This window comes from Aureimonas sp. SA4125 (genome assembly GCF_019973775.1).
In the GTDB taxonomy this organism is placed as follows: Bacteria; Pseudomonadota; Alphaproteobacteria; order Rhizobiales; family Rhizobiaceae; genus Plantimonas.
On record NZ_AP025032.1, the window covers coordinates 3,810,001 to 3,865,960 of the forward strand.

At 66.8% G+C, this 55,960-nt stretch carries 54 protein-coding genes and 1 pseudogene (2 of these 55 running past the window's edge); 19 read left to right on the plus strand and 36 right to left on the minus strand.

What is annotated here, in order from left to right; genetic code table 11:
* Positions 1–1,152: the 3' portion of a M23 family metallopeptidase gene (locus Sa4125_RS18060; RefSeq protein WP_224000119.1), read on the plus strand. Its footprint begins 771 nt before the window's first position; the window shows 1,152 of its 1,923 coding nt (coding positions 772–1,923); its start codon lies off the left edge, out of view; the stop codon is at positions 1,150–1,152.
* Between the two features lie 69 nt (positions 1,153–1,221).
* Here the strand turns inward: Sa4125_RS18060 and Sa4125_RS18065 are convergent, their stop codons facing one another.
* Positions 1,222–1,476: a hypothetical protein gene (locus Sa4125_RS18065; RefSeq protein WP_224000120.1), complete on the minus strand. Its 255-nt coding sequence runs from the start codon at positions 1,474–1,476 to the stop codon at positions 1,222–1,224.
* Between the two features lie 112 nt (positions 1,477–1,588).
* Between Sa4125_RS18065 and Sa4125_RS18070 the strand changes: the two are divergent.
* Positions 1,589–1,888 (plus strand): annotated as a pseudogene (locus Sa4125_RS18070) (LysR family transcriptional regulator); the annotation flags it as partial.
* Between the two features lie 35 nt (positions 1,889–1,923).
* Here the strand turns inward: Sa4125_RS18070 and Sa4125_RS18075 are convergent.
* Positions 1,924–3,207: an IS66 family transposase gene (locus tag Sa4125_RS18075; protein WP_223998294.1), complete on the minus strand. Its 1,284-nt coding sequence runs from the start codon at positions 3,205–3,207 to the stop codon at positions 1,924–1,926.
* Positions 3,208–3,235: 28 nt separating this feature from the next.
* Here Sa4125_RS18075 and Sa4125_RS18080 point away from each other — a divergent pair, with 28 nt between their 5' ends.
* Positions 3,236–3,868, plus strand: coding sequence for a LysR substrate-binding domain-containing protein (locus tag Sa4125_RS18080; protein ID WP_224000121.1), 633 nt, complete (start codon positions 3,236–3,238; stop codon positions 3,866–3,868).
* Positions 3,869–3,887: 19 nt separating this feature from the next.
* Here the strand turns inward: Sa4125_RS18080 and mgrA are convergent, their stop codons facing one another.
* From mgrA to Sa4125_RS18105, 5 genes are all read right to left on the minus strand, one after another.
* On the minus strand, positions 3,888–4,922 hold the full coding sequence (gene mgrA / locus Sa4125_RS18085) for an L-glyceraldehyde 3-phosphate reductase (RefSeq protein ID WP_224000123.1): 1,035 nt from the start codon (positions 4,920–4,922) through the stop codon (positions 3,888–3,890).
* Positions 4,923–5,007: 85 nt separating this feature from the next.
* The gene (locus Sa4125_RS18090) at positions 5,008–6,321 is read right to left on the minus strand and encodes an extensin family protein (protein ID WP_224000124.1); all 1,314 of its coding nucleotides are present in this window, start codon (positions 6,319–6,321) and stop codon (positions 5,008–5,010) included.
* On the minus strand, positions 6,318–7,475 hold the full coding sequence (locus tag Sa4125_RS18095; RefSeq protein WP_224000125.1) for a L,D-transpeptidase: 1,158 nt from the start codon (positions 7,473–7,475) through the stop codon (positions 6,318–6,320). The genes Sa4125_RS18090 and Sa4125_RS18095 overlap by 4 nt, the downstream gene beginning before the upstream one ends.
* 94 nt (positions 7,476–7,569) lie before the next feature.
* Positions 7,570–9,015 (minus strand): L,D-transpeptidase, encoded by a 1,446-nt coding sequence (locus Sa4125_RS18100; protein WP_224007951.1) that lies wholly within the window; start codon positions 9,013–9,015, stop codon positions 7,570–7,572.
* 220 nt (positions 9,016–9,235) lie between these two features.
* Positions 9,236–10,426, minus strand: a complete 1,191-nt coding sequence (locus Sa4125_RS18105; RefSeq protein ID WP_224000126.1) for an NAD(P)/FAD-dependent oxidoreductase — start codon at positions 10,424–10,426, stop codon at positions 9,236–9,238.
* 246 nt (positions 10,427–10,672) lie between these two features.
* On the opposite strand from Sa4125_RS18105, the gene Sa4125_RS18110 reads away from it, so the two are divergent.
* Positions 10,673–12,055, plus strand: coding sequence for an APC family permease (locus tag Sa4125_RS18110; protein ID WP_224000127.1), 1,383 nt, complete (start codon positions 10,673–10,675; stop codon positions 12,053–12,055).
* 104 nt (positions 12,056–12,159) lie between these two features.
* Here Sa4125_RS18110 and clpB read toward each other — a convergent pair whose 3' ends face one another.
* From clpB to Sa4125_RS18140, 6 genes are all read right to left on the minus strand, one after another.
* Positions 12,160–14,781, minus strand: a complete 2,622-nt coding sequence (gene clpB, locus Sa4125_RS18115) for an ATP-dependent chaperone ClpB (protein WP_224000128.1) — start codon at positions 14,779–14,781, stop codon at positions 12,160–12,162.
* Between the two features lie 262 nt (positions 14,782–15,043).
* Positions 15,044–16,612, minus strand: a complete 1,569-nt coding sequence (locus Sa4125_RS18120; RefSeq protein WP_224000129.1) for a DUF4167 domain-containing protein — start codon at positions 16,610–16,612, stop codon at positions 15,044–15,046.
* A gap of 229 nt (positions 16,613–16,841) precedes the next feature.
* Positions 16,842–17,726 (minus strand): peptide chain release factor N(5)-glutamine methyltransferase, encoded by an 885-nt coding sequence (prmC, locus tag Sa4125_RS18125; RefSeq protein ID WP_224007953.1) that lies wholly within the window; start codon positions 17,724–17,726, stop codon positions 16,842–16,844.
* A 4-nt stretch (positions 17,727–17,730) separates the two neighbouring features.
* The gene (prfA, locus tag Sa4125_RS18130; protein WP_224000130.1) at positions 17,731–18,810 is read right to left on the minus strand and encodes a peptide chain release factor 1; all 1,080 of its coding nucleotides are present in this window, start codon (positions 18,808–18,810) and stop codon (positions 17,731–17,733) included.
* Positions 18,811–18,907: 97 nt separating this feature from the next.
* Positions 18,908–21,175, minus strand: coding sequence for a phosphoenolpyruvate--protein phosphotransferase (gene ptsP, locus Sa4125_RS18135; RefSeq protein WP_224007956.1), 2,268 nt, complete (start codon positions 21,173–21,175; stop codon positions 18,908–18,910).
* Between the two features lie 114 nt (positions 21,176–21,289).
* Positions 21,290–22,543 (minus strand): aspartate kinase, encoded by a 1,254-nt coding sequence (locus Sa4125_RS18140; RefSeq protein WP_224000131.1) that lies wholly within the window; start codon positions 22,541–22,543, stop codon positions 21,290–21,292.
* Positions 22,544–22,798: 255 nt separating this feature from the next.
* On the opposite strand from Sa4125_RS18140, the gene ubiG reads away from it, so the two are divergent.
* From ubiG to Sa4125_RS18155, 3 genes are all read left to right on the plus strand, one after another.
* Complete coding sequence (gene ubiG, locus Sa4125_RS18145) at positions 22,799–23,542, plus strand: bifunctional 2-polyprenyl-6-hydroxyphenol methylase/3-demethylubiquinol 3-O-methyltransferase UbiG (RefSeq protein ID WP_224000133.1); 744 nt, start codon at positions 22,799–22,801, stop codon at positions 23,540–23,542.
* A gap of 175 nt (positions 23,543–23,717) precedes the next feature.
* Positions 23,718–24,221 carry a hypothetical protein gene (locus tag Sa4125_RS18150; protein ID WP_224000135.1) on the plus strand — a complete coding sequence of 168 codons (504 nt, stop codon included), beginning with the start codon at positions 23,718–23,720 and terminating at the stop codon, positions 24,219–24,221.
* 73 nt (positions 24,222–24,294) lie between these two features.
* Positions 24,295–24,765: a DNA starvation/stationary phase protection protein gene (locus tag Sa4125_RS18155; RefSeq protein WP_224000137.1), complete on the plus strand. Its 471-nt coding sequence runs from the start codon at positions 24,295–24,297 to the stop codon at positions 24,763–24,765.
* A 108-nt stretch (positions 24,766–24,873) separates the two neighbouring features.
* Here Sa4125_RS18155 and Sa4125_RS18160 read toward each other — a convergent pair whose 3' ends face one another.
* The 7 genes from Sa4125_RS18160 to Sa4125_RS18190 all read right to left on the minus strand — a co-directional run bounded on the left by Sa4125_RS18160 (position 24,874) and on the right by Sa4125_RS18190 (position 29,048).
* On the minus strand, positions 24,874–25,479 hold the full coding sequence (locus Sa4125_RS18160) for a DUF2585 family protein (protein WP_224000139.1): 606 nt from the start codon (positions 25,477–25,479) through the stop codon (positions 24,874–24,876).
* 503 nt (positions 25,480–25,982) lie between these two features.
* Positions 25,983–26,264, minus strand: coding sequence for a DUF1289 domain-containing protein (locus tag Sa4125_RS18165; protein ID WP_224000141.1), 282 nt, complete (start codon positions 26,262–26,264; stop codon positions 25,983–25,985).
* Positions 26,265–26,292: 28 nt separating this feature from the next.
* Complete coding sequence (locus Sa4125_RS18170) at positions 26,293–26,574, minus strand: DUF1289 domain-containing protein (RefSeq protein WP_224000143.1); 282 nt, start codon at positions 26,572–26,574, stop codon at positions 26,293–26,295.
* Positions 26,575–26,667: 93 nt separating this feature from the next.
* On the minus strand, positions 26,668–27,081 hold the full coding sequence (locus Sa4125_RS18175; protein WP_224000145.1) for a DUF1178 family protein: 414 nt from the start codon (positions 27,079–27,081) through the stop codon (positions 26,668–26,670).
* Positions 27,078–27,941: a carbon-nitrogen hydrolase family protein gene (locus Sa4125_RS18180; protein ID WP_224000147.1), complete on the minus strand. Its 864-nt coding sequence runs from the start codon at positions 27,939–27,941 to the stop codon at positions 27,078–27,080. The genes Sa4125_RS18175 and Sa4125_RS18180 overlap by 4 nt, the downstream gene beginning before the upstream one ends.
* Positions 27,942–27,983: 42 nt before the next feature.
* Positions 27,984–28,241, minus strand: a complete 258-nt coding sequence (gene grxC / locus Sa4125_RS18185; protein ID WP_224000148.1) for a glutaredoxin 3 — start codon at positions 28,239–28,241, stop codon at positions 27,984–27,986.
* Between the two features lie 42 nt (positions 28,242–28,283).
* Complete coding sequence (locus Sa4125_RS18190; RefSeq protein ID WP_224000150.1) at positions 28,284–29,048, minus strand: ComF family protein; 765 nt, start codon at positions 29,046–29,048, stop codon at positions 28,284–28,286.
* Positions 29,049–29,139: 91 nt separating this feature from the next.
* On the opposite strand from Sa4125_RS18190, the gene Sa4125_RS18195 reads away from it, so the two are divergent.
* Positions 29,140–30,039, plus strand: a complete 900-nt coding sequence (locus Sa4125_RS18195; RefSeq protein ID WP_224000152.1) for a methyltransferase domain-containing protein — start codon at positions 29,140–29,142, stop codon at positions 30,037–30,039.
* Positions 30,040–30,171: 132 nt separating this feature from the next.
* Here Sa4125_RS18195 and Sa4125_RS18200 read toward each other — a convergent pair whose 3' ends face one another.
* The 5 genes from Sa4125_RS18200 to Sa4125_RS18220 all read right to left on the minus strand — a co-directional run bounded on the left by Sa4125_RS18200 (position 30,172) and on the right by Sa4125_RS18220 (position 34,155).
* Positions 30,172–30,477, minus strand: a complete 306-nt coding sequence (locus tag Sa4125_RS18200) for a hypothetical protein (protein WP_224000154.1) — start codon at positions 30,475–30,477, stop codon at positions 30,172–30,174.
* A 177-nt stretch (positions 30,478–30,654) separates the two neighbouring features.
* The gene (locus tag Sa4125_RS18205) at positions 30,655–31,062 is read right to left on the minus strand and encodes a (deoxy)nucleoside triphosphate pyrophosphohydrolase (RefSeq protein WP_224000156.1); all 408 of its coding nucleotides are present in this window, start codon (positions 31,060–31,062) and stop codon (positions 30,655–30,657) included.
* Between the two features lie 75 nt (positions 31,063–31,137).
* On the minus strand, positions 31,138–31,929 hold the full coding sequence (locus Sa4125_RS18210) for a GNAT family N-acetyltransferase (protein ID WP_224000158.1): 792 nt from the start codon (positions 31,927–31,929) through the stop codon (positions 31,138–31,140).
* Positions 31,910–33,151, minus strand: a complete 1,242-nt coding sequence (gene argJ, locus Sa4125_RS18215; RefSeq protein WP_224000160.1) for a bifunctional glutamate N-acetyltransferase/amino-acid acetyltransferase ArgJ — start codon at positions 33,149–33,151, stop codon at positions 31,910–31,912. Before argJ ends, Sa4125_RS18210 begins: the two co-directional genes overlap by 20 nt.
* Before the next feature lie 77 nt (positions 33,152–33,228).
* Positions 33,229–34,155: a peptidylprolyl isomerase gene (locus Sa4125_RS18220; RefSeq protein ID WP_224000168.1), complete on the minus strand. Its 927-nt coding sequence runs from the start codon at positions 34,153–34,155 to the stop codon at positions 33,229–33,231.
* A 388-nt stretch (positions 34,156–34,543) separates the two neighbouring features.
* Between Sa4125_RS18220 and secA the strand changes: the two genes are divergently transcribed.
* Positions 34,544–37,231 carry a preprotein translocase subunit SecA gene (secA, locus tag Sa4125_RS18225; protein ID WP_224000177.1) on the plus strand — a complete coding sequence of 896 codons (2,688 nt, stop codon included), beginning with the start codon at positions 34,544–34,546 and terminating at the stop codon, positions 37,229–37,231.
* A 367-nt stretch (positions 37,232–37,598) separates the two neighbouring features.
* Here secA and Sa4125_RS18230 read toward each other — a convergent pair whose 3' ends face one another.
* From Sa4125_RS18230 to Sa4125_RS18245, 4 genes are all read right to left on the minus strand, one after another.
* A complete protein-coding gene (locus Sa4125_RS18230) occupies positions 37,599–38,603 on the minus strand; it encodes a murein L,D-transpeptidase family protein (RefSeq protein ID WP_224000179.1) in 1,005 nt (334 codons plus the stop codon).
* Between the two features lie 310 nt (positions 38,604–38,913).
* Positions 38,914–39,867 (minus strand): acetyl-CoA carboxylase carboxyltransferase subunit alpha, encoded by a 954-nt coding sequence (locus Sa4125_RS18235; protein WP_224000181.1) that lies wholly within the window; start codon positions 39,865–39,867, stop codon positions 38,914–38,916.
* A 171-nt stretch (positions 39,868–40,038) separates the two neighbouring features.
* Positions 40,039–41,040, minus strand: a complete 1,002-nt coding sequence (locus Sa4125_RS18240; RefSeq protein ID WP_224000183.1) for a site-specific tyrosine recombinase XerD — start codon at positions 41,038–41,040, stop codon at positions 40,039–40,041.
* A complete protein-coding gene (locus Sa4125_RS18245; protein WP_224000186.1) occupies positions 41,037–41,219 on the minus strand; it encodes a hypothetical protein in 183 nt (60 codons plus the stop codon). Before Sa4125_RS18245 ends, Sa4125_RS18240 begins: the two co-directional genes overlap by 4 nt.
* Positions 41,220–41,420: 201 nt before the next feature.
* Here Sa4125_RS18245 and Sa4125_RS18250 point away from each other — a divergent pair, with 201 nt between their 5' ends.
* Positions 41,421–41,999 (plus strand): shikimate kinase, encoded by a 579-nt coding sequence (locus Sa4125_RS18250; RefSeq protein WP_224000188.1) that lies wholly within the window; start codon positions 41,421–41,423, stop codon positions 41,997–41,999.
* Positions 41,996–43,138 (plus strand): 3-dehydroquinate synthase, encoded by a 1,143-nt coding sequence (gene aroB, locus Sa4125_RS18255; RefSeq protein ID WP_224000190.1) that lies wholly within the window; start codon positions 41,996–41,998, stop codon positions 43,136–43,138. Before Sa4125_RS18250 ends, aroB begins: the two co-directional genes overlap by 4 nt.
* Before the next feature lie 50 nt (positions 43,139–43,188).
* On the opposite strand, the gene Sa4125_RS18260 is transcribed toward aroB, so the two are convergent.
* On the minus strand, positions 43,189–43,905 hold the full coding sequence (locus Sa4125_RS18260; protein ID WP_224000192.1) for a YoaK family protein: 717 nt from the start codon (positions 43,903–43,905) through the stop codon (positions 43,189–43,191).
* Positions 43,902–44,204 carry a BolA family protein gene (locus Sa4125_RS18265; RefSeq protein ID WP_224007959.1) on the minus strand — a complete coding sequence of 101 codons (303 nt, stop codon included), beginning with the start codon at positions 44,202–44,204 and terminating at the stop codon, positions 43,902–43,904. Before Sa4125_RS18265 ends, Sa4125_RS18260 begins: the two co-directional genes overlap by 4 nt.
* A gap of 152 nt (positions 44,205–44,356) precedes the next feature.
* On the opposite strand from Sa4125_RS18265, the gene Sa4125_RS18270 reads away from it, so the two are divergent.
* The 4 genes from Sa4125_RS18270 (at position 44,357) to Sa4125_RS18285 (ending at position 49,365) form a co-directional block, all read left to right on the plus strand.
* Positions 44,357–44,977, plus strand: coding sequence for a DnaJ domain-containing protein (locus Sa4125_RS18270; protein ID WP_224000194.1), 621 nt, complete (start codon positions 44,357–44,359; stop codon positions 44,975–44,977).
* 184 nt (positions 44,978–45,161) lie between these two features.
* A complete protein-coding gene (gene cobS, locus Sa4125_RS18275) occupies positions 45,162–46,148 on the plus strand; it encodes a cobaltochelatase subunit CobS (RefSeq protein ID WP_224000196.1) in 987 nt (328 codons plus the stop codon).
* Positions 46,149–46,429: 281 nt separating this feature from the next.
* Entirely contained in the window at positions 46,430–48,331 is a 1,902-nt protein-coding gene (gene cobT / locus Sa4125_RS18280; RefSeq protein WP_224000198.1) for a cobaltochelatase subunit CobT, read from the plus strand.
* Positions 48,332–48,333: 2 nt separating this feature from the next.
* A complete protein-coding gene (locus Sa4125_RS18285) occupies positions 48,334–49,365 on the plus strand; it encodes an esterase-like activity of phytase family protein (RefSeq protein ID WP_224000200.1) in 1,032 nt (343 codons plus the stop codon).
* A gap of 218 nt (positions 49,366–49,583) precedes the next feature.
* Here the strand turns inward: Sa4125_RS18285 and Sa4125_RS18290 are convergent, their stop codons facing one another.
* Together Sa4125_RS18290 and rpmB are read right to left on the minus strand one after the other, a co-directional pair.
* Positions 49,584–50,270 (minus strand): queuosine precursor transporter, encoded by a 687-nt coding sequence (locus tag Sa4125_RS18290; RefSeq protein WP_224000202.1) that lies wholly within the window; start codon positions 50,268–50,270, stop codon positions 49,584–49,586.
* A gap of 87 nt (positions 50,271–50,357) precedes the next feature.
* Positions 50,358–50,657, minus strand: coding sequence for a 50S ribosomal protein L28 (gene rpmB, locus Sa4125_RS18295; protein WP_224000204.1), 300 nt, complete (start codon positions 50,655–50,657; stop codon positions 50,358–50,360).
* Between the two features lie 278 nt (positions 50,658–50,935).
* Between rpmB and Sa4125_RS18300 the strand changes: the two genes are divergently transcribed.
* Positions 50,936–51,721 carry a DUF3108 domain-containing protein gene (locus Sa4125_RS18300; RefSeq protein ID WP_224000206.1) on the plus strand — a complete coding sequence of 262 codons (786 nt, stop codon included), beginning with the start codon at positions 50,936–50,938 and terminating at the stop codon, positions 51,719–51,721.
* Positions 51,722–51,782: 61 nt separating this feature from the next.
* On the opposite strand, the gene Sa4125_RS18305 is transcribed toward Sa4125_RS18300, so the two are convergent.
* Positions 51,783–52,610 carry a potassium channel family protein gene (locus tag Sa4125_RS18305; RefSeq protein ID WP_224000207.1) on the minus strand — a complete coding sequence of 276 codons (828 nt, stop codon included), beginning with the start codon at positions 52,608–52,610 and terminating at the stop codon, positions 51,783–51,785.
* Between the two features lie 93 nt (positions 52,611–52,703).
* Here Sa4125_RS18305 and Sa4125_RS24240 point away from each other — a divergent pair, with 93 nt between their 5' ends.
* Complete coding sequence (locus Sa4125_RS24240) at positions 52,704–52,832, plus strand: hypothetical protein (protein WP_267461340.1); 129 nt, start codon at positions 52,704–52,706, stop codon at positions 52,830–52,832.
* Between the two features lie 134 nt (positions 52,833–52,966).
* Complete coding sequence (locus Sa4125_RS18310) at positions 52,967–53,890, plus strand: EamA family transporter (protein WP_224000209.1); 924 nt, start codon at positions 52,967–52,969, stop codon at positions 53,888–53,890.
* A gap of 52 nt (positions 53,891–53,942) precedes the next feature.
* Here Sa4125_RS18310 and Sa4125_RS18315 read toward each other — a convergent pair whose 3' ends face one another.
* Together Sa4125_RS18315 and gloB are read right to left on the minus strand one after the other, a co-directional pair.
* The gene (locus tag Sa4125_RS18315; RefSeq protein WP_224000211.1) at positions 53,943–54,392 is read right to left on the minus strand and encodes a cupin domain-containing protein; all 450 of its coding nucleotides are present in this window, start codon (positions 54,390–54,392) and stop codon (positions 53,943–53,945) included.
* Positions 54,392–55,189, minus strand: a complete 798-nt coding sequence (gene gloB, locus Sa4125_RS18320) for a hydroxyacylglutathione hydrolase (RefSeq protein ID WP_224000213.1) — start codon at positions 55,187–55,189, stop codon at positions 54,392–54,394. The genes Sa4125_RS18315 and gloB overlap by 1 nt, the downstream gene beginning before the upstream one ends.
* A 145-nt stretch (positions 55,190–55,334) precedes the next feature.
* Between gloB and Sa4125_RS18325 the strand changes: the two genes are divergently transcribed.
* A protein-coding gene (locus tag Sa4125_RS18325; RefSeq protein ID WP_224000215.1) for a methyltransferase domain-containing protein crosses the window boundary here: on the plus strand, positions 55,335–55,960 show its 5' portion. 154 nt of this gene lie beyond the right edge of the window; 626 of the gene's 780 nt are visible here — the first part of the coding sequence; its start codon is at positions 55,335–55,337; the stop codon falls past the right edge of the window.

Here is a 55,960-nt window from a genome sequence, read left to right on the forward strand (position 1 = left end):
TACAACGAGGAGGCCATCCGCTTTTCCGAAACCCAGCCGATCCTCGCGGCTCTGGCGGAAGCGGGCTACGAAGAGGGCGAGGCCGCCTATGCCGCCGAACGCCTCTCTGATCTTCTCTCCACCAAGACGCTGGGGCCGGGCAATATCATTCGAGTCGGTTCGGAGACCGAGGGTGGCACGCGCCGCATTGTGCGCCTTTCGGTCTACCGCGGCGACGCGCATATGGTGACGGTCGCCGAGGGCGACGACGGCAGTTTTGCCCCGGGAGCCCAGCCCGACCTCAACCGCGACGTCGCCGAGGCCCTCGACCAGAATGCCGCGGAGGTGCAGCGCCATTCCGACATGCCCATGGTCTATGACGGCATCTACCAGGCCGCGCTTTCCTACGGCCTCGATACGCGGCTCTGCCAGCAGCTCGTCCGCATGCTGGCTTCCGACGTCGACTTCCAGGCACGCCTCAGCCCGGACGACCGGCTGACCGTTTTCTATTCGCTCGAGGAGGGCAAGGAGAACGCGACCGACGCGTCGGAAATCCTCTACGCGGAAGCGCAATTCGGCGACGAAACGAAGAAATTCTACCGGTTCCGCGGCAAGGACGACGAGCACAGCGATTACTATGACGAGGAAGGCCGCAGCTCACGCCAGTTCCTCCTGCGCAAGCCGGTCCCGAAGGCCCGAATGTCCTCGGCTTTCAGTACAGGACGAAAACACCCGGTTCTGGGCTATGTCCGGCCGCATTGGGGCGTCGACTGGGCGGCGCCGGCGGGCTCGCCGATCATCGCCACGGGTTCGGGCGTCGTCGAGGCCGCGGGCTGGAGCAGCGGCTATGGCCGGCAGACCATCCTGCGTCATGCCAACGGCTACGAGACCTCCTATTCGCACCAGAGCACCATCGCCAAGGGCATCACCAAGGGCGCGCGTGTCCGTCAGGGACAGGTCATCGGCTTTGTCGGCTCGACCGGTCTCTCGACCGGCAATCACACGCATTACGAAGTCAGCGTCAACGGCCAGAAGGTCGATCCGATGCGGATCAAGCTGCCATCGGGGAGAGTTCTGGCGGGCGCCGATCTCGATCTCTTCAAGCGCGAGCGCGATCGGATCGACAACCTCCTGAAGGACCGCGACGACCCGACCCGCGTCGCCGGCCGCTGATCGGCGGACCTGTCGCTGGCGTTTCAGATGCCGCTTCCGGTGCCGGTGGCAGAGTTTCGGAAACCTGATCTAGAGCGACAAGGCCGCCCGACGTTCTTCCCATGCGCGCGCCGACAGCGGCGCGGACGAAACCTCCAGCGTGTGCCGGTCGAGACCGATGTCATCCAGAAGATGATCGCCGAGTTGCAGCAGGTGACGAAGCCTGTCGCGTCGACGGCCTCGCTCGCGGCGCTCGGCACGCCACGCCTGGAAACGGGCGGCCAGGCGGTTCGCTGGCTTTGGGAGACAAGCCTTGTGCAGCCTGATCGCCGAGGCCGATATCATGGTGCTCTCCTTCGTTCACTCTCCACCCATCGACCCTGCCGCACCGCGATTGATGAGTCTAACGAGAAGATGATAAGATTGGTGTGAGCAAAACTCATGGGAGAATCCGGTGATTCCCGCTGCCTACCCTTCCGGACGACCAGCCCTCGACCTCGATCTCGCGCGCACCTTCGTGGCGATCTGCGAAACCGGGAATTTTTCGACTGCTGCCGAACGCGTCTGCCGCACGCCGTCCGCCATCAGCCTTCAGGTCAAGCGGCTCGAGGACATGCTCGGCCGCATGCTTTTTCGCCGGGAGGCGCGGTCTGTCACCCTCACCTCCGACGGCGAAATATTGTTGGACTATGCCCGCCGGTTGCTGGCGCTCAGCGACGAGGCCGTGGCGCACTTCCTGATGCCACCGATGGAGGGCAATGGTAATTACCCACCCCCGCATTCCGTAGAATGTCAGGCGCCTACCGTCTCGAGAATTGTGTTGAAGACGTTGCCCCCTTGGCGCAGCCGGGCGGTATCGACGACGGTTCGGATGTCAGCTTCGCCTTCGGCGGCCCACATGGATCGATAGCCGTTGGTGACCTTGCGCTGGATCACGGCCGGTCGCAGGGCGCGCTCGCAGCCGTTGTTGGTGGCCTCGACCATCCCGGTCCAGAGAGTGAAGGTCAGGAGCTGGTCGCGCGCTCGCCTGAACTTGTGCTGGACCACTCGAGCGAAAGGGCAGGAGGTCGGTGCGGCGAGGATCTCGGAAAGACTTCGCTCCAGTGCACGGCGCTTGGCGACGATGGTCGATGCGGCGAAGGTCGTGATGCCGCTGGCCAAAGCGAAAGCCTTGGACAGCCAGATCCGCAGCCGCGACGGCAGCAGATCCTCGCCCGCCTGTTCGGCGTAGGCGACGTCGCGGGCCAGATGAGCCAGACAGGTCTGATGGGCGTCGGCATGTCCCTGCTGGGCAGAGTAGCGATCGGAACACCAGACCTTTGGCCGGTGCCCGTCCATCAGGGTCCTGACCACGATGGCACCACGGGTCGGAGCGGCACGATGGACGACTGCGTCATCGCAGCGAAACACCCATTGGAAGGCGTTGCTGCCTTCGATGCGAACGCCGGTCTCGTCCGAGGCCACCACCTTGGAGCGGCGCAGGGCGGCAATGGCGAGATCGCGGTCGGCGACGAAGGTGCCCTGCGCCCGGCGCAGCATGTTCATCAGCCCGCCCTGGCTGATCTGCAAGCCGAAGAGATCGGCCAGAGCTTTCTGAAGCCGTTCATAGGACAGGGCCTGGAAGGTCTTAAGATAGGTCGCCACCGCATGCAGCCGCGGCCCGAACGGCGTCCCCCTTGCCGCATCGGGCAATCCCGCTGAGACAAGCGTGCCGCAGGAAGGACAACAAACCGAAAGCCGGCGATGACGCGTCACGAACGGCTTGATCTCCGGCAGATCGACCGTCTCGTACGTGCCGCCGATCTCCGCGGGAAGGCTATCGGCCAGGGCTGCCTGGCAGCAGGAGCATTGCTCGGGACGGTGATCGACGAGCCGATCGAAATCCTCACCCATCGCTCGGCTGTGGCCTTCGTGACCGGGCTTGGCGCCGCCAGGTCTTGCCTGCTCACGGCGCTCCTTGCGGTCACTAGACGGAGGCTTCGAGGATGTGCGTGACGTCTTCTCCGGACGCTGAATCTTCAGCACCAGATCGATCAACTCTTCCTTCGTCAGACGCTGCAAATCACCGCGATCCATCCGTCCATGGATTCAGGGAATTCGGCCCGTGACAAGGGGGTGGGTAATTACGGGCAATGTGCGCCTGGGGGCGCCGTTCGACAGCGGGGTGATCGCGATACCGGCCATCCTCGCCCGCTTCGCCACAACCCACCCGCTCGTGCAGGTCGACGTTCGGCTGGATTCGAGCCGGGCCTTGCGACAGCTTTGTCTTGCCGGCGACCTCGATCTGGCGCTGTTCTCGCTCGAGGATAATGGCGCATTGGCCACGACGACCGTCCATACCGAAGAGCTGGTCTGGGTCGGAAGACGCAATGGAGGCGCCGTCCACCGCCGTCCCTTGCCGGTGGCCTTGGCCGAAAGCGGATGCAGCTGGCGGTCAAAGGCACTGGCGGCATTGCACGCGGCCGGCATACCGGTCCGCGTCGCCTATTCCAGCGAGCACTGCCAGGGGCAGATCGCGGCGGTCGAAGCGGATCTGGCGATCGCGCCCTTGCCGCGGAGCGTCATCGCACCGCCCTTCGTCCGCCTGGGCCAAGCCGACGGCCTGCCCGCGCTCGGGGGCTATGACGTCCAGATGCTGCGGCGCGATGGGGCCGGAGCGGTGACCGATGCCTTGGCCGAACACGTCGCGGCGAGCTTTGCCGACATCGGAAGCCGGGGCCGCCGCCTCTTCGCGTGACCCCCGGCACCCACGGCCGTCATTCCGGCTGGATGCGCGACTGGGCTCGCCAGAGATCGACGCCGCCATCCGTGGCGAAACGATCGATCTCCGCCAGCTCCTCGTCCGAGAAGGCCATGTTCGCCAGGCTATCCAGGGAATTGTCGAGCTGTTCGACCGTTCGAGCTCCAATGAGGGCCGAGGTGAGGCGGGGATCGCGCAGCACCCAGGCGATCGCCATCTGTGCAAGGGTCTGGCCACGCTTCCCGGCAATGGCGTTGAGCGACCGGATCCGGCTGATATTGTCGTCGCTGAGGTAGTCCGGCTTGAACGAGCCGGCCTTGGCGGCGCGCGAATCCTCCGGCACGCCGTCGAGGTATTTCGTCGTCAGAAAACCCTGTGCCAGAGGCGAGAAGGCGATGCAGCCGATGCCGAGACCACCGAGCGTGTCGAGGAGCCCATCCTCCACCCAGCGGTTCAGCATGGAATAGGACGGCTGGTGGATGACGAAGGGCGTTCCCTGCGCGGCGAGGATCGCATGCGCCGCGCGCGTCAGTTCCGGCGAATAGGAGGAAACGCCGACATAGAGCGCCCGTCCGGACCGCACGATATGGTCGAGCGCGCCCATCGTCTCTTCCAGCGGCGTCTCGGGATCGGGGCGGTGGTGGTAGAAGATGTCCAGCATGTCGAGCCCCATGCGCTTCAGGCTCTGGTCACAGCTGGCGACGAGATACTTGCGCGAGCCGAGATTGCCGTAGGGGCCCGGCCACATGTCGTAGCCGGCCTTGGACGAGATGATCAGCTCGTCGCGGTAGGGGCGGAAATCCGCCGTCATCCACCGGCCGAAATTCTCCTCGGCCGAGCCTGCCGGCGGCCCGTAATTGTTGGCGAGATCGAAATGCGTGACGCCGCGGTCGAAGGCGCGCCGAAGGATCGCGCGTCCCGTCTCGAAGACGTCGTTGCCGCCGAAATTCTGCCAGAGGCCCAGCGAAATGGCGGGGAGCTTCAGCCCGGAGCGCCCGAGCCGGCGATAGGGCATGACGTCATAGCGGTTGGCGGCAGCGTTGTAAGGCAAGGAACTTCTCCGGATTGTCGGGGGACCTCCCCCTGGCCGGCCATATAAGCCCGAGTCCCCCCGCCGCCCAGTCGGCCATGCAAGTCTACTTGCAGTAGGTCGCGCCGTTCCTGCGGGCGGCTATGTCGAGGTGGAAATGCGTCGCGTGGTTGGAATCGCTACCGGGACCGAGGACGGTGAGGAACGGGCCACAGGCTGCCGACCGGACGGCGGCCTGGAATTTGGCCTCGGGCGATCCTTCTGCCTGGGCGGCGACCCCGATGTCCTCGCCCGTGTCGAAGACGAAGCTTGCAATGTCGATCGCACTGCCGCGCGCATGCTCGGAAATCGCGCTCTCGCTGGCGCGCGGGCGGCAGACATAGGTCGAGGCATGGCGAAATTCGGTCAACTTTCGACCGGGAAGATCGGCTTTGACGGCCGGAAGAACCCCTTTCGTCATCCAGTCGTCAAGCGCGAGAGCTGTCCGGCAGAGGAACTGCGTGTTCGGCAGGACCCGGACGCCGGAGGACAGGCGCTTCACGTCAATGGGACGCAGAACGCCGCACTCACCCTCGGAGATGCTTTCGCCCACGGTGAACTCGATGCCGCGCTGGGTCAGTTCATCCTCGCAGAGCTTCGCGTCCTCGACGGCGGCGGCGGCAAGGACCGAGGCCGCGGGCGTGATCTCAACGCTGCGGGACTTCAGATTCTCCGTCGAGTTGGGGGCCGGGTCGGGCTCGACAGGCGCCGGCGCTGCCGGCTCGGGCTGCGCTTTCGTCGGTTCAGGCTTCGCTGGCTCGGGCTCGGCCACCGCCGGCGGCGCGGGCTCCGGTCGCGCCGGCTCCGGCGAGGTGACGGCCTCGGGTGCGTCGGTCCCCTCGCCTTCCGGACGGTCGACCGGCGTCGGAATTTCGTCGATCGGCCTCTTGGCCGTCTCGGAAGGAGGAGGCGTCTTTACCTCCGGCGGCGCAGGTGACGGTTCTGGCGATGTGCCGTCCGAAGGCGCAGGATTGGCGTCAGCGGCCGGAGCATCGGGTGTGGGCGGAGCCGTCTCGGGTGTCGGAACGGTGTCGGCCGCAGGCACTGCGGGGGAAGCGTCGGGTTCCGCCAGCTCTGGCGGCGGGGCAGCCTCCGCATTCTCGTCGGGCGTCTCGACGACCTTGTTCGCCGCATCGGGCTGCTCGGGGCGGGCATCCGGCAGCGGAACGTCGGCAATCACCGGCACGGCAGCGGGCGCTGGCCGGACCTGGGACTGGCGACGTGGCTTCGCCCCTTGCGTCGGCTGCTGCTTCGGCTTGCCGAGCAGACGCTCCAGCGGATTGGCGTCTGGCCAGGGCAGGCCGGCAGCATTGCTCACGGGTGCCGCGGCGAGCAGGAGGCACCCGGCGAGGACGAGGCCGCGATGGCCGAGCGCGATCATTCCTTGAATTCCACGACGGTCCGCGACGGCTGGACGAGGCTGGCGAGCGCCTCGGCATCCCAGTTCGTCAGTCGCACGCAGCCATGGCTGGCTGTCTTGTCGATCTTCGAGGGCTCCGGCGTGCCGTGGATGCCATAGGTCGGTTTCGACAGGTCGATCCACATCGCGCCGACAGGTCCGTTCGGGCCGGCCGGGATCGTCAGCTTTCCGGTGTTGTCGCCCTGCTGGAAATTCTTGTCGGGATTGTACTCGTAGGTCGGGTCCGGTGCGCTGCCATTGACCTTCATCGTTCCGGAGGGTGACGGCGTGCCCTCCGAGCCGATCGTCGCGGGATGGACGAGGACGACATTATCGTCGGCGTCGTAGGCGATGATTTCGCCTTTCGACTTGTCGACGACAATTTTGGCGACCTTGGCATCCGGCGCGGCGCCCGGCTCGGCAACGAGGATCGTCTCTCCGACGGCCAAGAAGGTGGCGCCAGGATTGAGCCGCCGCAACAGCGTCTCGTCCATGTGAAAGCGCTCGGCCAGCATTTCCGCGGGGTCGCGGTAGCCGAGCCAGTCGAGCTTGGCGAGGTCGCCGTAGTCGGTCGGCATGTCCGGGACATAGCGCTGGCCGAGATCCTCCCCGGTCAAGGTGTACGGTCGCACCACTGCCGCCGTGTCGGCGCCGATCTTTTCCCAGAATTCGGCAGACGGCTCGTCGCCGAGGTCGCTGCCGGTGATCAACCCATAGGCCGCGATCGCCTTGCGCGTGTTCTCGCCGTCGAGACCGTCGATCACGCCGGGCGATGCATGGGCCCGGTCGAGCAGGATCTGCAGGCGGATGAGGAAGGGGTCAGGGAAATCGTCGGGCGCGGCAGATTTTATCGCTCCGGCCGAATTCGCCGCGCCATCAGCCGACGGGACGTCCCCGGTTGCTGCCGGATCGATTTTCAGCACGGCCTGGGCTTCGTCGAGGCCGCTCCTGGCAGCGTCACGGCGGGCTTTCCAGCCTTCGAAATCCGCCGCGTTTATCGCCTGCTCGGAAACGTCGGGCAGTACGACCGCGATGGGATCGCCGGCGGCAGCATCCTGGCTCCATGCCGGTGTCGGCAGGAAGGCCGCGCCGGCCATGAGAAGACCCGCGAGGGCGGGAAGAGCACTGGATTTCATGGCGTGGACCTCGGGATGTCTGCTTGTACGCTGCCTCAACGCGCCAGAGGGTCGTGGGGTCCTTCGCCGGCCGAGCATATTGCCCGGGGCGACATCACTCCAGAAACTCGACGGTGACGCCCGGCTTGACGATCTTGGCAAGTTCCCGCGCGTCGAAATTGGTCAGCCGAACACAGCCATGGCTGTTGGTCTTGCCGATCTTCGAGGGCTCGGGCGTTCCATGGATGCCATAGGTGGGCTTCGACAAGGCGATCCAGACGGAGCCGACCGGGCCGTTGGGACCGGGTGGAATCGTCAGGACCGACTTGTTCTCGCCCTGGGTGAAGTTGATTTTCGGATTGTAGGTATAGTTCGGGTCGATCGCGATGCGGCTGACCTGCACCGTGCCGCTCGGCGAGGGGGTATCGGAGGAGCCGATCGTCGAGGGATAGGCGGCGACGAGGCGCCCTGCCTCATCATAGGCGCGCACCTGCTCGCGTCCCTTGTCGGCGATGATCTTCGCGACGGACTGCGTGACGTTCTCGCCGACCGCCATGACCTTCAGGATCGTCCCCGCCCGGTTGAAGTCGGCGCCGGGATTGATCTCCTTCAGATAGTCCTCGTCCATGTGGAAGCGCTCGGCCAGCATTTCCGAGACGCGGGTATAGGCCATGGCGGGGAGCTTCGCCTTCTCGGCATAGTCGTCCGGAATCGAGGCGACGTAGGGCCCGGCCGCATCCTGGTCGGTGATGGTGTAGGACACGATCGCCGGGCCGCCCGTCGCGTCGAGCTGTTCGGCGAGAGCCTGCGCGTTCGTCGCGTCGAGGCGCTCGCCGGTCTTCTCTTCGTAGGCGGCGACAGCCTTGTTGACATTGCCGCCCATCCGTCCGTCGATGACGCCGGGCGAAATGCCGGCGCGGTCGAGCAGTACCTGGAGAGCCGCGATCTCGACCTTGGCATTCTTGCCCTTGGGCCCGGCGACTGCCGGAGCAGGACGGGTCTCCGGCGCGGTCGTCTCGCCCGGCACGACGATCGGCGCGGTGTCCGGCAGCCCCGTGCCAGCGCCGTCGTCCTGCGGCAGGCCGGCATTCAGCGGGTCCTCGTAACCGGCGTCGCCCGGGCGCGGAAGGCCGGCTTCATATCTCGGCTCCGGCAGCGGCTCGGCTTCGATGGGCGCATCGAAGTCCTCGTCGGGGGATCGAAAGCCCTCATTGTAGGGGTCGGCGGAGCGGGGCGTGCGCGGAATGAAGCCGGGATCGACACCGGGAATCGCGCCGGCCCTGCCCTCGAGGATGATTTCGCCGCCCCGTCCCACAGGCCCTTCGAGGATGACCGAGTTGTCGCGGCGCCGTCGCGGCCTTGGTTCGTCGCGACGCGGCTGCTCGACGGCAATGATGCGTCCGCGCCGGTCGACCGTCACCGTCCGTCCGAGGTCGTCGATGAAGGTGCGCGCACGCGGCAGCATTTCCGGATCGTTGCCGTCGTCGTAGTACGGCACGTCCTGCGGGTCGTAGAACTGTGCCAGCGCCGGCGATGCGGCCGAGATGGCGAGAACTGCCATCGCGAACGAGGTGACGGTGACCGTTTTCATCATGTCTTCTCCAACGGCGCGCCAGGTGCCCCGAGTGGCGCCAGCCACCAATGTTTTGCCGACGAGCCTAGTCACTCGCAAATGAACCCGGCATGAAGATGGCCCGTCTAGGGCGCGCGAAGCTTGCGCGCGGCTGGCCGCAGGCAAGATTGGCTTAGAGATGTACTTGCGAGGCGCCTGCCGTACGTCGTCAGGCGACCTGCCCCGCGCACCAGCCCGACGACCAGGCCCACTGGAAATTGTAGCCGCCGAGCCAGCCTGTGACGTCCACGACCTCACCGACGAAATAGAGGCCTGGCACCGCTTTCGCCTGCAGGGTCTTCGAATCGAGATCGGCGGTGTCGACGCCGCCATGCGTGACCTCGGCGGTGCGATAGCCTTCCGATCCCGCCGGCTTGAAGCGCCAGGCGTTGACCGCAGCTTCCGCCGTGCGCAGGAGCTTGTCGGGCCAGTCGGCCAGCCGCTCCGGCCCCTTCAGCTCGCCCGCAATGAGTTGCGCCAGACGTTTCGGCAGGAAGGCGCCGAGGCCGGTCTGCAGCGACTGCCGGCCGTTCTCGGCCCGGGCGGCGCGCAATGCGGCAAAAACATCGAGGTCGGGCAGCATGGCCACGGCGATCTCGTCGCCCTCACGCCAGTAGGAGGATATCTGCAGCATGGCTGGCCCGGACAGGCCGCGATGGGTGAACAGAAGGGCTTCTGCAAATTTCGTCCTGCCGTGCGACACGACCGCGTCGATGGCCACGCCCGCCAGCGGCTCGAGGCGGGCGAGCGTCGGCGGGTCCAGCGTCAGTGGCACCAGCGCCGGCCGCGTCTCCGTGACCTTCAGGCCGAAACTCTTCGCCAGTTCGTAGCCGTAGCCGGATGCGCCCATCTTCGGGATCGACTTGCCGCCCGTGGCGATGATGAGGGACGTGCATTCCACCGGCTCGATCCCGCGCTGGTCGTGGCTGAGCACGGCGGCAAAGCCCGTCTCCGTCCGGCGCACGCGGTCGACCGTCGTCGAGAGCCTGAGGTCGGCGCCGTGGCGGCGCATTTCCGCCAGCAGCATGTCGACGATCTGCTGGGCCGAGCCGTCGCAGAACAGCTGACCGAGCGCCTTCTCGTGATAGGCGATGGCGTAGCGGTCGACGAGCGCGATGAAGTCGCGCGCCGTATAGCGCTTCAGCGCCGAGATGCAGAAACTCGGATTGTTCGACAGGAACTGCTTCGGGCTCGTGTGAACATTGGTGAAGTTGCAGCGTCCGCCGCCGGAAATGCGGATCTTCTCGCCTGGCTTCGTCGCATGGTCGACGACGAGAACGCTTCGTCCCCGCTTGCCCGCCTCGATGGCCGCCATCATGCCGGCGGCGCCCGCGCCGATGATCAATACGTCGTAGGTCATGCCATGCCTTTCGACCACGGCGATCGCGGCGAGTGGGAGATTGAGCGCCGGGGATAGACCGGTGCGGCCGCGGTCTCAAGGCCCCTGCTGCGGGCAGGTCCCGACGGCAGCTGTCCAGGCGGCAATTGAAACCCTTCCGTCACAGGTTCGCGGGCGGTGCGGTTGCCGCAGCGCGGCAGACCTCACCGATTGACAGCGTGGCAGGCGCGCCCGAAGGTCGACGCCAAAGGCGACCGGAGAACGGACATGGCCGAGAAGATTGAACAGGGCGCCGGCGAAGCAACGGCCGAACCTGCACTTCACCGGGTGATGGGCCCCTGGCTGTTGCTCCTCTTCATCGTCGGCGACATCCTCGGTACCGGAATCTACGCGCTGACTGGCGAGGTCGCCAAACAGGTCGGCGGCATCGTCTGGCTGCCCTTCCTCGTCGCCTTCGTCATCGCGCTTCTCACCGCCTTCAGCTATCTCGAGCTGGTGACCAAATATCCCCGCGCCGCCGGGGCCGCGCTCTATGCCCACAAGGCGTTCGGCGTACATTTCATCACTTTCATCGTCGCCTTCGCGGTGATGAGCTCCGGCATCACGTCCGCGGCCACCGCCTCGCGCGCCTTCGCCGCCAATCTCGCGACGGTGGCCGGCTTCGACCAGGCCGGCGGCCTGACGGTGACGCTGATCGGCCTCGGCTTCATGGCGCTGGTGGCGATCGTGAATTTTCGCGGCGTCGCCGAGAGCCTGAAGATGAACGTGGTCCTGACTACGGTAGAGCTGACCGGCCTCCTGATCATCATCACGATCGGCTTCTGGGCGATCGGCACGGGCCAGGGCGACGTCTCGCGCGTCATTACCTTTGACGCAGGGCCGGAGCGGGGCCTGTTCTGGTCGGTCATCGCGGCGACGACGCTCGCCTTCTTCGCCATGGTCGGCTTCGAGGACTCGGTGAACATGGCCGAGGAGTGCAAGGCCCCCTCGCGGATCTTCCCGAAAGTGCTCCTCTCGGGCCTCGCGATCACCGGCGTCATCTATGTCCTGGTCTCGATCTCGGCGATCACCCTCGTTCCCGCGGCGGAGCTCGGCGAGGGCGAGACGCCGCTCTTGAACGTCGTCGCCGCCGGCGCGCCGGGCTTTCCGCTCTGGATCTTCGGCATCATCACCATGTTCGCGGTCGCCAATTCGGCCCTCATCAACATGCTGATGGCAAGCCGGCTCGTCTACGGCATGAGCCGGGAACAGGTGCTGCCGCCGTGGCTCGGCCGCGTGCATCAGGAGCGACGCACCCCCTATGTCGCGATCGGCTTCACCACGCTCCTCGCCTTCGGGCTGATCGCCTTCGTCGGCGCCGTTCCCGCGCTGGGCGGCACGACGGCACTCCTTCTGCTCTGCGTCTTCACCGTCGTGAACATCGCCGTGCTGGTGCTGCGCCGTGACAAGGTCGAGCACGACCATTTCACCACGCCGACGCTGCTGCCGATCCTCGGCGCGCTCGCCTGCGCCTTTCTCGTCGGCCCCTGGACCGGACGCGACAGCGTGCAATACCTCGTCGCGGGCATCCTGCTGGCGATCGGCGTCGGGCTCTGGGGCCTGACGGTCATGGTCAATCGCTCCAATCCCGCTGTCGTCGACAGGAAATGACGAGGCTTCCGCTCGCGGCATCATGACCGCGAGCGGTGTCTGCGGGAATGCAAAAAGGGCGACCCGATGGACCGCCCTTCGCCTTTTTCCCGACAAACGCTCTGTTATGCCGCGACCCTGTCTCCCGCGGCGCCCGCCTTCGAGCCGACGACGTAGAAGGTCAGCCTGTCGCTGCCGGACGTCACCTTCACCGTCGATTCGTCGCGCACCTCGCCGAGAAGGATCTTTTCCGCCAGGGGATCCTGGACCTCGCGCTGGATGACGCGCTTCAAGGGCCGCGCGCCATAGGCCGGGTCGTAGCCGCGCTCGGCCAGCCATAGCCGCGCGCTGTCGTCGAGATCGATGACGATCTTGCGGTCGGCGAGCAGCGCCTCCATCCGCTTCAGCTGGATGTCGACGATCGCGCCCATTTCCGAACGCTTCAGCCGGTGGAACAGGATCGTCTCGTCGACGCGGTTGAGAAATTCCGGCCGGAACGCCGAGCGCACCACCGCCATCACCTGCTCGCGCACGCTGTCGGTATCGACGTCGTCCGGCAGCTGGGTGAGATATTCCGCGCCGAGATTCGACGTCATGATGATCAGCGTGTTGCGGAAATCGACCGTCCGCCCCTGCCCGTCCGTCAGCCGTCCGTCGTCGAGCACCTGCAGAAGCACGTTGAAGACATCCGGATGCGCCTTCTCGATCTCGTCGAACAGGACGACCTGATAGGGCCGGCGGCGAACCGCCTCGGTCAGCGACCCGCCCTCCTCATAACCGACATAGCCGGGAGGCGCGCCGATCAGCCGCGACACCGAATGCTTCTCCATGAACTCCGACATGTCGAGCCGGACCATCGCCGTCTCGTCGTCGAACATGAATTGCGCCAGCGCCTTGGTCAGCTCGGTCTTGCCGACGCCGGTGGGGCCGAGGAAGATGAACGAGCCGATCGGCCGGTTCGGGTCCTGCAGGCCCGCACGGGCCCGGCGCACGGCGCGCGAGACCGCCTGCACCGCCTCGCCCTGGCCGACGACGCGGGCGCCGATGGCATCCTCCATCCGCAGGAGTTTTTCGCGCTCGCCCTGCAGCATCCGGTCGACCGGAATGCCGGTCCAGCGCGACACGACCTGGGCGATGTGGTCGGGAGTCACCGTCTCCTCGACCATCGAGGCCGCACCGCCGACTTCGTGCGCCTCGGCGGCCTCGACATCGCGCTCGAGTTTCGGGATCACGCCATAGGCAAGCTCGCCGGCGCGCTGGAACTCGCCCTGACGCTGCGCGATGGCCAGATTGTTGCGGGCCTCGTCGAGCTGCTTCTTCAGCTCCGCGGCAAGACCGAGCTTCGACTTTTCCGCCTGCCAGGTCTGCGTGATGCGGGCCGACTCTTCCTCCAGATTGGCGAGTTCGCCCTCCAGCCGCTCCAGCCGGTTGCGCGAGGCGTCGTCGTCCTCGCGCTTCAAAGCTTCGCGCTCGATCTTCAGCTGCATCACGCGGCGGTCGATCTCGTCGAGCACTTCGGGCTTGGAGTCCACCTGCATGCGCAGCCGTGCCGCGCCCTCGTCGATGAGGTCGATGGCCTTGTCCGGCAGGAAGCGGTCGGTGATGTAGCGGTTGGACAGCTGGGCCGCGGCGACGAGCGCCGAATCGGAGATGCGCACCTTGTGGTGCTGCTCGTACTTCTCCTTCAGGCCGCGCAGGATCGAGATCGTGTCCTCGACCGTCGGCTCGGCGACGAAGACCGGCTGGAAGCGCCGGGCGAGCGCCGGGTCCTTCTCGACATGCTTGCGGTATTCGTCGAGCGTGGTCGCGCCGACGCAGTGCAGTTCGCCGCGCGCGAGCGCCGGCTTCAGGAGGTTCGAGGCGTCCATCGCGCCGTCACCCTTGCCCGCGCCGACGAGCGTGTGCATTTCGTCGATGAACAGAATGATGCCACCGGCCGCGGAGGTGACCTCCGACAGGACCGCCTTCAGCCGCTCCTCGAACTCGCCGCGATATTTCGCGCCGGCGATTAGCGATCCCATGTCGAGCGCCATCAGCTGCTTGTCGCGCAAACTCTCGGGCACGTCGCCGTTGACGATGCGCAGCGCCAGGCCTTCGGCGATGGCGGTCTTGCCGACGCCGGGTTCACCGATGAGGACGGGATTGTTCTTCGTGCGACGGGAAAGCACCTGAATGGTGCGGCGGATTTCGTCGTCGCGCCCGATCACCGGGTCGAGCTTGCCCTCGCGGGCGTCCTTGGTCAGGTCGCGGGCATATTTCTTCAGCGCGTCGTAGCCCTGCTCGGCCGAGGCGGAATCGGCCGTGCGGCCCTTGCGCAGCTCGTTGATCGCCTCGTTCAGCGCCGCGGCGGTGACGCCGGCCTTCTCGAGAATGGCCGCGGTCTTGGCGCCCTTCTCGATGACGAGGGCGAGAAGCAACCGCTCGACGGTGACAAAGCTGTCGCCGGCCTTCTTGGCGATTTCCTCGGCGGTGGCGAAGACCTTGGCCAGCGGCTGCGCCAGATACATCTGACCGTTGCCGCCAGAGACGCGCGGCATGGCGGCGAGCGCCGCGTCGACGGCCAGCCGGACGTCGGCGGCGCGCCCGCCGGCTTTTTCGATCAGTCCTCCCGCAAGGCCCTCGCTGTCGTCGACGAGAACCTTCAGGAGGTGCTCGGCGGAAAACTGCTGATGGTCGCGCGATGCCGCGGCGGTCTGGGCCGCCTGGATGAAGCCGCGGACGCGCTCGGTGTATTTTTCCATGTCCATGGAGGATCTCCCCTGTCGTGCCACCCGCGCTGCGGCGTGGAACGCTTGCTCTGGAGTCCGGCCCCCGTCATCGGCAGGCCGCTCCGCTGAGATATGGGGGCATTCCAGGCGGGTTGAAAGGTATTACGGAATGATACCTATCCCGATGCGGCCGGAAATTGCGCCGACCGTCACCTCGCTCGCTCCGGCGGTGCTCCCGCCATGAAAAAAGGGGCGGCGGATCGCTCCGTCGCCCCTTTTCCGGCTGCTGCCGATTCTTCGATCAGCTGTTGGTGGCCATCAGGAAGGCCGGCAGGTGATCGCCGCCATCCTCGCCGCCCGACGAATCGTCGTCCGGCTTCTTCTTGCGCGGGCGACCCGGCTTGCGCTTGACCTTGCTCTCGGCATCGACGGGCGATGTCTCAGTCTGCGGCGTCGGGGGCTGGGGCGTCGGGGGCGTCTCGGCCCGCGCTTCGACCGGCGCCGTGGGCGCCACGGGCGCCGTCGCGATCACGGGATCGGCGGCGACAGGCGCCGGCGACGCGGTGGCGACGGGCTCGCCGCCGGAGGCCAGATCCGCTGCTGCCGGGGCGCGCTGCTCGCCGTCTTCGCTGCGAACGCGCCGCGGACGACCGCGACGACGCGGCTCGCCCTGCGCTTCTTCGCTCCGCGGACGGAACTCCTCGCGCGGCGCACTCTCGGTGGAGACGGTTTCGGCGGCGGGTATGCGCTGCGGCAGCTCGGCATTGCGCGGCTGCTCGTGGCCGGCAAGACGCGGCGCCTGCTCCTCGCCGCCTTCGATCGGCGCGCGGGGCTCGCTTACCACCGGCTGCGGGCCGAGGCCGTTCGGCGCCTGGCGGTCGCGATTGTCGCGATTTCCGCGATTGTCCCGATCCCGGGCTTGAAAGCCGTCGCGGTTCTCGCGGTTGCCGTCCCGATTGCCGCGGTTCTCGTCACGGCTGGCGCTGTCACGGTTGCCGCGATTCTCGTTGCCGCGGCTGTCGTTGCCGCGATTATCGCGGTTGCCGTCGCGTGCTTCGCGGTTGCCGTCCCGGTTGCCGCTGGCCGATTGCGGGGCGCCGTTGCCGCCACGCTGGTCCCGGCCCTCGCGCTGGGCGTTGGGCTGCCCGTTGAAGCGCTCACCCTGCTGCCGCTCGCCCTGGGACCGATCGTTCTGACCGCGATCCGTTTGATAGCGCTCGCCCTGGTTCCGGTCCGCCTGGTTGCGATCACCCTGGTTGCGGTCGTTCTGGTTCCGATCGTACTGGTTACGGTCGTTCTGGCCACGATCTTCGTTGCCATTGCCATTGCCGTTGGCGTAGCCGTTCTCCGAACCGCCCTCGTCCTCGCCGTCCTCGTCGGTCTGGTCGCCGAAATCGTTCTCGTCCTGCTGGAGCTGGAAAGTTCCCTGCGCGGCGGCGACGATGCGGCCGTAATGCTCGGCATGCTGGAGGTAATTCTCCGCCATCACCCGATCGCCGGAAGCTGCCGAATCGCGCGCGAGCGTCGAGTATTTTTCGGCGATGTGCTGGGCGGTGCCGCGGATCTTCACGTCCGGGCCGTTCGACTCATAGCTGCGAGACAACGGATTGGGGCCCTTGCGACCGCGCCCGCGCATCCGCTGCTTGTTCTGCTGCTGCTGTCCTGGCCTCATGCTCTTCCTGTCTCTGGATATCCAGCTAGCGTGCCGGTTGCTCTGGCTGCAGGACGGCCCATCCCTGGGGATGGAGCGCTTGCCCCGCGCGATACGGATGCGCCAGCGCGCGACCGAGATCGAATATTTTGTATTCGGTTGAGCCGATCGATTCCAAATCGTCGGTATCACGGACAGCCGCCCCGCCGTCTCGAGCATCCCACGTCCGACCGCCACACCGGCAGGTCAGAAGCTGAGGGATGGTCCCCCTCGATTGGTCCGTAACGGTCTCGAAACTAGAAGGTTCGGCCCTGTGCCACAAGCCCTTTTTGCGGCGATGGGAACGAAACACTGGTTTGACGGACTTTTTATGCCTGATCTGCTTCGTCCGTGGCCCGAGCATGCAGAATAAAGTGTCGCCACCGCGGACGGGACCCGGTCCGCGCCGTCACTTGCCCGTCTGGAACCACAATGCCCGCGGGATGCCTGCCAGATCGTCCCTCGATGCGGCCAGCACAAGTCCGGCCGCGGAAAAGATCTCACACACGTCGCTTGCCTGACCCTGACCGATTTCCACAAGCGCGTGCCCCGGCCGGCGCAGCCTCTCGGCTGACTGGCATGCAAGGGCGCGGTAGGCGTCCAGTCCGTCCGGCCCGCCATCGAGCGCAAGGTGCGGATCGAATTCGCGTACCTCGCGCGCAAGGCCGGCGATGTCGCCGCTGCGAATATAGGGCGGGTTCGACACGACGATGTCGACGGGCGCACCGATGGCGCTGAGATAGTCGCCGGCCACGGCATGAAAACGCGGCGCGACGCCGGCCGCCAAGGCATTGCGACGGGCCGTGACAAGCGCACCGGGAGACAGGTCGATGGCGATCGCCTCGGCCTCGGCATACAGCGCCAGCAGCGACACCGCGATGGCGCCCGTGCCGGTGCCGACATCGGCGATCAGGCAGGCCCCGCGCGCGGCCAGCACGGCTTCGATCGGTTGGCGGCACAGCTCGACGAGCGTCTCGGTATCGGCCCTTGGCTCCAGCGTCTCTGCCGAAAGGGCGAAGTCGTGGTCGTAGAAGGCGCGTCGTCCGAAGATCCGGTGCACCGGCTCTCCCTCGATGCGCCGCGCCACCATGGCGCGGAGGCGCCCCAAAGCGGGCGGTTCGACCGCGTTCCCCGACCGGAGGATCAGTCCGCCGGCGTCGCAGCCGAGGGCCTCGGCGAGCAGCAGGCGCGCATCGGTCGCGGGGTCTTCGATGCCCGCGTCGCGCAGACGGGCACGTAGGTCCGCCAGCGTTTCGGCAATGGTCGGCGCAGCGGGACCGGGGGCGGGCGAAATCGGCCTAGTCCTCGCCGCCGACCGATGCGAGCAGCCGCGCCTGGTGGTCGGCGATCAGCGCCCCGACGAGTTCGTCGAGTTCGCCCTCCATCACCTTGTCGAGCTTGTAGAGAGTCAGGTTGATGCGGTGGTCGGTCACCCGCCCTTGCGGAAAATTGTAGGTGCGAATGCGTTCGGACCGGTCGCCGGAGCCGACCTGGCTGCGGCGGGCCTCCGAGCGCTCGCCGTCGGCGCGCTCGCGTTCCATGTCGTAGAGCCGGGCGCGCAGCACCTGCATGGCCCGGGCGCGGTTCTGGTGCTGCGACTTTTCGGCCGAGACGACCATGATGCCGGTCGGCAGATGGGTGATGCGCACGGCCGAGTCCGTCGTATTGACGTGCTGGCCGCCGGAGCCCGACGCGCGCATCGTATCGATCCGGATGTCCTCCGCCCGGATCTCGATATCGATGTCCTCGGCCTCGGGCAGCACCGCGACGGTCGCGGCCGAGGTGTGGATGCGCCCGCCCGATTCCGTCGCGGGAACGCGCTGCACGCGGTGGACGCCCGATTCGAACTTCAGCTTGGAAAAGACGCCGCGGCCGTTGATGGAGGCGATCACTTCCTTGTAGCCGCCGACCTCGCCCTCGCTCGCCGACAGGACCTCGACTTTCCAGCCGTTCACCTCGGCATAGCGCTGGTACATGCGGAACAGATCGCCGGCAAAGAGGCCCGCCTCCGATCCACCGGTGCCGGCGCGGATTTCAAGGATCGCGCTCTTCTCGTCGGCGGCGTCCTTCGGCAGGAGAAGCAGCTGGATGTCCTCCGTCAGCGCCAACTCCTGCTCGCGCAGATCCGCAACCTCCGTGGCGGCGAGGTCGCGCATTTCGCGGTCGGCGCCGGGATCTTCCATCATCGCGCGCATGTCGCGCAGGTCGCTCTCGATCTTGCGGTGCCGGTTGATGGCGGCGACGATCGGCTCGAGCCCGGAATATTCGCTGGCGAGCGCGGCAAAGCTGTCGCGATCCCCGCCCTTGGCCATCTCGGCCTCGAGATAGGAAAAGCGTCGAACGATCTCGTTCATTGTGTCGGAAGGCAGGGTTGCCATGAAATCCTGTGTTGTTTGATGGTCCGGGGTTCCGGCACGCAGCGGCGACCGGCCACTCGTCGCCCGCGGGAGGCGGGGTAATGGCCTGGTAGCGTCGCTAATGCGGGATGGAATGCGCCTGGGCGAAATCGGTCAGCAGCTGGCGCATCGTTCCCATGCGCCGCGGATTGGCCATGTAATCCGCCATCACGGCCTCGAGCTTCTCCAGTTCCAGCTCGATCATCATCGCCTTCACCGGCCCGATCGCCGACGGTGTCATCGAGATCGACCGGAAGCCGAGGCCCATCAAGGCCATCGCTGCCAGCGGCTTGCCGGCCATCTCGCCACACAGGCCGACTTCCACGCCGTTGCGGATTCCCGCATCGAGAATGGTCTTCAGCGCCGACAGGAACGGCGGCGACAGGTCGTCGAAGCGGCCGGCCATGCGCGCATTGCCGCGATCGACGGCGGAGAAGAACTGGAAGAGGTCGTTCGACCCGATGGAGACGAAGTCGACGAGGGCCATCAGCTCGTCCAACTGGAAGAGGAGCGAGGGCACCTCGATCATCGCGCCGAGTTTCAGCTGCCGCGGCATGACATGGCCGAACTTGGTGAGATGGGTGAGCTCGCGCGCAATGAGGTCGCGCGCCTGGCGCAGCTCGCCGAGCTCGGTCACCATCGGGAACATGATCCTGAGCTCGCGCCCGCGCGCCGCCTTCAGGAGGGCGCGCAGCTGCGTGCGCATCAGGCCGGGACGGTCGAGGGCCAGGCGGATGGCCCGGTAGCCGAGCGCCGGGTTCTCCTCCGGCGACTGGTGCAGATAGGGCAGGAGCTTGTCGCCGCCGATGTCGAGGGTGCGGAAGGTCACCGGCATGTCGCCGGCCGCGTCGATCACCGCGGAGTAGAGGCGCTCCTGCTCGCTCGCCTTCGGCATCGACGAGGCGACCATGAACTGCAGCTCGGTGCGGAACAGGCCGATGCCGGCCGCGCCGCAATCGACGAGCTGCGGCAGATCCACGAGAAGGCCTGCATTCATCAACAGGTTGACCGCCACGCCGTCGCGCGTCTCGGCCGGCACGTCGCGCAGGGCGCGGTACTGTTCCTGGCGCTTGGCGCGGAACTGGACCTTCTCGATGAACACCGCTTCCACTTCGGCGGTCGGGCGCAGGTGCACGCCGCCATCGGTACCGTCGACGATGATCGCGTCGCGGTTTTCGGACATGGAGACCACGCCCTTGGCCTGGCCGACGACGGGAAGGCCGAGCGCGCGAGCGACGATGACGACGTGGCTGGTCGCCGTGCCTTCTTCGAGGATGAGGCCGCGGATCTTGTCGCGGCGATAGTCGAGAAGTTCCGCCGCGCCCATCGAACGGGCGACGATGATCGCGTCCGACGGCTCGTCGGCTCCGTCGCCGATCTCGGTCCGGCCCATCAGCTGGCGCAGCAGCCGGTTGGCGAGGTCGTCGAAATCGTGCAGGCGTTCGCGGATATAGGGATCGGTCATGTGCATCATGCGCGCGCGCATGTCGCTCTGAACCTTCTCTACCGCCGCCTCGGCGGTGAGACCGTTGCGTACTGCCTCCTCCAGTCGGCGCACCCAGCCGCGATCGTGGGCGAACATGCGATAGGCCTCGAGCACGGCGCGGTGCTCGCCCTCGGCGGCGATGTCGCGCCGCGACAGCATGTCCTCGATCGACACCCGAAGAAACTGCAGCGACTGCTCGAGCCGGGTGATCTCGGCGCCCACATCCTCGTTGAAGAGGTTCGTCACCACCACCCGCGGCTCGTGCAGGATGACGTGGCCAAGACCGATGCCTTCGGCGAGCGCGATGCCGGTGAAGGAGACGGGCCGCGACAGATCGAGGACGACGCCCGGACGCGACAGGCCTTCGAGGCTGCCGGCGGCGATCATCTCGGCAACGACCATGGCGACGGTCTCGAGCGCCTCGACCTCCTCCTCGCGGTAGACGCGCTTGGCCCGGTTCTGCACGTCGAGGACGCCGAGCGTGCGGCCGGCTCTGAGAATCGGCACGCCGAGGAAGGCGTTGAACGGCTCCTCGCCGGTACCGGGAATGAAGGTGAAGGCCGGGTGCTTCTGTGCCTCGGACAGGTTGAGCGAACGCGCCGTGGCGGCGATCGTCCCGACGAGGCCCTCGCCGAGCTTCAGCTGCGCCAGATGCACCGAACCGGGGTTCAGGCCCTCGGTGGCGTAGAGCTCCAGCACGGCGTCGGCGCGCAGCACGTAGATCGAGCAGACCTCGGCGACCATGTTCTGGGCGATCTGTCGTACGATTTCGTCCAGACGCGCCTGCGGCTGCAGGGGCTCGGCCATGAGCTCCCGGATCTTGCGCATGAGCACGCGGGGACCGGACGAATCGCTTCTGATCAAGGTCGTCTTCCAAAGGGCGGCCCAGAGCCACCGCCGTCGGCCACGATGAAACGACCGCCCGGCGGCCCCGGACGATCCAAGGTTGTGGTCTGCGGTAGACCCTTCACCCGGTCAAGCTTTGTCGAGACCGTAGACCGAATGCAAGCTGCGCACGGCAAGTTCGGAAAACTCGCCGTCGATGAGGATGGAGATCTTGATCTCCGAGGTGGTGATGGCGCGGATGTTGATGCCGCGACTGGCCAGCGCCTTGAAGGCCGTGGCCGCGACGCCCGTGTGGCTGCGCATGCCAACGCCGATGACCGAGACCTTGGTCAGTCCGAGCTCGCTCTGGATGACGTCGAAGCGCATCTCGGGCTTGGCCTTTTCGAGAATCGCCGTCGCCTTCTGCAGATCGCTCGCCGGCACGGTGAACGTCATGTCGGTGCGGGTGCCGTCCTCGGAGATGTTCTGGACGATCATGTCGACATTGACGCCGGCATCCGCCAGCGGGCCGAAGATCGCCGCGGCGACGCCCGGCTGATCCTCGACCCGGCGCAGCGAGATCTGCGCCTCGTCCTTGGCATAGGCGATGCCCGTCACGACCTGCTGTTCCACGATTTCATCCTCGTCGCAAATGAGTGTACCCGGCGGGTTCAGAAGATCTCCCATGCCGGGCGCGTCCGGATCCTCGAAGGAGGAGCGGACGAACAGCCGAACCTTATGCACCATGGCCAGTTCCACCGACCGGACCTGCAGTACCTTGGCCCCGAGCGAAGCCATTTCCAGCATTTCCTCGAAGGAAATCTTCGCCATTCGCCGCGCCTTCGGCTCGATCCGCGGATCGGTCGTGTAGACGCCGTCGACATCGGTGTAGATGTCGCAGCGGTCGGCCTTGATCGCCGCGGCGATGGCGACCGCAGACGTATCCGAGCCACCGCGGCCCAATGTCGCGATGCGGTTGTCCGGCGCGATCCCCTGGAAGCCGGCGATGACGGCGACCTGGCCCTCGCCGAAGCGGCGCACGATCTCTTCGCCCTCGATTTCCTGGATCCGCGCCGCGCCGTGGGCGCCGTCGGTGCGGATGGCGATCTGCCAGCCCATCCAGGAGCGGGCATTGATGCCCATGCCCTGCAGCGTGATGGCCAGAAGTCCGGCGGTCACCTGCTCGCCGCTGGCGACGACCGCGTCATATTCGCGCGCATCATGCATCGGCGAGGCCGCTCGGCACCACTCGACCAGCTCGTTCGTCTTGCCCGACATCGCCGAGACGACGACCGCGACCTGGTGGCCGGCGTCGACCTCGCGTTTGACGTGGCGCGCGACGTTCCGGATACGGTCGATATCGGCGACCGAAGTGCCGCCGAACTTGAGAACGAGACGCGCCATGAGAGATGCTAGCCTGGACGGCGGACGGCGTCGCCGCCCGCGGTGTGTCGATAGGACGCTGGCGGAAACGCCATACCCTTCCGCAGCGCGCCGGAGTTAGCCGAAATGCGCCGCCACTGCAAGAAAGCGTGTTTCAGCCTCTTGCATGCAGAGGCCCAGTGTTGCGAGGGGACGCCCGGACCTTGTCCGTCGCTTGACTTTCGCCGCCGCCGGCGAACATGCGATGGGAGATGACAGGAATGGCGGGACGGGATGATGAGCGAAGCACGGCAGACGACGATCGACGCCGGCGAGGTCGAGCGCTTTTCGCGGCTTGCGGCCGAATGGTGGAACCCGGCGGGTAAGTTCAAGCCGCTGCACAAGTTCAACCCGGTGCGCCTCGCCTACATCCGCGAACAGCTCGGCCTCAATTTCGGCCTCGATCCGGCGGGGATGCGCCCCTATGAGGGCCTCCGCATCCTCGACATCGGTTGCGGCGGGGGACTGATCTCCGAGCCCGTGGCGCGGCTCGGCGCCCACGTCGTCGGCGCCGACGCCTCGGAGACCAACATCGAGGTGGCGAGGATCCATGCCGCGCAGAGCGGTCTGGCCATCGACTACCGTGCGACGACGGCCGAGGCGATCGCCGAGGGCGGCGAGACATTCGACGTGGTGCTGGCGCTCGAAGTCGTCGAACACGTCTCCGACGTGCCGTTCTTCCTCGATTCCTGCGCAAGGATGGTGAAGCCCGGCGGCCTCCTCTTCGTCGCCACCATCAACCGCACAATGAAGGCCATGGGCCTTGCCATCATCGGCGCGGAATACGTGCTCGGCTGGCTGCCGAAGGGGACGCACCAATATGCAAAGCTCGTGCGGCCGGATGAGATTCGCGCCCCGGTGGAGGCCGCAGGGCTGACGATGATCGACGAGACCGGCGTCGTCTATCACCCGCTCGCCGACGCCTGGCGCCGTTCGACGGACCTCAGCGTCAACTACATGGTCCTCGCCCGCCGCAGCTGACGCGGTCGCGGCAGAGCCGCCATGCTGACATCTCGCGCCGGCGGTCCAAGCCGCATGCCTGTCGATGGCGCTCATGCGACGCGCCCGGCGCCGATTGCTTCATGCAGCGCTCAAGTTTATACCTCGGGCGCGAACTGGATGCAGAAGTCTTAGGGCGGCGGGAGTTTCACGCGACATGGCAGCAGCGCTGAAGAACGAGGCGACAACCGTGACGGCGACCGAGTCTGTGACGACGGTCCTCGCTTTCCCCGGATGTCCGGCCGCGGCGATCACGCGCAGCTTTACCCCCAGCGTTGCCGAGCGGCTCGAGCTCGACCGCCTGCGCTGGCTGGCGCTGCGCAGCCTGATCGCGCCGAAGCCCGATCTCGAACGCGCCTGCTTCCTCCTTTCCGGCGACCCCGACGTCTCGCTCTCGCGCTTCTCCATCGCCTTCTTCCGCGGCCTCTCCGACAAGGCGCGGCGCGAAATGGTGTTCTACCGACCCGGCGCGAAGGCCGTCAGCGACGACGAGATCTGGCTTCTCCGACTGGCCGCCGCCTGGCGCGCCGGTGACGAGAGCGGAGCCCGCGCACTCATCGCCTGGCGCGTCCAGCCGGATGCGCAGCGCTGGCTGCGCTTCCTCTCGGCCGGCATGGTCCGCATGCTGGACACCGGAACGGATTTCATCACGACGGGTTGATTATTCGCGGGCTCTTCTCTAGTTTGGAATTATTCTAAACAACGGACTCATGTGGTTCGATAAGGAGATGACGATGGGACTGACAGCCGCGAAGATCGACCCGAGCGCCAAGCAGGAGCTCGTCGAAGGCCTGACCCAGGCGCTGGCCGAGACCTCCGTCGAGACGATGAAGGCGCAGAACTTCCACTGGAACGTCACCGGCATGTCCTTTGGACCCCTGCACGAGCTGTTCCAGAAGATGTACGAGGACCATTTCGAGGGCCAGGACCTGCTTGCCGAGCGCATCAAGCAGTTCGACATGCATGCCGAAGGCCGCTACTCCGTCTACCTCGCCCGCAGCGCGGTGAAGGAGCACGACGGTCACGCCGACGCCAAGGAGATGATCGCCACCCTCCTCGCCGACCAGGAGCAGATTTCCTCGACGCTGTCCGCGCTCTGCGAGATCGCCGACCAGCACGGAGACTGGGCGACCAACGACCTCGCCACCGCGCGCATCGAGGCGCACGACAAGTTCGCCTGGATGCTGCGCGCGCACCTGAAATAGCACTTCGCCTCTCGGCGATTGCAGCGGCCCCGTCAGCAATGGCGGGGCCGCCTGCGTTCTGGAGGATGTCCCGCATGCGGGATACGATCCGGCGCGACGCCGTGAGCCTCAGAAAAGGCCGAACACCGCCAAGATGCCCAGCACGAAGCCGTCGCCAATGGTCGCCGACAGCGCGACCTCGACCAGGAGGGCCAGCAGAAGTGTCCCACGCCAGCCGACGAACCGGGCGGCAAGAAACCCCAGCATGACGAACCCCGTGTCGCTGAGAGCATTGAGGATGGTGTCGCCGGAATAGGCGCCCGGTTGGTTCGACGCGTTGAACAGGTCGATCACCATGGGCGTGTTCTCCACGATCTCCCAGAGCACGCTGCCGAGAACCGCGACCGCCAGCTTGGAGCGCACCGGCCAGTCCGGCTTCAGGCGGTCGAGGAAGAGGCAGAGACCTGCGCCGAACACCGCATGCATGAAGGAATAGGGATCCGTCAGGTGCTGCGAATTGGATGCCGCGCCAAAGCCCGTGCTCCACAGGCGCAATGTCTCCTGTTGCGGCAGAAGGGGACGCCCGAACAGCAGCAGAAGAACCGCGGCGGTCGCATTGGCCGCCGCGCACAGCAGGACGCAGAGCGCGAGCGACGGCTTGCCTCTACCGCGCGGCCCCGTCGTTGCGAGCGCGTCGAGGGAATCGCCGGAAGCAGTCTGGGGGGCTTGCGTCATGGCTTTGCGACGTCGGGGGACGTCGGCTCCTCCACGGCCGCGCCGATCGGCATGGCGCGAAGGCTCAGTCGAGAACCTCTTGCGATGATCGTGTCGCCCATCAGGTCGACGCCGTAGGCGGCATTGCAGGCCCGCATCGGAGGCAGCGAAACGCCCTTATTTGAGCGGCACGGTGACAGGGAAGGGGTGGCATCAGTTTGCATTCTCTCGAAAAGGTTTCGCCAGTCTCGGTCGGTTCAGGGAAATCCTGGAGCGCACGCACGCCCTGGACGCCAACCTAGCACCCGGTGGCAAAGAGACCATTCGAGAATGCAGCCTTACCGTGGCATGCCCGATCAAGGCGCAGACGGGGTCTGGCCGACGGAGGTTGCACGACGACCGGACGTCTCTGCAGCAGCCACAACTCCCGACCGGAGCCTTGGCGATGCTCGCGCCGGCCGCGGCATCTCCAGAACCCCGATCTGACAAGCTTTGCAGGCGCGCACCCAATCCGGCGCGACGCCTTACTCCCCTTCCGCTCCGATCGGGCACGCCACTCCCTCCATCGCGCATTTGCGCTGATAGGCCATGACCCAGAAGGCCGGATTGCGCGTCGACTCCGCCAGCCGCGCCATCAGCGCCTCGATGAATTCCTTCTTCGCCGCGCCGCTGCCATGCTGCGGAAAGGATTGCTTCTCCTCCTTCGTCATGGCGCAGCCGACGCAGCGGCCCTGGCGCTTGTACTTGCAGACGTCGACGCAGGGGCTCGGCGCATCGGCCCAGCGGTCGAGTTCGGTGTCGGACATGGAAGGTTCCTTGGCGATACGGAGTGACCTAGGCCGCGCGGTCGAGCTTTTCCAGCCGGTCGAGCGGACAGGACGCGTCCTTGCGCTCGCACTTGCGGCGGTACATGCGCGTCCAGTAGCCGAGCTTGCCCATCGTTACCAACCGCTCCTCCAGCATCAGGAAGAAGGCCTGCTTCTTCGATTTCCTGCCGATGCGCTTGAACGCCTTCTTCTCCGGCTTGGTCATGGCACAGCCGACGCAGCGGCCGGCATCGCGAAACTTGCACACGTCGATGCACGGGGATGGCGCTTTCGCCCAGGTCTTGGCCAATCGAAACACTCCGGGATTTGGGAAGCGCCGGCGAAAGCGGCAGCGTCTGGGGAAGGTCGGTCTGCGCGGGCCGGCGCGCTCGCGGCCGGAAGCCTAGTTCTTGTCTTCCGGCAGGGGTGGCATCGGCATGACGGCGATACCCTCCTCGACGAGCCCCTTGACCTCGGGTGGCGAGGCCTCGCCGTAGATCTGCCGCGCCTCGACCTCGCCATAGTGGATGCGGCGCGCTTCCTCGGCGAAGGCGGGGCCGACATAGTCGGCTTTGGCGCGGGCTTCGCGCGCCAGGTGCTGCAGCGCCGCCATCATCTTCGCCGCCTCTTGCGGCCCTCCCTCGCGCTTCGTGCCGCTGAGGGCCGGCCGCATCAGCGCCTTGTCGATCGTCGTCGTCCCGCACACGGGGCAAGCGACGAGGTGCCCGGCGTTCTGCGTCTCGAAGTCCTCGCTGGAGCGGAACCAGCCATCGAAGGAATGCCCCTCGGGCTCGCACCGCAGGGAGAAGGTGATCACTCGGCCGCCTCTGCGGAGGACGCCGGCGCGACGCTGAAGTCGCGGGCATTGCGCAGGTTCGGGATCTTCTGGCGCGCCGCCGCGACATCGGCCGTGTCGATCCGCGCAAGGGCCACGCCCGGCGCATCGCCATCGACTTCGGCGAGGATCCTGCCCCAGGGGTCGATGATGATCGAATGACCATAGGTCTCGCGCCCGTCGGCGTGGACGCCGCCCTGAGCGGCGGCGACGACGAAGGCGCCGTTCTCGATCGCCCTCGCCCGCAGAAGCACGTGCCAGTGCGCCTCCCCGGTCTGCCGGGTGAAGGCGGCCGGGGCCGTCAGGATCTCGGCCCCGGCGAGCGCCTCGGCCCGGAAGAGCTGGGGGAAGCGCATGTCGTAGCAGACGGCAAAGCCGAGCCGAGCCTTTTCGCCCGCGATGTCGAGATCGGCGACCTCGGCCTTGCCGCCGGGGCGGTAGGTGCTCGACTCGCGCCAGCTCTCGCCATTGTCGAGATCGACGTCGAACATGTGGATCTTGTCGTAGGTCGTCTGGAGACTGCCATCGGGGCGAAACAGGAAGGCGCGGTTGGCGACCATGCCGCCCTCGACGGCGACGGCGACCGAGCCGACATGGACGTGGATGGCGTAGCGACGGGCGAGCTCGGCGGCGGTGCGGACGATGACGTCCTCGGGCCCGTCCTTCAGCCTTGCCATCAGCCCGGCCTTGTCACGCTGGACCATGCCCGTCATCTCGGGGCTCTGCACATAGTGCGCGCCGCCGGCCACCGCCTCCTCGACGAGGGCCGAAAAATCGCGCGCATTGGCATCGGGATCGATGCCGGAACGCATTTGCAGGACGGCGGCGGTGAAAACGGTCATGTCTCTTCCTCGGGCCAACCGGCCCCTCGTGTTACGGCCGGATCAGGCGGCGAGAAGCGGGTCGAGCTTGCCCGCACGCTCCAGCGCATAGAGATCGTCGCAGCCGCCGACATGCGTCTCGCCGATAAAGATCTGCGGAAACGTCGCGCCGCCGTTCGAGCGCTGCATCATCTCCCTGCGCAGGTCCGGCGAATGGCTGGCGTCCTTCTCCTCGAAGGCGACGCCCTTCTTCTCCAGAAGCTGCTTTGCCCGCGCGCAATAGCTGCAGAGCTGGCGGGTATAGATGGTGACGTCGGTCATGGCGCTGGTCCTGAAATCCGCTATCCCCCCGATATGGACGCCTCATTCTTCCGCTGCAACCCGTGCAAAGGTCAAGACGTCGACATCCCGCGCACCGGCCCGAATCAGCGCAAGGGTGGCGCTGCCGACGGTGGCGCCGGTGGTGAAGACGTCGTCGACGAGAAGGACGCGCCTGCCGAGGATCGCGGCGCGCTGGCCCGGCACGATCTTGAAGGCGCCGCGCACGTTCTCCTGCCGTTGCCGGCGCCCGAGCCCGACCTGGCTGCGCGTCGCCTTCACCCGCGCCAGCGCCAGCGGCGCGGAGGCGAGCGCCCGGCCGCGCGCCGCCTCGCCGCGCACGAGCGCCCGCGCCAGTTCCGCCGACTGGTTGAACCGCCGCCGCCATAAACGCCCCCGGTGCAGCGGAACGGGCACGACGATCTCGGCATCGGCGAGGAGATCCTCGCCGGCGCGGCCCATCCAACTGGCCATCAGCGGCACGAGGTCGGTGCGGTCGCCATATTTCAGCGCGGCGACGAGACGGGCGGCGAGCCCGTCATAGATCACAGCGGAGCGATGGCGAGCGAAGGGCGGCGGGTCGGCGATCGCCTGCGGCGACACCGCCCCCTCCCCCGGATCATAGGAAAAGGGCAGGCCGAGCACGTCGCAATAAGGCCGCTCGATGAAGCGCAGGAGCGTCCAGCAACGGGCACAGAGAGCATCCGGGCCGCCGACCGCCACCCGGCAGCCGGCACAGACTGGCGGGAAAAGCAGGTTCGCCACGATCTGCGACATCACCCCGGCGCCACGCTGGACCGACAGTGCCATGCCCGTCTCCTGGAAAAAGGATCGAGGCCATCACGATACGCCGCCCTACATCGGCTACAAGCTTTGAAAGTCGCAGCAACGGAAAAACTAAATGAGCGCCACCCCGATCTTCGATCGCACCCTCCTTGATCGCCGCCGGCAACGCGTCTCCCTCGACCCCGCGGCGGCTTCGGCACGCTTCCTTCTGGCAAACGTCGCCGCCGAACTTGCCGAACGACTGTCGCTGGTCGAGCGGCACTTCGCCCTCGGCATCGACCTCGCCAGCCATTCCGGCGAGATGGCCGAGCTTCTCCGCCAGAGCGGCAAGGTGGGTACGCTGGTGCGGGTGGAACGCCTGGCCTCGCTCGTCGGCGACAGCCTTGCCGTGGTCGCCGACGAAGAGGCCCTGCCGCTGAAGGAGGGCTCGGCCGATCTCGTCGTCTCGGCATTGTCGCTGCATCTCACCAACGACACGCCCGGCGCCCTTATCCAGGCGGCGCGGACGCTGCGCCCGGACGGATTGTTCCTGGCGGCGCTCCTCGGTGGCGAGACGCTGAACGAGTTGCGCACCGCGCTTCTCGAGGCGGAGGCGGAAATCCGCGGCGGCGCCTCGCCGCGCGTTCCACCCTTTGTCGACATTCGCGACGCCGGTGCCCTGCTGCAGCGCGCCGGTCTTGCCCTTCCGGTGACGGACCAGGACCGGCTCACCGTGCGCTATGATTCGATGTTCGGTCTGATGCGCGACCTGCGCGCGATGGGAATGGCCAACCCGCTGACGGCCCGCAGCCGCACGCCGACGCCGCGTCGCCTTTTCCTGCGCGCGGCGCAGATCTACCAGGAGCGTTTCGCCGACGCCGACGGCCGCGTCCGCGCGACCTTCGACATCGTCTATCTCTCCGGATGGAAGCCGCATGAAAGCCAGCAGAAGCCGCTGAAGCCCGGCAGCGCCAAGGCCAGTCTCGGCGAGGCGCTCGCCGACCGTTCCCGGGTGTCCCGTCCGCCAACATCGTGACGGCCTCGCCGAAGCGGCGACCGGGCGCAAACGGGGCGAAACCTGCCAGCCTGCTGGCGGGCCAGCCTGCGGCCCATCGTGGCCGGGTGCGACGAGGGCAGTTTCACGGGCTGCCGTCGCGGTGACGCCGTCTCAGCAAGCGCCGCGCTGGGTACCATCCGGGAAGAGAAGGCACGGTCCCTTGTCGGGGTCCGTCAGCACGCTGAGGCGCGACACGTAGTGTTTCTTGTCCGAACGGACGCTCGAGCCCGTCGTGACGGTATCCAGCGTCTTGACGCGCTCGGCGGCCACGAGCTTGGCCTGGTGATCGGCGGTCGGCACGACGATCATCGCCAGCGCGACGGCAATCGATCCGAACAGGAGCGTGGCGCGAAACAAGCCGCCACGCGCTTCGACGAGGGTGTCGGAAATCCCCGACTTCTGACTGACATCTCTCATGGAACACCTCCGTCTGGCAAAGCGAGGCGGACCGGACCGCCGTCGCCTTCTCGACTTTGACTGTGCCGTGGGAGCGGTGAAAATTGCCTTAAACTGTCCTCTGGTCCTTCAGGATCGATTAGCACCTGAGGCAGGCATTTTCGGCGCGCCGCGGGCGGCAGCGGCGGGGCTCGCCGCTCAGAGGAGGTCGACGAGGAAGGGGATGATCGGCGCGTCGGCCGGCGGCATGGGATAGTCGCGCAGCGCTTTCGGCCGGACCCATTTCAGCCTTTGTCCCTCGCGCGGTGTCGCGATGCCCTCGAATCGGCGGCAGACATAGAGCGGCATCAACAGGTGAAAGTCCTGATATCTATGGCTTACGAAGGTAAGCGGCGCGAGGCAGGCGGCCTTCGTGACGATCCCGAGTTCTTCCTCAAGCTCGCGGATCAGCGACTCCTCGGGTGTCTCGCCCGGCTCGACCTTGCCGCCCGGAAACTCCCAGAGGCCGGCCATCGACTTGCCCGCCGGGCGCTCTGCGATGAGCACCCGCCCATCGGCATCGACCAGCGCGCACGCGACGACGAGAACCAGACTGATTGCAGACATGCTGAAGAGATCCTTAACTCTCGGACCCCGGCTGGTCCGCAAAGGCTGCGTGAGCGAGGTCCGGCTCGACGCGGTTCAGGCAGGCGGCGCGCGGTAGACATAGCGATAGGCCTCGACGAAGCCGAGCTTCCGATACATGGCGAGCCCCGCCGCGTTGTCGGCCTCGACCTGCAGCCAGGCGGTACGCGCCCCCATCGCCCGCGTGTGGCGCAGAGCCGCCGTGACGATGCCGCGGCCGATGCCGCGTTGCCGCCGGTCAGCGGACACCGCGACATCGAGGACGCCGGCAAGGTCGTTGTCCCGGATCGCCAGGGCGACGGCGACCGGTCGGGCTCCCTCCTCGAGCAGAAAGAGCGCCGAGGGCGGCCGGATCAATTCGAGGATCTCGGTCAGTCCCTCCCGCAGCTCGGCCGGCCGCTCGTGTACGACCAGACTGGCTTCGATGTAGCGATGGACGTCGCCGATCGGCGTGAGCTCGGACACGACGTCGGGGTCGCAATCCGTCAGGTCGAGACCGGCAAGATCTGCCGAGAAGACGATGGATTCGCCGAAGGACGACCAGCCGAGATCGTCGAGATGCTGGACAAGCTGCGGCGGCGCCAGCGGCGACTGGCGAAACAGAAAGGGCCGACCAAAGGACTTGAACCGCGCGGCCGCACGCTCGACCCTTGCCGGAATGTCGAGATGGTCGGATCGGTCGAGCGGGTTGACCGAGTTCAGGCGCTTGGCGGGAAAACCCGCGGTCAGCCTGACCGCCCAGGTCCCGTCGAACTCCGTCTGGCTCGCGGGCCAGGCGCGAAAGCCTGCGGCCTCCAGCCGCCGGACGACGGCGAGCTGCGTCAGGTTCTCAGCTTCGATAGTCGCCATTGATCTCGACATAGTCCTTCGTCAGGTCGCAGCTGTAGACGGTCCAGCGCCCGCTGCCGAGACCGAGGGCGACATGGATCGGCACTTCCTGCCCCTTCATCACGGCCGCGGCCGAAGCTTCGCTGTAGTCCGGATCGCGCTCGCCGTTCAGCGCCACGCGAACCCCGCCGAAGGAGATCGTCAGCCGGTCGCGGTCGGCGGGCTCGCCGGCCTTGCCGACGGCCATCACGACGCGGCCCCAGTTGGCGTCCTCGCCGGCGACGGCGGTCTTGACCAGCGGCGAATTGGCGATCGACAGCGCGATGCGCTTGGCCGAGGCGTCGCTGACGGCGCCCTCCACCGTCACCTGGATCTCGTGCCGGGCGCCCTCGCCGTCCCGCGCCACCTGGCGGGCGAGATCGAGGAGCATGCCGGCGAGCGCCGAGCGGAAATCCTCCAGCCTGATATCGGCAGGATCGGAAATCTCCGGGCACCCGCGGGAAGCGGCAGCGCCGGTCGCGATGAGAAGCAGCGTGTCTGAGGTCGAGGTGTCGCTGTCGACGGTCACCGAATTGAAGCTCGGCTCGACCGCCTGCGACAGCATGGCCTGGAGCGTCGCCGCCGGCAGCGGCGCATCGGTCGCGAGGAAGGAGAGCATGGTCGCCATATCGGGCGCGATCATGCCGGCGCCCTTGGCGATGCCGTTCAGCGTGACAGTGACGCCGGCGATCTCGACCGCACGGGTTGCGAGCTTCGGATAGGTATCGGTGGTCATGATGGCGTCGGCAGCGTCGCGCCAGCGTGCGCCGGTCGCCTCCTTGGCAAGCCCTTCCAGAAGATGGCTGAACTTGGCGGCGTCGAGTGGCTCGCCGATCACCCCGGTCGAGGCGAGGAAGACCTCGTTCGAGCGGCATCCCACCGCCTCCGCCGCGGCGACCGCGGTCATCGCCGTCGTCTCGCGGCCACGCCGTCCGGTGAAGGCGTTGGCATTGCCGGAATTGACGACGATGGCGCGAACGCTGCCGCCCTTCAGGTTCTCGCGGCAGAGATCGACAGGCGCGGAAGGACATTTCGAGCGGGTGAAGACCCCGGCGATGCTGGCGGGGGCGTCCAGCACCATCATCAGAACATCGGTCCGGCCCTTGTACTTGATGCCCGCCGCGGCGGTCGCGATGCGCAGGCCCTCGATCGCCGGCAGGTTGGCATAGTCGGTCGGTGCCAGCGGCGAGATGCTTGTGCTCATGGAAGTCCCCATCCCAGTGTCATTGAAAAAGGGGCGCGCCATCGCTGGCGCGCCCGTCAGTGTCCGGCGGTGGCTGCTTACTGCGCGGGCGCCGTGGCCGGCGCGGCATCGGCGGGCGCAGCGCCCGCAGGTTCCGCGCCCTCGGCCGGCGGAGCGGAGGCGGCCTTTTCCATCGCCTCGACGGCGGTCTTCATCGCCGGATCGACGTAGACGACCTTCTGTTCCTCGCGCGCCTTCTGCACCAGGACCATGTACTTCTCGCGCATGATGACCTGACGGATCTGCTCCTTCACCGCGTCGAACTCGGGCTGCTTCTGCGGGCGCTTCTCGGTCACCTGGATGATGTGCCAGCCGAACTGCGTCTGCACGGGCTGCTGGGTATACTTGCCGACTTCGAGCGCGTAGGCGGCCGTCTCGAACGGCGGCACCATCTGGCCGGGGCCGAAGAATCCGAGATCGCCGCCCTCGGGACCCGAGGGACCGTTCGACTGCTCGGCGGCGAGCGTCATGAAGTCGGCACCGCCGTCGAGCTTCTTGATGATTGCCTCGGCCTCTTCCTTGGTCTTCACCAGGATGTGGCGGGCATGCAGTTCCTCGACCGGCTTGATCTTGGCGACCTCGGCGTCGTAGCGCGCCTTCAGCTCGTCATCGGTGATGGCGTCGACGCCCTGCTTCTGGAAATAGGCATTGTGCAAAGCGCGCTCACGCAGGAAGGCGATGCGCGCCTCGACGACCTTGTCCTTCGCGATTCCGGCCTTCTCGGCTTCCTGCGCCAGCGACTTGATGTCGATCAGCGCCGAGAGGACGGCGAGTTTGCGCTGCTCGGGCGGCAGCTTGCTGAACTGCTCGCCGAGATCCTGCGCAGCCAGGTCGAGATCGCCTGCCGTGATCGACTGGTCGCCGACCTTGGCGACGACATCGCTATCGGCGGCCAGCGACGGGACGGCCAGCGTCATCAGGGATAGGCCGGTTGCGGCGAGCAGAAGCTTGATGGTCTTGGTCATGAAGGTTCCTCGGGTCATCTCGGGGTAAGAAGCCGGCGCCCGTTGCCAGATCTTCCTGAAAACGGGTTCTGAAAGTCTTGGCTTTGCGGTCTTTTAAGGGCCGGAGCGCGCCTCTCTGCGGCGTTGACATCGCTTTGCCCCCCTCTTATCTCTCTCGCGTCGTCAAAGTCCAGCCGCGCCCCTGTCGCGACCCAGGCAGACAGGGGACGGGCCTTATGCCGGAACGATACGCAAGCCCCTGATCCTGCTGCGCAATTGGCTTCGGCAAGCCGGCATGGCGGCACTGCCTCGTGATCGGTTGGGGCAAGGTCTGGACCGCTTTGCGGCCGCTCGTCGGTAGATCCCTCCACCGGCAAGCGTCTCGATTCATCTTTAGAAAGGCCTGTTCATGGTCAGTCTCGGCGGCATCGCCCGCAAGTTGCTCGGTTCGTCGAACGATCGGGTTGTTCGACGTTTCGAGCCCTTCGTGCGGGAAATCAACGCGCTCGAGGCCTCGCTGGTAGGCTTGAGCGACGAGGCGCTGCGCGGCCGTACCGACGAGTTCCGAGCCCAGATCGCCGCCGGCACCCCGGTCGACAACCTGCTCGTTCCGGCCTTCGCGACAGTGCGCGAAGCCGCCAAGCGGGCTCTCGGCATGCGCCATTTCGACGTCCAGATGATCGGCGGCATGGTCCTGAACCGCAAGTCGATCGCCGAGATGCGGACCGGCGAGGGCAAGACCCTCGTCGCGACCCTACCCGTCTATCTCAACGCGCTTGCCGGCAAGGGCGCGCACGTCGTCACCGTGAACGACTATCTCGCCACGCGCGACGCGGAATGGATGGCCAAGGTCTATCGCTTCCTCGGAATGTCCGTCGGCATCATCACGCACGGCCTCTCGGACGACCAGCGTCGCGCCGCCTATGCCTGTGACATTACCTACGCCACCAACAACGAGCTCGGCTTCGACTACCTGCGCGACAACATGAAGTACGAGCGCGGCCAGATGGTGCAGCGCGGCCATCACTTCGCGATCGTCGACGAGGTCGACTCGATCCTGATCGACGAGGCGCGCACGCCGCTCATCATCTCCGGCCCGCTCGACGACCGATCCGATCTCTACAAGACCATCGACGCCTTCATCCCGCAGCTCGGTCCCGAGGACTACGAGCTCGACGAGAAGCAACGCCAGGTCTCGTTCACCGAGGACGGCACAGAGAAGCTCGAGCGTCTGCTGGAATCGGCGGGCCATCTCGTCGGCGCCTCGCTCTACGACATCGAGAACGTCGCGATCGTCCACCATGTGAACAACGCGCTGAAGGCCCACACGCTGTTCCAGCGCGACAAGGACTACATCGTCCGCAACGACGAGATCGTCATCATCGACGAGTTCACCGGCCGCATGATGCCGGGCCGGCGCTATTCGGAAGGCCTGCACCAGGCGCTGGAAGCCAAGGAGGGCGTCACCGTCCAGCCCGAGAACCAGACGCTCGCCTCGATCACCTTCCAGAACTATTTCCGCATGTACGAGCGTCTTGCCGGCATGACCGGCACGGCGTCGACGGAAGCGGCCGAGTTCGGCGACATCTACGGCCTCGATGTGCTGGAGATCCCGACGAACCTGCCGGTCAAGCGCATCGACGAGGACGACGAGGTCTACCGGACGGCGGACGAGAAGTTCAAGGCGATCGCCAACGAGATCAACGAGGCGGCTGGCCGCGGCCAGCCGGTCCTCGTCGGCACGACCTCGATCGAGAAGTCCGAAATGCTGGCCGAGCGGCTGGCCAAGGGCGGGCTGAAGAATTTTCAGGTGCTGAACGCCCGCTATCACGAGCAGGAGGCCTATATCGTCGCGCAGGCGGGCGTGCCCGGCGCGGTGACGATCGCCACCAACATGGCCGGTCGCGGCACCGACATCCAGCTCGGCGGCAATGCCGACATGCGCATCGAGCACGAACTGAAGGACATGCCGGAGGGCCCGGAGCGGACCGCCGCCGAGGAGGCGATCCGGACCGACATCAAGCGCCTGAAAGATCAGGCGCTGGCTGCCGGCGGCCTCTACGTTCTGGCCACCGAGCGGCACGAGTCGCGGCGCATCGACAACCAGCTGCGCGGCCGCTCCGGCCGTCAGGGCGATCCCGGCCGGTCAAAGTTCTTCCTGTCGCTGCAGGACGACCTGATGCGCATCTTCGGCTCCGAGCGCATGGACACCATGTTGACCCGGCTCGGCCTGAAGGAGGACGAGGCGATCGTCCACCCCTGGATCAACAAGGCGCTGGAGAAGGCGCAGAAGAAGGTCGAGGCGCGCAACTTCGACATCCGCAAGAACCTTCTGAAATACGACGACGTGATGAACGACCAGCGCCGCGTCATCTTCGAGCAGCGGCTCGAACTGATGGATGCGGAAGGGCTGACGGAGACGGTCACCGACATGCGCCAGGCGACCATTGAGGCCGCCGTCGCCCGACATATTCCCGAGCGCGCCTATCCCGAGCAGTGGCAGACCGCCGAGCTGCGCGAGGAGTGCCTGGAGCTTCTCAACCTCGATCTGCCGATCAAGGAATGGGCCGACGAGGAAGGCATCGACGAGACCGTCATCCGCGAACGCATCCTCGACGCCGCGGACGCCATCTTCGCCGAGAAGACCGAGCGTTTCGGGCCGGAGATGATGACCTACATCCAGCGGTCGGTCGTCCTCCAGACCATCGACCTTCTCTGGCGCGAACATCTGGTCAACCTCGATCACCTGCGCTCGGTCGTGGGTTTCCGCGGCTACGCCCAGCGCGACCCGCTGAACGAGTACAAATCGGAGGGCTTCGAGCTCTTCGAGACGATGCTCGGCCATCTGCGCGAGCGCACCACCGCGCAGCTGATGCGCGTCGAGGTCGTGCGGCAGGATGAGCAGCAGCAGTCTCAGGACGATCTGCTGCCGATGATGACGGCGCATCACATCGATGCCACGACCGGCGAGGACGATGCCACCGGCCTGTCCGCCGACAACGAGGATCCAAGCCTCTGGGGTGTCGTCGGTCGCAACGAGCCCTGCCCCTGCGGCTCGGGCAAGAAGTTCAAGCACTGCCACGGCGCTTTCGCCTGAGAGCGGGAGCCGGCAGGCGGCACGTTCAAGGACCGGGGCGGCAGCGTCCCGGTTTTTTATGCGCTGACTGAAGCGTTGCCGCCCTCGGAATGCGGGATGGAGCCGGCAACCGGCCTTGTCCCGCCTCGATCGGCGTCGCTGGCTGGGAAGTGCCGGTGGCGCGGCGCTTTCCGGCGCGGTGCCGGCAACGAAGGACGATTTGAGCGCGACGGCTTCGCTGCGGCGCTCGTCGGCCGAGCACTCCGACGGGGCAAGCCGCGGGAGGAGGTCCGCAGCCCATCCCGCGCCTTGGCGTTCGGTCGGCTCGCCATGACCATGCGAACGGCCGGCCGCCGACGCGGTCCGGCGACGCGCGGCCCGGCCGGGACTACTTCGTGAAGCCGTCGAAAACGGTCGCCTTGCGGGTCTTCAGCGGCTTGCCGAAACGGTCGAAACCTTCGCGGCGGTGCTGCTCGGCGGCATAGGCATCGGCGGTGATCGGCGTGCCGGTCTTGTAGCTGAAGGTCGAGACGGGCGCGAATTCGTGCGGCTTCATCTGCGCAAACAGCCTGTCTTCCTCGGCCTGGTCGGACAGGCGCTTGGCGGCGACCTCGACGGTCTCCTCGACCACCGGGCAGGGCCCTGCCGGCAGGAGGGTCTGGCCGGGCTCCAGCAGGGGATCGAAGACGTAGCGCTTTTCGCAGACGCCGACATTCGGCACACGCTTGGTGAGTTCGAAACGGTCCGACCCCTCCTTCAGCATCTTCCAGAACGCGTAGTGCTCGGACTGGCGATGCCGGGCAAGGTTCTTCGGTGTCATGCGGAAGGGAAAGGCCTGGATCTGGAACGAGCGCTGACCGCCGGCAAAGCTGTCACGGGCGAGCGCGTAGAGTTCCTCGACCTGCCAGTCGTCCATGGCGTAGCACCCGGACGAATTGCACGAGCCGTGGATCATCAGGTTCTGGCCGGTAAAGCCGTGCGAGCGGTCATAGGCGTTGGGATAGCCGATGTTGACGGCGAGATGGTGCTGAGAGCCCGGGTTCAACTGCGACGGCACGACGGTGTAGAAGCCCTCGGGCCCCTGGCGATCGCCTTCGGCCTTCTTGGGCCCGAGCTTTCCGGACCAGGCGCAGATCGAGTAGGTCTTCAGAAGTTCGTACTTGCCGCTCGACTTCTGCTTCCAGACCTCGAGCGCGGATTCTTCCTTGAACAGACGAACCAGGATCGGCGACGTCAGCCCCATGTCCTTGGTCTTCATCACCTTGATGAGGGCAGCGGGAACCGGCGCCTGCGGTCCCATCAGGTCGCCGAAATCGGCGCCCGGCTGACAGGCCGAGACGGCAAACAGGCTGACCGCGAGCGCGGCGGCAGTGATCAGACGTCTGACGAGCATGCCCGTCCCCCTGTTCGGCAGGGGGCTTCAACCCCGCTGCCCCTTGCATCCATCCTGCCCCACGGCCGCACAGACCGCTGGCACCAGCCCGAACCCTGGCAAACCCTTGCTCGGACTCAGACAATTTGTCTCTTGTTTTGACTCCGCGGGCCCTAACGATGCGTTAACATCGCAGCCCCGGCCGCGGAATACGCCCTTCGATCCCACAAGGACGACGCCATTGTGACGAAGGTCGAGCGGTAACGCTAGGTCACGAGCGTGGCGGTTCTGCCACGATCGCCGCAAAAGGGGACGAGCGGCCCTGGCGAACTTACAAATTCCGGCCGATCGCCAGGAACTTTTCGCGGCGTTCGCGCCGCAGCGTCGCGCCATCGCGGGGCGTCAGTTCCGCAAACGCCGCCCGGATGCGCTCTGCCGTGGTGTCGATCGCCACACCGGCATCGCGATGCGCGCCGCCGATCGGCTCGGGCACGATTTCGTCGATGACGCCGAAGCCCTTCAGGTCCTGTGCGGTGATCTTCATCGCCTGGGCAACGTCCTGCGCCCGTGTCGCGTCGCGCCAGAGGATCGAAGCGCCGGCTTCCGGCGAGATGACGCTGTAGATGGCATGCTCCAGCATCAGCACCCGGTTGGCTGCTGCCAGCGCGATGGCACCGCCCGAGCCACCCTCGCCGATGATCACCGACACGAGCGGCACCTTCAGGTTGAGGCAGGCCTCCGTCGAGCGGGCGATCGCCTCGGCCTGGCCGCGCTCCTCGGCGCCGATGCCGGGATAGGCACCGGCCGTGTCGACCAGCGTCAGGACCGGAATGCCGAAACGCTCGGCCATCTCCATGATGCGGACAGCCTTGCGGTAGCCCTCGGGGCGGGCCATGCCGAAATTGTGCTTCAGCCGGGTCTGGGTGTCAGACCCCTTCTCCTGGCCGATGATCGCGATCGACTGCCCGTCCAACCTGCCGAAGCCGGAAATGATGGCGTGGTCCTCGGCGAAGAAGCGGTCGCCGGCCAGCGGCGTGAAGTCGGTGATCATCCGCTCGACATAGTCGAGGCAATGCGGCCGGTCGGCGTGACGGGCGACCTGCGTCTTCTGCCAGGGCGTCAGCTTTCTGTAGAGGTCGAGCAAGGCATCGTGCGACCGCTTCTCGAGCCGCTGGATCTCCTCGGTGACGTCGACGCCATCCTTGTTCTCGCCGATCCCCTTCAGCGCGATGATCTGGCTTTCAAGGTCGGCGACCGGCTTTTCGAAGTCGAGATAGTTGTGCATGAGCGACCGAAGCCGTCCTTTCGACACAGGGAGATCCCCGGCACCTCTCGTGAGGTCAGCGGGGCTTGTCGGCCGCCGGCGGAAGGCGGGTCAGAGTGCGGCGCAAACTGACGATGTGCCCGCGTCTTGTCAAGAAATGCCGTCGACCGCCAGCCGGGCCGCGGTGCGGGGTCAGTCGCGGCTCGTCTCCGACAGCGGGTGATGATCGGTGACGAGGCGGATCAGGCGCTCTTCCAGGACATGGGTATAGATCTGCGTCGTCGAGATGTCGGCATGGCCGAGAAGCTCCTGCACGGCCCGGAGGTCGGCGCCGTTCTGCAGAAGATGACTGGCGAAGGCATGCCGCAGCACGTGCGGAGAAACGCGCGCAGCGGGAATCCCGGCGCGCGCCGCCAATGCCTTGAGGTCGCGGGCAAAGGCCTGGCGGGTCAGATGACCGCTTTCCGACAGAGCCGGAAACAGCCAGGGCTGCTCGGCCGGAGACGGCATGCCGGGCGCTTTCAGCGCCGCAAGCGCCTCTGCGAAACCCGCAAGCGCGTCGCGGGCACGCTCGCCGATCGGCACCATGCGCTCCTTGTCGCCCTTGCCGCGAACGATCACCAGCCGATTCTTCGGCCGGAGCACCGAACGCGGCAGGCTGACGAGTTCCGAGACGCGCAGGCCCGTCGCATAGAGAAGCTCGACGAGGGCATGCAGCCGCCGCGCGCGGGCGAGCGCCGCCCCCGTCACGTCTGGATCGGCCGCCGACGCCGCGGCGGCGTCGATCAGGCGGTCGACCTCGTCCTCGCTCATGATCTTTGGCAGCGGGCGTGCCTTGCGCGCCGTCTCGATCGGCCCGGTCGGATCATCGCCGCGCATGCCCTCGGCGTAGAGGAACTTGTAGAACTGGCGCAGCGAGGACATCCGCCGCGACTGGCTGGAGGCGGCGAAGCCACGCGCGGCGAGATCGGAGACGAAGGCCCGGATGTCGTCGCTCGATGCCGCGGCAAGGCTCGTCCCGCGGGAGCCGAGAAAGTCGCTGCTGTCGTCGAGATCGCGGCGATAGGCGGACAAGGTGTTCTCCGCAGCGCCGCGCTCCACCGCCATCATCTCGATGAAGGTCTCGATGTCGACGCCGTCACGGCTGGCGGGCCGCGCTGCCGGGCTCGGCCTGCCCTTCTCTCCACCCGTCATGGACGCAGCGGCATGATCGGCTCGCCCTCGGCGGGCGGCGGCTGCAACTGGTCGAGCGGCAGGATGATTTCGACCGGATGCTGGGCCGGCTCGACGAAGAAGACGAGCGCGGCCATGGCAGCCAGGATCAGTCCGCAAACGAGAACGAGCGTCGTCAGGAGACGGACAAGCGTTGGCATGACGACAAGGCCATTCTGACTCGAGGACACGGCGGTTCAGGTCCGCTTGAGCGGGACGCATTCGCTCCCCTTCCTTTAAAGAATGCAGCCGGTGGCGCAAGCGCGAAGCCACAACCGGCGCGGCCCCTTCCCGCCTTGACGCCAGCCCCGATTTCCTGTCTCCCAGAACAAAATTCTCCTGGGGGAAGACCACGTAGGACGATGAGGAGCGAAACCCGCCTGGACGATAACCTCGACATCGCCACGCGTCTCGGTGGCCGCTGCATCACGCTGATCGGCCTGATGGGCGCCGGCAAGTCGACGGTCGGCCGGAAACTGTCGCAGATGCTCGCCCTCCCCTTCCACGATACCGACACCGAGATCGAGACCGCCGCGCAGATGAGCGTCGCCGAACTCTTCGCCTCCTACGGCGAGCCGGAGTTCCGTGCGCTCGAGGCCCGCGTCGTGGCGCGGCTCGCGCGCGAGGGACCCCATGTCCTGGCCACCGGCGGCGGCGCCTACATGGCGACCGAGACGCGTGAGATCCTGCGCGAGCGGGCGGTGACGGTCTGGCTGAAGGCCGATGTCGACGTCCTGATGGATCGTGTCCAGCGCCGCGGCAACCGTCCGCTCCTCGCCGCCGCCGATCCGCGCGCCGTGATGCTGAGCCTCATCGACAAGCGCTACCCCGTCTATGCCGCAGCCGACATCACCATCGTCTCGCGCAATGTCCGCCGCGAGGTGATCGCCGAGGAGATCATCGCCGCGCTCGACCGCTTCCTTCCGGGAGATCCCGCATGACCCTCGTGGCCGAGACGTCGCCTTCCCATCAGAGCGTCCGCGTCGATCTCGGCGAGCGCAGCTACGACATCCTCATCGGCGCCGGGCTTCTCGCCGGGGCGGGCACCGAGATCGCACGTCGCCTGCCCGGCATCCGCGCCATGGTGGTCACGGATGCGACGGTGGCGGGCCTTCACCTCGATGCGCTGATGCTCTCGCTCGGCAGCGCCGGCATCGACGTCTCGCAGCTTGTCCTGCCCGCGGGCGAAACGACAAAATCCTTCAGGCATCTGGAGGAAGCCGTCGAGGCGGTGATTGCTGCAAGGCTGGAACGCGGCGACGCGGTCATCGCGCTCGGCGGCGGCGTCATCGGCGACCTCACCGGATTCGTTGCCGGGATCGTCCGGCGCGGCATGCGCTTCGTCCAGATCCCGACCACGCTGCTGGCCCAGGTCGATTCCTCCGTCGGCGGCAAGACCGGGATCAACTCGCCGCAGGGCAAAAATCTCATCGGCGTTTTCCACCAGCCGTCGCTCGTTCTTGCCGACACCGATGTCCTCGACACGCTGAGCCCGCGCGAGTTCGCTGCCGGCTATGCCGAGGTGGTCAAATACGGGCTGATCGACCGTCCGGATTTCTTTGCCTGGCTGGAACAGCATCGCGAGAAGATCTTCGCTGGCGGGGCGGAGCGGGCGCAGGCGATCGCCGAGAGCTGCCGGGCCAAGGCCGCCGTCGTCGCTGCCGACGAGCGCGAGGACGGCGCAAGGGCACTCCTCAACCTCGGCCACACCTTCGGCCACGCGCTGGAAGCCGCCTGCCGCTACGATCCCGCGCGGCTCGTGCATGGCGAGGGCGTCTCGATCGGCATGGCGCTGGCGCACCGCTTTTCGGTCCGTCTCGGCCTCTGCACCGGGCAGGATGCGGTGCGGGCCGAGCGGCATCTCGAAGCGGCCGGCCTGCCGACGCGGATCGATCAGATCTCCGGGACGGATTTCTCGGTCGAGGATCTGATGCGCGGCATTTCCCAGGACAAGAAGGTCAGCCGCGGGCGTCTGGTCTTCATCCTGACCCGCGGCATCGGCCGGGCCTTTGTCGCCCGCGACGTCGATCCCGCGGCCGTGGAGGCGTTTCTCGCGGACGAGTTGCGCCGGGAAGCCTGATGGGCCTGGATGGGGCCTGGGGGCCTCTCGTTCCGGCCGTCCGGTGGCCATTATCCGAAATAATGCCTGCGCCAGCGCTGGGGAATGAGGCCCGAGACGACCGCGAGACAGCCGGCCAAGGCAGCGGCGACAAAGATTGCGGGCGGCCCGAGTGCGGCGACGGCAAGCGCTCCCATAACGGCGCCGACGAGCATGCCCGTCCAGGGCACGATCTCGATCCACCAGCGGCCCGACGGCGCGCCGACGAGCCAACGGCCGATACCCCGGCCGAAGCGCGACAGCGCCCCGGTAACGTAGGTGACGCCGAGCGCATGGCCGTCGACGCGCTCGACCGCGACGTTGACGAGCCCCATGGCGAACACCACCGCGAGCGTCGCCGCCCTCGTGAAACCGAGAAGATGCAGGGTTCCTCCAAGCGCAAGGACGGCCCCGACGAGACCGACGATCAGCGCGTGGCGGCGACCGGTGAGGTGCACGAAGACGACGCCGGCGCTGTTGCCGACGACGAAGACGAGGACAAGCAGCGCCAGATGAAGTGCCTGGGCCCCCAGACCTTCGCCGACCGCGACGGCGAGCCGCGTCGTATTGCCGCTCATGAAGGAGACGAAGTCGCCGGCGACGAGAAAGCCGATGGCGTCGGTCATGCCGGCCAGGCAAGACAGGGCGGCGGCAAAGCCGAGCCCGGTCGCCATCTGCCGCCGGCGCAGCACCCTGCGGCGGTGCGCCCGCGGCGCTTCGAGCTTTCGTGGCGGCATCTGGGCGTTCACCGCCGGAGCGGCTCTCCGGGCGCCTTCGCCTCGATCGCCAAAGCGTGCACGCCCGACTCAAGCTCCTGGGCCAGAACGAGATTCACCGCCCGATGCCGCTCGACACGGGAAAGGCCGGCGAAGGTGGCCGAGACGATCGTGACGCGGAAATGCGTGCCCGCCGCGCCGTCGAAGCCGGCGTGATGCTCGCTGGCGCCGTGATGGTGGCCCGCATGCAGATGGCTTTCGTCGACGACGGCAATGCTTTCTGGGCTAAACACTTCCCGCAGCCTGGCTTCGATGGTGTCGCGAGAATACAGGGTCATTCCGGGTTCCGATGGCATGAGAGGAGAACTGCAGATAAGGAGGAGGGTGGAACACCGTCCTTCCGGTGCTTCGCCTTCGCGGTGGAGGGGTTTTTCCGTTCTGTCAATTCTTGTTCGCCCCCAGTCAGGTCACCATAATCCACGCGATGAAGCTCGATTCAAAATATTTCGACGGAATACGTGTCAAACCGGCCCGGGAGGCTGCGGCAGAGAAGGCCCGCGTGCCTGACTGTGCCTGGGACGGATGCGACAAGCCGGGCAACCACAGGGCCCCCCGCGGCCGTGATCACGAGGGCCAGTACCTCAATTTCTGCGTCGATCACGTCCGCCAGTACAACAAGTCCTACAACTATTTCTCGGGTCTCAACGACACCGACATCCAGACCTATCTGAAGGATTCGCTGACGGGCAACCGTCCGACCTGGACCATGGGCGCGGCGGCCGGCGATGCTTCCGCCACCCAGGCGCCGCCGCGGGCGGCGCGGCGCTGGAGCGGCAAGGCGAAGGACCCGTTCAATCTCTTCGGCGACGACGCCACACGCGTGCGCCAGGCATCCAAGACCAAGAAGGTGCGCTCGCTGGAGTCGAAAGCCTTCACCACGCTCGATCTCACCGAAGAATCGTCTGGTGAGGCGATCCGAACGCGCTATAAAAGCCTGGTGAAGCAATACCACCCCGATGCCAATGGCGGCGATCGTGGGCACGAAGACCGGCTGCGCGAGGTCATCCAGGCCTACAAGCTCTTGAAACAGTCGGGTTTTTGTTAATCGCTGAACGCTGGGGCCTCAGCCCTGCCGCGACGTCTCACGTCACGATGGCGGGAGATGCAGTCCTGCGGCGGATGGTCGGCGGCGTTTCGGCGCCGCTATCGGTCGGGAACGGCAGAGGCCGCGCCCGGTTCGCGTAAGTTGATGGCACCGCGTCGATGGCGCGCGGGCCCTTGGAGGTAGCATGAACAAAGCGGTCCAGGACGTCGCCCGGCTCCCGAACACAACGGTCTCCGTCAAGGACACCTTCGGCTTCGACAGCAGCCTGATCGTGCCGGCCTATCTGGAGCCCGACCTGCACGTTCCGGAGGTCGATCCCGACTATCTGTTCGACAAGCAGACGACGCTGGCCATCCTCGCCGGCTTCGCCAAGAACCGCCGCGTGATGGTTTCGGGCTTCCACGGCACGGGCAAGTCGACCCATATCGAGCAGGTCGCCGCGCGCCTCAACTGGCCCTGCGTGCGCATCAATCTCGACAGCCATGTCAGCCGCATCGACCTCGTCGGCAAGGACGCCATCACCGTCCAGGACGGCATGCAGGTGACGGAGTTCCGCGAAGGCATCCTGCCCTGGGCCTACCAGCACAATGTCGCGCTCGTCTTCGACGAATACGATGCCGGCCGGCCCGACGTGATGTTCGTCATCCAGCGCGTCCTGGAGGCGTCCGGCCGCCTGACGCTGCTCGACCAGAGCCGCGTCGTGACGCCGCACCCCGCCTTCCGCCTCTTCGCCACCGCCAACACGGTCGGCCTCGGCGACACGACCGGCCTCTATCACGGCACGCAGCAGATCAACCAGGCCCAGATGGACCGCTGGTCGATCGTGACGATCCTGAACTACCTGCCGCACGACAAGGAAGTCGACATCGTCCTGGCCAAGGCGAAACACTTCCAGACCAAGGAAGGCCGCCCGATCGTCTCGAAGATGGTCCGCGTCGCCGACATGACGCGCTCGGCCTTCGCCAACGGCGACCTGTCGACCGTCATGAGCCCGCGCACGGTGATCACTTGGGCCGAGAACGCCGAGATCTTCGGCAATGTCGGCTTCGCCTTCCGCCTGACCTTCCTCAACAAGTGCGACGACCTGGAGCGTGCGCTGGTGGCGGAGTTCTACCAGCGGGCGTTCGGCGAGGAACTGCCGGAGTCGAGTGCGAACGTGGTGCTGGACTGACCTGACGTATCGGAGTGTTTTCTCCGCTTCGTCATCCTCGGGGCCTTGGCCCCGGGGATCCATGCCGAAAGGCCTCCGCTGTTGGAGCGGGAGAAAGCGTGCCGGGAATGTCCACCGTGCCGCCAGCGTTCGACGCCAGGGCGTGGATCCCCGGCCTCAGGCCGAGGATGACAAAACGGAAGCGTCGTTGGCGAGCACGCGAGCATCTGCCATCGGCAATCGCAATGAGCGACGCAGGGCGACAGCGCCACGACACACGAGAATGAGGCCCAGATAGCAGCATGGCCCGCATCGGCGACAACTCCAAACCCGGCAGCGCCAAGGGCGGCGGTGATCGTGAGCCGTTTCGTCGGGCCGTGGCCGGCTGCATGCGGGCGATCGCCGGCGACAGCGAACTCGAGGTCACCTATGCCAGCGAGAAGCCGGGGCTGAACGGGCCGCGCGCCCGCCTGCCTGAACTGCCCAAGCGCGTCACCCGCAACGACATCGCCGTCACCCGCGGCCTGTCGGATGCCATGGCACTGCGCCGGGCCCGCCATGACATCAAGATCCACGCGACCCTGTCACCCGAGGGCAAGGCCGCCCGCGCCGTGTTCGACGCCGTGGAACAGGCCCGCGTCGAGGCGATCGGCGCCAATGCCATGGCCGGCGTCGGCGACAATCTCGCGGCGATGCTGGAAGACAAGTATTTCCGCTCCAATCTGTCCGACGTCACCGACCGCGCCGAGGCGCCGCTGGAAGACGCGATCGCGCTGATGGTGCGCGAGCGCCTGACCGGCCGCGAGATCCCGCCGAGCGGCAGAGCCGTGGTCGACGTCTGGCGCGACTGGATCGAGGCCAAGGCCGGCGACCGGATGGAGCGGCTCGCCGCCACCGTCGACAACCAGAACGCCTTTGCCCGCACCATGCGCGATCTTCTCGCCGCGATGGAGATGGCCGAGGAGCTCGGCCATGAGAACGAACAGGACGAGGGCGAGGACGAGGAGAAGGGCGACAACCAGAGCCGCGACAACGAGGATGGCGGCGCCGAGAAGGATGCCGGCGAGGACGAGGCGAAGGCCGAGGACAGCCAGTCCGAGGCCGAGAGCGAGGACGCCGCCGAGGCCGAGGATTCCGAGGTCTCCGCGGACGATCCGGTCGACGACGACAGCCAGGAGACGGAGACCCCCGGCGAATCGCGTCGCCCTAACCAGGCGATGTCCAACCTCCTCGGTGATCCCGAGTACAAGGTCTACGCCACCACCTTCGACGAGATGGTCGGCGCCGAGGAACTCTGCGACGAGGCCGAGCTCGACCGTCTCAGGGCCTTCCTCGACAAGCAGCTGACGACGCTGCACTCCGTCGTCGGTCGCCTCGCCAACCGGCTGCAGCGCCGGCTGATGGCGCAGCAGAGCCGGTCCTGGGATTTCGACCTCGAAGAGGGCTATCTCGACAGTGCGCGTCTGACCCGCCTCGTCACCGACCCGATGCAGCCGCTCTCCTTCAAGCAGGAGCGCGACACCGCCTTCCGCGACACCATCGTGACGCTCCTCATCGATAATTCCGGCTCGATGCGCGGCCGGCCGATCACCGTGGCGGCGACCTGCGCCGACATCCTCGCCCGCACGCTGGAGCGCTGCGGCGTCAAGGTCGAGGTGCTGGGGTTCACCACCAGGGCCTGGAAGGGCGGACAGTCGCGCGAGGCCTGGCTGAAGGCCGGCAAGCCGCAGAAGCCCGGCCGCCTCAACGATCTTCGCCATATCGTCTACAAGTCGGCGGATGCGCCCTGGCGCCGCGCCCGGCGCAATCTCGGCCTGATGATGCGCGAGGGGCTCTTGAAGGAGAACATCGACGGCGAGGCGCTGATCTGGGCGCACAACCGCCTCTTGGCGCGTCCCGAGCAGCGGCGCATCCTGATGATGATCTCGGACGGTGCGCCGGTCGACGATTCGACGCTTTCGGTCAATCCCGGCAACTATCTGGAACGGCACCTGCGCAGTGTCATCGAGGAGATCGAGACGCGCTCTCCGGTCGAGCTCCTCGCCATCGGCATCGGCCATGACGTCACGCGCTACTACCGCAAGGCGGTCACGATCGTCGACGCCGAGGAACTGGCAGGTGCCATGACCGAGCAGCTCGCCGACCTCTTTGCCGACGAGACCCAGCGCCGCCGTCCGCAGCGCCGCGCCAGCGCACGGCGGTGACGGTGCACCGTGAAATGAAGCAGCGCCGGATGGCGCCGCTGGCGGCTGCCCTGGTGCTGGCTTCGTCGGTGCTCGTCCCCGCCTCGGCCGCTGCGCAGCAGCGCGACATATCCGTGACGGCCGTGCCGATCAGAAGCTTCGACTCGGACGCCGCCCTGACCCGATTCGGCGCCCTTCGCTATGTCGGGGGCTTCAGCTACTCCTCCACCGACAGCCGGCTTGCCGGGGTTTCGGCCCTTCGGCTCTTGCCCGGACGGGCGCGCTTTCTCGCCGTCACCGACACCGGCTACTGGTTTTCCGGTGCGATCGCCCGCGATGCAGAGGGCCGGCCGAAGGGAATCGAGGCGGCCGCGATCGCGCCGATCCTCGGACCCGACGGCGAACCGCGAACGCGGCGCAAGGGCCTCGCCGATGCAGAGGGCCTTGCCATCGCCGGCGGCCGCGCCCTCGTCTCCTTCGAGCGCGACCATCGCATCGAGGCCTTTGCGAACGCCGCCGAACCCTTCGACGACCGGCCGTCGGCGGTTGCGCAGCCGATCCCGCGGCGGGAACTGCGCGGCAATGCCGGCATCGAGACGATCGCCGTCGACGGCGGTACAGCCGGACGCGCCAGCCGCACGGTGATCGTCACCGAACAGTCGATCGACCGCGGCGGCAATCTCTTCGCCGCCATCCTCGGACCTGCTGGCGGGAAGTTCAAGGTCGTGCGCGAGACGCCCTGGAGCGTCACCGATGGCGCCTTCCTGCCGGATGGCGATCTGCTTCTTCTGGAACGCCGCTACCAGGGTTTCGGCCGCATCGGCATGCGCATCCGCCGCATCGCCGGCGGCGACATCCGGCCGGGCGCGCTGGTCGACGGTCCCGTGTTGATGGAAGCTGGCTTTGCCCAGCAGATCGACAACATGGAGGGGATGGACGTCACGGTCGGTGCCGATGGCCGAACCTATCTCGCCCTCGTCTCCGACAACAACGGCTCGTTTTTCCAGCGCAATCTCTATCTGGAATTCGTGCTCGACGGTCCGGGACCTTCGTGAAGATCTGATGGTTGTTCATGGGGCTTGGATGCCTGAAGCCAGCCCCTGCGATGGGGCGGATCCGTCCAACTCCTCACCCTCGCGTGCAGCGCGGGGGTTCATTCCTCAGCGGTCACGCCCCGAACCGGCGCCGAATCCTGCGCCCTCGTCACGGCATGAATTCCCGGGACCAATACCCCGAGGATGACGAGCATGATGGACTTGAACGAACGCCTCGCTCAGACCGCCGTGCCGACCGGGCGATATGGCACGACGCGCTGCATCAGAATGCGATAGGGGACCAGCGCAAAGACGGCGATCAATACCTTCACCACGAAGTCGCCGAGCGCCCAGGAGATCCAACGCGGTGCTTCCGCCGTCATGACGCCGAGCAGCGGCGCGTTCGCCAGCGAGAATTCGTCGCCGGGACCGAGCAACAGAAAGAAGGGTGCGAAGGCAAGGGTGAAGAAGGTCAGCGTGTCGACCACGGAACCGGTAAGTGAGGCGAAGGCTGGCGCACGCCACCAGCTGGAGCGGCGCAGGCGGTTGAATACGGCGATGTCGAACAGCTGCGCCATCAGGAAGGCAGCGCCCGAAGCGCAGGCGATGCGCACGAGCCGTTCGCCGGCGGTGGGGTAACCGAGGAGGCCGGCGTCGAAGAGGATGGGCGGTACGACGATCGAGGTCAGAATCGCCACGGCAAAGCCGGCATAGACGACGCGACGCGCCACCACGGGGCCGTAGCGGCGGTTGGTGAGGTCGGTAACGAGGAAGGCAAAGGGATAGGTAAAGGCGCCCCAGGTCAGGATGTCGCCGAGGGCGAGCGTGCCGACCTTTCCGCTGAGCGGAAACTGGACGAGCACGTTTGAGGCGAGGACGATCAGCGTCATCGCCGCGACAGGGAGCGCGGGAAATCGAGAAGTCATTTTTTTTAACCTGGGTGATGGAACCAGAGATCCGGGCGCCGAAGGCACCCGGAAGACGATCGTCCTGCGGGACGAAAGCCGGATTGGTCAGGCGGCGGTGGCGTCGCCGGCAAGCTTCTTGGCGATCTGGCGCTTCAGCAGGCGGGCGCGCTGCGACAGGTCACCCTCGTCGGCCTTCACGAGAAAGGCGTCGAGGCCGCCGCGATGCTCGACCGAGCGCAGGCCCGAGGCACTAACGCGAAGACGGAAGCGCTGGCCGAGTGCATCCGAGATCAGCGTCACGGCGCTGAGGTTCGGCAGGAAGCGACGACGCGTCTTGTTGTTCGCGTGGCTCACATTGTTGCCGTATTGGACGGCCTTGCCGGTCAGTTCGCAAGCGCGCGACATAGGATACACCTTTCAAGCTCGTAACGTCCGCCGCGGATCGTCACCGGCGTCGGCCAGGCACGATCGATCATCCGCGGGGCATGATCGGAATTCGTCGCCCGTATAAGCCGGCCTCCCGTCCTCGTCAAGCCGAACGGGCCAATGCAACGGCGCAATGAATGCGGGACAGGCGGAGTTTCGCCAGAATTGCTTGCCAGACGAGTGACGCCGGACCGAGGCTCGCCCATAGTGACGACAGAGCTGCGCCGAGCGACGCTCCAGAATCGAGGAAGAGCATCATGCAGCCCGCCCGCACCCGGCCCACACTCGCATTGGCTCTCTTGCTCGCCGCCGTCTCGGCCATGCCGGCAGCCGCCGAAGCGATGTCGACGCAGTATGACGTCTCGCTGATCGGCCTGCCGGTCGGCCGCGCCTCCTTCGACACGACGATCAGGGGCGATGCCTACCGCGTCGAGGGAACGCTTGCCTCGAGCGGCCTTGCCGACATCGTGACAAGGATCAAGGGCAAGAGCAGCGTCGCCGGCCGCATCCAGGGCACGAAGCTCTTCGCCCACAGCTACGGGCTCGACTATTCGAGCGACAAGAAGACCTATCGCAGCGCCGTCACCTTCCGGTCCGGCAAGGTCTCGACGGCCGAGGTCGCCCCGAAGGTGACGAAGCCGAAAAAGGACTACGTGCCCGTCTCCCAGAGCCAGTTGTCGTCCGTCGTCGATCCGCTGAGCGGTCTGATGCTGAAGGGCAAGGCGACGCCCGAATCGCTGTGCAAGCGCCGCCTGCCCTTCTTCGACGGCTGGTCGCGGCTCGATCTGGTGCTCTCGCCCGGCGGGACGCGGCCATTTTCGACCGATGGCTACAAGGGCGATGTCGTCGTCTGCAATGTCCGCATCGAGCCCGTCAGCGGCTACCGCGCCGCCTCCCGCGGCATGAAGTTCATCCAGCGCCAGACGATCGAACTCTGGTTCGCGCCGATCAAGGACACCGGCATCTTCGCGCCTGTCTATGCCAAGATCCCGACGGAGATCGGCCCGCTCACCTTGCGCGCCTCGATGTTCGCCAAGAATTGAGCGCGGAGGGGTCCCTCTCGGAGGCGCGGCGCCGATAGTCGCCGGGTGCCGCCGACGGTGTTCAGTCGTCGACGTCCGGGATCTTCAGGCGGAAGCCGCAGGCCTTGCAGTGCACGGCGTCGGGTTCGTGTCGCTGCAGGGCGCATTGCGGGCAGCTGAAGCCGATCTTGTAGGGCCGGAAGATCAGCTGCGCGAGCCGGACGAAGAGCGAGATGCCGATCAGCATGGTGATGATCGAGGTCAGCTTGCCCCAGGGGCCAGGCAGCGTGATGTCGCCGAAGCCGGTCGTCGTCACCGTCGCAACCGTGAAATAGAGCGCATCGATATAGCCAGACAGTCCCGACCCGGCGCGGAAGAAGCTGGTGTAGATGAAGCCGGTGGCCACGAACAGGAAGGTGATCAGGTTGACGATCGCCCGCCCCGTATCCTCCCAGCGCTGGAGCCCGTGCCGGCGCAGCGGGATCCAGATGATGCCGTTGCGCGATATCGACCAGAGCCGCAGGATCCTGAGGAAGCCGAAATTCGCCAGCCAGTAGGGAGCGAGCAGCGTCGCCAGAATCAGAAGGTCAACGAGAACGGTCGGCCGGCGCAGCCAGCGCATGACGTCGAGACTGGCGAGGCCTCTTGCCCCGATGTCGGCGGCAAGCAGCACCGCGACGGCGTAGTCGATCCACAGGAAGGCGCCGGTGTCGAGCAGCACCGGCGTGGCGATGAAGAAGGCGATCGCCAGGAGATCGACGACCACCACGGTCATCTGGAAACGCTGGGCCCGCTTCGTCCGGCCGTGGTAGAGTTCGTGCAGCCGGACCCGTATTCCTGAAGTGTGCCGAGCGGGTGCCTCATCGCCCGGCCGGCGGGAGGGATCAAGGGGAACAGCAGTCTCGGGCATGACAGGCCTTTTCGGGGGCCGCCACCACCGGCAAGGCCACGACGCACCTGCAGCCTTCCGGGCAGATCGACCGCCTTGTCCTAGCCCGGAGCGATGGACGGGACAAGCCGCGGCCACGCCACCTGCCTCTTCCGGCGCCGCGCCATTCGGCGCATGCGCCCGAACTGGCACTGGCACTGGCACTGGCACTGGCACTGGCACTGGCACTGGCACTGGCACTGAGATCTTGGCTTGTCAGCACCCGTCGAAAGGTCGGCCGGCGCCGGCATATGTGAACGATGGGCTTTGCGCGGCTTATCGGTTATCGCATCGGGCTCTCGGCCTGCTACCGGCAGGCAGCTGATCCGGGAACAGACATGGCGACCCTCCTCGGCTTCTCCGCGATCCTGATGTGGTCGCTGCTGGCTCTGCTGACGGCCCGAAGCGGCGCGGTGCCGCCGTTCCAGATGAATGCCATGACCTTCGCCTTGGGAACGCTGGTGGGGGTGACCTGGCTGGCGGCGCGCCCGAAAGGCGGCGTCACGCTGCGCGAGACCTTTCGCCAGCCCGCGCCGGTCTGGGCGCTCGGCATCGTCGGGCTGTTCGGCTATCACGCGCTGTATTTCGCCGCACTCCGCCATGCGCCCGCCGCCGAGGCGAGCCTCGTCGCCTATCTCTGGCCGCTCCTGATCGTGCTCGGCTCGGCGATGCTGCCGGGCGAAAGGCTGCGCTGGTTCCACTTCGCCGGAGCCCTGCTCGGGCTTGCCGGGGCCGCGATGATCATTGCCGGGCGGGCCTCGCTCGATTTCTCTGCAAACCACGCCCTCGGCTACGGCCTCGCCGCGCTCTGCGCCCTGTTCTGGTCAGGCTACTCACTGCTGTCGCGACGTTTCGGCAGCGTGCCGAGCGAGATCGTGACCGGCTTCTGCGCCGCGACCGCCGTCCTCTCCCTCCTTGCCCACGGACTGTTCGAGGCGACGGTCTGGCCGTCCGGGACAGGCGAATGGTCGTCGGTCGTCCTTCTCGGCCTGTTGCCGGTCGGCGCGGCCTTCTATGTCTGGGACCATGGCGTCAAGCACGGCGACATCCAGCTTCTCGGCGCCGCAAGCTATGCCGCGCCTCTCATGTCGACGCTCGTACTCGTCCTGGCCGGCGAGGCCGAGACGAATGTCTCGATCTTCCTGGCGGCAGGTCTCATCACCGCCGGCGCGGCGCTGGCGGCGCTGCCGCTGTTTGCGCGGCTACTCGTGGCTCGGCGGGCCGCGCACGCCGCCCGGAAGCCAGGCTTTCGCACCGATTGACCGGCATGCGGCGATGGCGCGGCACTGGGCGCCGCGCCACCTCCCGGACCGGTCAGCCCTGAGCTGTCCGCGGCGTGGGGCGCCAGTCCTTGGGCGCCATCTCGAAGCTGTCGAAGCTGAAACCGGGCGCGACCGTGCAGCCGACGAGGGTGAACTCGCCAAGGCTCGTCGCCGTCTGCCACCAGCCGGCCGGCACGACGAATTGCGGCTTCTCGTTCATCTCGACATTCGGTCCCAGACGGTGCGCTGAAGCGTCGTGGCCGTTCGACGAGACGGTGATCACGAGCGGCGCGCCGGCATACCAGTGCCAGGCCTCGGCGGCGTCGGTGACGCGGTGCCACTCCGACGTGTCGCCGGCTTCCAGCATGTAGTAGATCGCCGTCGAGCGCGGCCGCCCGGCAGAGTCGACCTCCGTGTCGCGAAAGGTCTCGCGATACCAGCCGCCCTCGGGATGCGGCTTCAGGTCGAACTGGCGGACGATGGCAAGCGCCTTGGAGCTCATCAGTAACCGTTCCTCTTCTCGCGCAGCGCCGCAAAGACCGCGACGGGGTCCGCGCCTGCCATCTTCATTTCCGCCTGCAGGTCCGCGTTGTCGGCCCGAAGGAACGGATTGGTATCCTTTTCCTCGCCGAGCGAAACCGGCAGGGTCGGCTTGCCGGCGATCCGCAGCCGCTCGATCACCTCGACGCGATTGCGCAGCGCGGTGTTGCCGGGATCGACGTCGACGGCAAAGCGGGCATTCGTCGTCGTGTATTCGTGGCCACAGTAGAGCATGGTGTCGTCGGGAAGCGTACGCAAGCGCTGCAAGGATTCCCACATCATCGCCGCGTCGCCCTCAAAGAGGCGGCCGCAGCCGAGCGAAAACAGCGCGTCGGCCGCAAACAGCGCCCTGGCTTCGGGAAGATAGTAGGAGACCTCGCCGATGGTGTGGCCGGGCGTATCGATCACCTCGACCGCAATGCCGCCGACTGTCAGCCGGTCGCCGCCCGTGACCGTCCGGTCGATGCCGGGGATTTTCGCGCTTTCCTTCTCCGGACCGAGAATCTCGGCACCGTAGCGCGCCTTCAGGGCCTCGTTGGCGGCGACGTGGTCGGCGTGGTGGTGCGTCGTCAGGATGTGGGTCAGGCGCCAGCCTTCTGCCTCCAACGCCGCGACGATCGGCGCTTCTTCGGGCGCATCGATGGACAGCGTGGCGCCGGATGCGGCGTCGTGGACCAGGACGCCGAAATTGTCGCTGCGGCACATGAATTGCCGGATGAGGGTCTCTGCCAAGAGGCTGCTCCTTTGCGGGTTCGTCATCCCGCAAGGTAGAGCGCCGGCGGTCCGTTTGGAGGGAGGATGCACGGCGCGCCGACCTGCCCGGGCGACCGCGGGGCTACACGGCCTTCGGAGATCAGGCTATAGCGAAGGCCCGCTGATCGTCCGGAGGCGTCTTCCCCTGAGCATGAACGCCGATATCGTCGACCTCAGAGATTTCTACGCCTCCCCTCTCGGCATCGCGGCGGAACGGGCGGTCGCCGCTTCGCTGATGCAGATGTGGCGATCCATTCCGCAGGAGCGGCTGCTCGGGCTCGGCTACACCCTGCCCTATCTCGATCGCTTCGCCGGGGATTGCGAGCGGGCGCTGGCCTTTATGCCGGCGAGCCAGGGCGCGGTGAACTGGCCGGTGGGGGGCGCCTCGCTGACGGCGCTGGTCGGCGAGGAAGAACTGCCGCTCGGCGACGCCTCGATCGACCGCCTCCTTCTCGTCCATGCGTTGGAATTCGCCGAAAGCCCGCTCGAAATGCTGGGCGAATGCTGCCGGGTGCTGGCGCCGGGCGGACGGATCGTCATCGTCGTGCCGAACCGCCGCGGCGTCTGGACGAGGTTCGAGCACACGCCTTTCGGCTCCGGACGGCCCTGGTCGCGCGGCCAGTTGATGCAGCTGTTGCGCGCGGCGATGTTCACGCCCTGCGCCTGGTCCGAAGCCCTGCTGTTTCCGCCCTTCCAGCGCCGCACGCTGTTGGGTCTGGCTCCGGCGCTGGAGCGCTTCGGCCGGCAGCTGTGGCCGCTGTTTTCCGGCGTCATCGT

Coding starts and splice junctions, on each gene's coding strand:
- Sa4125_RS18065 (WP_224000120.1), bottom strand. CDS start 1,476: ATGATATCGGCCTCGGCGATCAGGCTGCACAAGGCTTGTCTCCCAAAG.
- Sa4125_RS18075 (WP_223998294.1), bottom strand. CDS start 3,207: ATGGATCGCGGTGATTTGCAGCGTCTGACGAAGGAAGAGTTGATCGAT.
- Sa4125_RS18090 (WP_224000124.1), bottom strand. CDS start 6,321: ATGATCGCGCTCGGCCATCGCGGCCTCGTCCTCGCCGGGTGCCTCCTG.
- Sa4125_RS18095 (WP_224000125.1), bottom strand. CDS start 7,475: ATGAAATCCAGTGCTCTTCCCGCCCTCGCGGGTCTTCTCATGGCCGGC.
- Sa4125_RS18100 (WP_224007951.1), bottom strand. CDS start 9,015: ATGGCAGTTCTCGCCATCTCGGCCGCATCGCCGGCGCTGGCACAGTTC.
- Sa4125_RS18105 (WP_224000126.1), bottom strand. CDS start 10,426: ATGACCTACGACGTATTGATCATCGGCGCGGGCGCCGCCGGCATGATG.
- Sa4125_RS18110 (WP_224000127.1), top strand. CDS start 10,673: ATGGCCGAGAAGATTGAACAGGGCGCCGGCGAAGCAACGGCCGAACCT.
- clpB (WP_224000128.1), bottom strand. CDS start 14,781: ATGGACATGGAAAAATACACCGAGCGCGTCCGCGGCTTCATCCAGGCG.
- Sa4125_RS18120 (WP_224000129.1), bottom strand. CDS start 16,612: ATGCTCGAGACGGCGGGGCGGCTGTCCGTGATACCGACGATTTGGAAT.
- prfA (WP_224000130.1), bottom strand. CDS start 18,810: ATGGCAACCCTGCCTTCCGACACAATGAACGAGATCGTTCGACGCTTT.
- Sa4125_RS18140 (WP_224000131.1), bottom strand. CDS start 22,543: ATGGCGCGTCTCGTTCTCAAGTTCGGCGGCACTTCGGTCGCCGATATC.
- ubiG (WP_224000133.1), top strand. CDS start 22,799: ATGAGCGAAGCACGGCAGACGACGATCGACGCCGGCGAGGTCGAGCGC.
- Sa4125_RS18150 (WP_224000135.1), top strand. CDS start 23,718: ATGGCAGCAGCGCTGAAGAACGAGGCGACAACCGTGACGGCGACCGAG.
- Sa4125_RS18155 (WP_224000137.1), top strand. CDS start 24,295: ATGGGACTGACAGCCGCGAAGATCGACCCGAGCGCCAAGCAGGAGCTC.
- Sa4125_RS18160 (WP_224000139.1), bottom strand. CDS start 25,479: ATGACGCAAGCCCCCCAGACTGCTTCCGGCGATTCCCTCGACGCGCTC.
- Sa4125_RS18165 (WP_224000141.1), bottom strand. CDS start 26,264: ATGTCCGACACCGAACTCGACCGCTGGGCCGATGCGCCGAGCCCCTGC.
- Sa4125_RS18180 (WP_224000147.1), bottom strand. CDS start 27,941: ATGACCGTTTTCACCGCCGCCGTCCTGCAAATGCGTTCCGGCATCGAT.
- grxC (WP_224000148.1), bottom strand. CDS start 28,241: ATGACCGACGTCACCATCTATACCCGCCAGCTCTGCAGCTATTGCGCG.
- Sa4125_RS18190 (WP_224000150.1), bottom strand. CDS start 29,048: ATGGCACTGTCGGTCCAGCGTGGCGCCGGGGTGATGTCGCAGATCGTG.
- Sa4125_RS18195 (WP_224000152.1), top strand. CDS start 29,140: ATGAGCGCCACCCCGATCTTCGATCGCACCCTCCTTGATCGCCGCCGG.
- Sa4125_RS18200 (WP_224000154.1), bottom strand. CDS start 30,477: ATGAGAGATGTCAGTCAGAAGTCGGGGATTTCCGACACCCTCGTCGAA.
- Sa4125_RS18205 (WP_224000156.1), bottom strand. CDS start 31,062: ATGTCTGCAATCAGTCTGGTTCTCGTCGTCGCGTGCGCGCTGGTCGAT.
- Sa4125_RS18210 (WP_224000158.1), bottom strand. CDS start 31,929: ATGGCGACTATCGAAGCTGAGAACCTGACGCAGCTCGCCGTCGTCCGG.
- argJ (WP_224000160.1), bottom strand. CDS start 33,151: ATGAGCACAAGCATCTCGCCGCTGGCACCGACCGACTATGCCAACCTG.
- Sa4125_RS18220 (WP_224000168.1), bottom strand. CDS start 34,155: ATGACCAAGACCATCAAGCTTCTGCTCGCCGCAACCGGCCTATCCCTG.
- secA (WP_224000177.1), top strand. CDS start 34,544: ATGGTCAGTCTCGGCGGCATCGCCCGCAAGTTGCTCGGTTCGTCGAAC.
- Sa4125_RS18230 (WP_224000179.1), bottom strand. CDS start 38,603: ATGCTCGTCAGACGTCTGATCACTGCCGCCGCGCTCGCGGTCAGCCTG.
- Sa4125_RS18235 (WP_224000181.1), bottom strand. CDS start 39,867: ATGCACAACTATCTCGACTTCGAAAAGCCGGTCGCCGACCTTGAAAGC.
- Sa4125_RS18240 (WP_224000183.1), bottom strand. CDS start 41,040: ATGACGGGTGGAGAGAAGGGCAGGCCGAGCCCGGCAGCGCGGCCCGCC.
- Sa4125_RS18245 (WP_224000186.1), bottom strand. CDS start 41,219: ATGCCAACGCTTGTCCGTCTCCTGACGACGCTCGTTCTCGTTTGCGGA.
- Sa4125_RS18250 (WP_224000188.1), top strand. CDS start 41,421: ATGAGGAGCGAAACCCGCCTGGACGATAACCTCGACATCGCCACGCGT.
- aroB (WP_224000190.1), top strand. CDS start 41,996: ATGACCCTCGTGGCCGAGACGTCGCCTTCCCATCAGAGCGTCCGCGTC.
- Sa4125_RS18270 (WP_224000194.1), top strand. CDS start 44,357: ATGAAGCTCGATTCAAAATATTTCGACGGAATACGTGTCAAACCGGCC.
- cobS (WP_224000196.1), top strand. CDS start 45,162: ATGAACAAAGCGGTCCAGGACGTCGCCCGGCTCCCGAACACAACGGTC.
- cobT (WP_224000198.1), top strand. CDS start 46,430: ATGGCCCGCATCGGCGACAACTCCAAACCCGGCAGCGCCAAGGGCGGC.
- Sa4125_RS18290 (WP_224000202.1), bottom strand. CDS start 50,270: ATGACTTCTCGATTTCCCGCGCTCCCTGTCGCGGCGATGACGCTGATC.
- rpmB (WP_224000204.1), bottom strand. CDS start 50,657: ATGTCGCGCGCTTGCGAACTGACCGGCAAGGCCGTCCAATACGGCAAC.
- Sa4125_RS18300 (WP_224000206.1), top strand. CDS start 50,936: ATGCAGCCCGCCCGCACCCGGCCCACACTCGCATTGGCTCTCTTGCTC.
- Sa4125_RS18305 (WP_224000207.1), bottom strand. CDS start 52,610: ATGCCCGAGACTGCTGTTCCCCTTGATCCCTCCCGCCGGCCGGGCGAT.
- Sa4125_RS24240 (WP_267461340.1), top strand. CDS start 52,704: ATGGACGGGACAAGCCGCGGCCACGCCACCTGCCTCTTCCGGCGCCGC.
- Sa4125_RS18310 (WP_224000209.1), top strand. CDS start 52,967: ATGGCGACCCTCCTCGGCTTCTCCGCGATCCTGATGTGGTCGCTGCTG.
- Sa4125_RS18315 (WP_224000211.1), bottom strand. CDS start 54,392: ATGAGCTCCAAGGCGCTTGCCATCGTCCGCCAGTTCGACCTGAAGCCG.
- gloB (WP_224000213.1), bottom strand. CDS start 55,189: ATGACGAACCCGCAAAGGAGCAGCCTCTTGGCAGAGACCCTCATCCGG.